Consider the following 57671-nt stretch of genomic DNA (forward strand, 5'->3'; position numbering starts at 1 on the left):
TCATTCAAATAAACTAATGGTGTCATAAAGTCATCCCAAGTCCAATAGAAGGAGAAGATTGCTACAGTCGCTAATGCTGGGATGGTTAAAGGCAAGACGACACGCCAAAAGATCCCGAATGTGCTACACCCATCCATATATGCCGCTTCGTCCAATTCCCGAGGAATACCACGGATAAACTGAATCATTAAAAAGATAAAAAATGGCACCCCTCCAATAAACGCCGGGACAATTAATGGTAAGTAAGTATTTACCCAGCCAATATTATGGAATAAAATATATTGTGGGATTAGCGTTATTTGTTGAGGTAGCATTAAGGTAATAATCATACAAACAAATAACGGTGTTCTAAACCGGAAGTTCACCCTAGCAAATCCAAAAGCAACAAGAGTGGACGAAAATAAGGTTCCAATCACCACTAATGTAGTGACAAATGTCGAGTTAACGAAAAAGGTAGCAAAGCTTAAATCACCGAAGCCTTCCCAGCCCTTTAAATAATTATCCCACCTGATTTCTGAAGGAATCAAGGATGCTGCATTCCGAAAAATTTCACTCTCAGGCTTTAAGGAGCTTGCAATGGTCCACAAAATGGGATATATCATCAATAGACCTAATCCCCAGATCGATCCATGATAAATGACTGTTTTCCGTTTACTACTATTCACCTTCATTACCTCCTTCCGATTCATAATATACCCAGCTTTTCGCTGTCCGGAAGATAAATGCCGTAAAAATGGCACAAATCAGCAATAATATCCACGCTAATGCCGATGCATATCCCATATCGAAATGAGCGAAGGCTTTTTCATACAAATAAACTGCATAAAATAATGTTCGATCCATTGGCCCACCCTGAGTGATCAAGAAGCTTTGGGTAAATGCCATGAACCCTTGAATTGTCTGCATCACTAAATTAAAGAAGATAACAGGTGATAGCATAGGAATCGTTATTTTGAGAAATTGGCGAAACGGACTAGCGCCATCAACCGCTGCTGCTTCATACAATTCTCTTGGTATTGCCTTCAAACCTGCAAGAAAAATAAGCATGGGGGAGCCGAATTGCCACACTACTAAAAGGATTAAGGTGGAAAGGGCAAAATCAGGGCTCGTTACCCAGCTAATCGACGGGATCCCGAACAATGATAAAATATCATTAATCGCACCATCACGACCAAATAGCTGTTTCCACACTACTGCTATTGCTACACTTCCACCGAGGATGGACGGCACATAGTATAAGGTTCGATATAACCCTACACCACGACGCTTCGTATGGAACAACATGGCAACAAATAAGGCAAAGGCTAATTTAAGTGGTACACTACCAAAGACAAAAATAAACGTTACCTTTATCGCTTGCCAAAATCGACTGTCATTTGTGAACATGTTTAGGTAATTATCCAATCCAATCCACGTTGGGGAGGATAATAAATCATAATCCGTAAACGAAAAGTACAAGGATGCAAGCATAGGTCCTACAATAAAGCCTAAAAAACCTATTAACCATGGTGCAATAAAGGTGAAACCAACCAAATCAACCTTCCATTGCTTATGTAGCTTGCGACGATTCTGATGATATTTAACGACATCTGCTTGCTCTTTCATTTAGACACCTCCAACCATTAAGGTAGAAGCCACCTCCTCATAAGATGACTTCATATGTTGATTATTTATTTTTGGCTAATATTTCTGATGCTTTTGTTCGAAAGTTCTCTGCTGCCTCTTCAGGCGTGATTTCACCGTAATGAATCGGATCCTGTACTTCATTTTCAAATAATGATTCAATCTCTGTTGAACCTTGTGGATCTGGTGGATCAATTTCACGACTATATTCCTGTGCTAATTCTACATACTCAAACATTTTCCTTCCTGCATCTGTTGCATTTTCCTTTAAGTGCTTACGTACTTCTCCGGCAATAGGTACTCCCCGCTCTGCATTTAAAATTTCATTTGCTTCGATACTATTCGTAAAAAAGCTAATAAATTTTGCTGCTTCCTCCTTATGTTCTGAGCTCTCCGATACCGATAAAAATTGGCCTGGCTTAATATAATGACCAAGTTCGCCACCCTCTAAAGTAGGTTGGAGCATTAAATCCAATGGTCTCCCAGCCGCAGATTCGATGGCGATAATTTGATTGCTGTGCATATCCATCACGATCGCTGTTTCTTCATTCACTATCGGGAATTGCTCGACATTCGTACCCGCTGTCTCAAATACATCCGGTGGGGCTGCACCTCCAGATTCCAGCATATCTACAGTAATCTGTAGGTAATCCACTAATAATTGATCATCCTCATACCCAAGCTCTGTCCCGTCCTCACTATATAGCCACTTGCCATGCTGTCTCAAATAATGTTTAAATCCCATGACTCCTGCATTAGGATGAACCCCATACACACCATCACCTAATTTATCAGAGAGCTGTTTTGCCTTTTCCTTTAACTCCTCCCACGTATAACCAGGCTCTAATGGAGCTACCCCTGCTTTTTCAAACATGGCATTATCCACTACTATGGCATGTGCATTTGCGCCAATATTTACGGCATACAGCTTGTCATCGATAATTCCACCATCAATATAGGTATCCTCAACATCACTTAAATCAAGCGCATTACTATCGACGAAAGAGTTTAAATCGGCTAACAAGTCCTTCGCCACATATTCTGCTAAATATTTATAATCCATTTGAACAATATCAGGTAAGTTGCCACCTGCAGCTTGTGTAGCCATCTTCTCCCAATATCCATCCCAGCCAGTAAATTCCGCAGAAATCGTTACATTGGGATTTTCCTTCATATATAAATCAATCACTTCTAATGTGCGGTCATGCCTGTCCTGTGAGCCCCACCACAGCATCCGCAATTCTACTTTCTCGCTATCTCCACCTGCTTCCTCCGAGCCGTTTGATGCTTCATCATTCGAGCAGGCAACTAATAAACTAATGAATGCTAAAGCTAGAAATAAAAAATACCTCTTTTTGATCATGTGCATTCTCCCCTTTTCATAAAATAATTATGCTTGTTTCAAGCCATGAATATGATCAATGGCATGATTTCCGATGATCATTACGATAAAAAATGTCAAGCTTACCCCAATAGAGAATAACAGCTGTGGAAATGCTAAGGATACATAGATCACACCGATAAGTGCTATGGCAAAGCCAATCGTTTTGATAGGATTTAACATACCTACTATAAAAGCATATTTCATATATCCGAACAGACTTAGTTGATAACGCAAATAAGTTGGAATAATGTACAAAAGGGTAATCATGAACCACACCGACATAATGTACATACCAACACTAATGATATAACCGAAAAGACTATCTTGATTCATAAAAAACTGCATATCAAAATAAATAACAAAACCGATTAATCCGAGTACAATGGCGAGTTGATTAACCTTAACGAAATGAGAGCGATAGCTTCTCCAAAATAGCCTCCATATCGATGGTACATGTTTTTCTGTTAATAGATGCTGCTGCACTTTACAAACCGCCAAAGTCGCGGGGACGATTCCGAATACAATCAATCCAAAAATCGTAAAAAGGAACCATAACAGATTCAAATAAACTAATTGTAAAAGATAAATGCAGAAGACCCTTATGATGTCTGTTAACTTTTCCATACGCCTTGGCACCCCTCCCTTCTATGGTTGTTATTTTTTCTGTTATCTTTTAAAATGAATGAATAAATTAATCATTACATTAAGTATATAGTGACCATTTGTTTAAAAAAGGGGTTACAATTAATATTTTCACTAAAAAGTTAAGCGTTTACATAATTAAGTATCCTTCCTTATGATTTCGTAAAATAAGATACTTTTCGGTCCATGAAAGGAGAAAAAAGAAGTGTACAACATATTACTTGTAGATGATGAGAAAGAAATCCGTTATGGTCTGAAGAACTATTTCCCTTGGAATCACCTCGGCTTTGAAATGGTCCATGATTGTGAGAACGGTGAAAAAGCACTCGAATATCTATCGCAAAATCCGATTGATGTTGTTCTTACTGATATTAGAATGCCTGTTATAGACGGGCTTGAACTTGCGAAACAGATCTATCAGCAACACCAACCCGTTTATACCGTTATTTTGAGTGGGTATCGTGATTTTCAATATGCGAAGGAAGCGTTAAAATTTGGCGTGGTAGACTATATCGTTAAACCAGGTAAATATGAGGAGATTCACGAGGTATTTTCCACCCTAAAGAAGAAACTAGATTCGACCTTAACAGTTCAATCTATGAAAGGAAATTATACCGATAATATCATTCATACGATAAAGAAATATGTGGAGGAGCATTATGCTAGCATCTCACTCGACGATCTAGCTAGTCTATGCAAAATGTCTCCAAATTATTTGAGTACCTTCTTTAAGGAAAAGACAGGGACTAATTTTTCCACCTATTTAACCGAAATTAGAATGAAAAAAGCATCACAAATGTTAAATGATTATGACTATAAAACGTATGAAATCAGCCAGCTTGTCGGATATAGCAATCCCAAAAACTTCACGAGAACGTTTAAGAAATTTTATGGAATAACTCCGAGAGAATACCGCCAATCAAGCGATCATCACGCTAGCTTACAATGAAAAAAATATTAATCAAAAATATCGTTCTTTTTTTGTTTCCTGTGTTAATACCGGTATTCTTACTCGGATCATTTGCTATTTTTATTACCGACAAATATATGAAAGAATCGATTACAACCAATAACCTGAACCTACTACAGCAGCTAGACCAACAGACAAGCCTTGTTCTAAACGACATGCACCTATTACACTTGGACTATAATTGGAATCCTGAGATCATTTTATCCCTTCAAAATATACTAGACTCAGAATATTTATCCCTTCAACAGAAGCGGAATCTCGAATATGGTGAAGGGACATTACGACGAAAGGAAATCGCCACACCTTATATTCATTCCATCTATATTTATTATAAGAATGAAAAGAATCGTGTGCTCACCTCTACCAATGGGGTTATCTCTATCAGCTCCATGCATGACACGGAATGGTTGAAGGAGTTTGATCCTTCCTCTAATCAGGAGGAGCTATGGATGAAGACCCGAAGCATTTCAGAGTTTTCATTTGAAACACCTGAGCCTGTTATTTCGATTTATAAAAATATCTTTAAAACAAATGCGAAGCAAGCGGAAGGCATTATTGTATTAAATATTTACCAAAGCTATTTCGAAGATTTAATGAATGAACTAAATCATTATGAGGATCAGAATATTTTCGTCTTAGATAAACATCAGCAGAAACTATATGAGAATAAGACGAGTAATCGAATCGATCCATCTGAATTAGATTTAGAGAATCAGGATGAACACTATTCCATCACGCTAGATGGACGCAGATATATTGTCCATCAATTATTCTCTGAAGAATACGAGCTTCGCTATATTTCTGTCATTGAAGACCGTATTATCTACTATATCCCGAATCAATTAACATGGTTTACGATACTATTAGTTCTATTGTCCTTGATCTTAGGGGCTACAACCATTTATTATTTATCTCAAAAAAACGCCAAGCATGTTCAAAAAATCATCTCTATCTTAAATACGACGAGTCAAAATGGAAATTGGACGAAGAAGCTATCGTTTAAGGATAACGAATATCAGCTTATTGTCGAAAGAATTTTAAAAAATTATGTGAACCAAAGCAATTTAGAAAAGGAATTGAAGGAGAAGAAGTATCAGCTCCAAACTGCTGAATTGTTAGCCCTTCAAAATCAAATTAATCCTCATTTTTTATCGAATACACTTACGATCATCTATTGGAGAGCGATGGCATTAACAGGACAACCGAACAAAGTAACCAAAATGGTAGAAACCCTAACAGATATACTCCATTTCTCGATACGAATGAAGCAACATACCGTCACCTTAAAGGAGGAAATACATCACACGCAAAATTATATTGAAATTATCAAAATACGTTCGGATCATCCTTTTTCAATTATTTGGGATATCGAAGAAAAGCTGTTGGATAAACAGGTGCTAAAATTTATGCTGCAACCGATAATAGAAAATAGCTTGTCTCATGGAATCGATCATCAAGCCAATCAAAAACTAATAATTAAAATAAAAATCCAAGCTATCAAGAACCATGTTCATGTTACCGTTTTGGATAATGGAAAAGGGATACAAAGGGAAAATCTGCATCAATTAAGACGTGCTATCAACACTGAGGCATTGTCATCCAAGCACATCGGCTTAGCAAATATTAATAAGCGCCTCGATCTCATCTTCAATAGTCGCTATACATTACGTATTCTCAGTAAGGAAGGATGGGGAACCTCGATTACGATTGTTCATCCATTGAAATAAGGTGAAAAGCACAGCCTTTTATAAAAAATGCAGGCTGTGCTCTCCTATCACGACTAGAGTCCACTACTCTTTAGTTCACTCGTATTTTGCTTTGGTCGGTACCCCAATTCCTTTATCGCATTGGTGAGATCCCATGGTTTATCGGGATTATCAGAAACCCCATAGTAGGTACCAAACCTTCTATCTGATTCGATTGCTGCAGTAAAAAGATTAATTAAATCTACTTTTGACAATAACGTCCTTTTTAACCGTTCATTTCCTTCTACTGCCTTCAGCTCCTCCTCCTTCGGTACAGATCCAATTCGTATATTAATAACAGAAAGCTCTGTGTTTAAGGAAAAGATAAAGCCAGCCTGCTCAGAGGCAAGCTTCAGTACCCCGTATAAGCCCTTTGCATATGGATAATCCTCTGTTGTAATTTCTCTTCCCAATTTAGATAATCCATTCTCTTCCATATAATCTGTGACATGATTACTACTAGCAAAAATCACTTTCGGTATTTTCTTTGTGTTAGCAACATGCATCGTATAATAGGTCGCTTTAAAAAACACGTCGGTCATTTGATCAAAAGTGTCCACTTCCTCAATTGCCTGACTTGTCTCCATCCGTAATAAATTAATGATCACATCAGTATCTTCAGGAATTTTTTCCAAAAGCTCTTGATATTTGGTAGCATCCACATATTGGTGGGATGCATCAGCTTGGCCAATCGCTCTGTCAAGGTTCAGGATATTGTAGCTGCTTTTCAAGCCATGAAATAATGCTTCGCCAACTACACCCGCCCCACCTAAAATTACCAATTTTTTCACAATATCGATTCCCTTCCAATAGGTAGTAATGGTAGCGAGGAAACTGCAACAAATGGCTGACAGATTTAACTAGTTAAGCTTCCTCTTCACTGTGCCTCGCTACATTAGACAGTTTCGAACTTTTTCTTGCTTCAAAATCTCCATATATTAGACAATTTGTGCTTCCGATCGCCTTCCTAAGTCAAAATGCGGTTTATCTCCAAGCTTCCCCTCTTTTTCAAATTGCCTTTCATACCAGTTACATAAGAAGCACAACCGCCTCTCTATTCCATATCATTTCTTATTTCGGATCAGTTTCACTACTTCCATTAAAATCATACTCGCTAATGCTAGGCCAAAAGCAATGGCGAATTTGCTCAAGCCAAATTCAGCAGGTATATGGAAGATATCACGGGCAAACGGTAGAATCGTAATCGTATAAAGTAAAAACCCAACGAGTACAGCACCAATCACATACTTATTTTGAAAAATGCCTGCACCAATGGCTGTTTGAACATTGGACCTTGCTGGGAATGTTTGTAACGTACGCGATAAGATGAGTGTCGTAAAGGCCATAGCGACTCCCATCTCATCCGAGTGCTGTAAACCGATATAATGAGAGATTATGACCGCAACGCCGATTAATATCCCTCTTATCGTCACAGATCGTAAGGTGCCACCAGCAAATATTCCTTCCTTAATATCGCGAGGCTTTCGCTTCATCACATTCGGTTCTGGTTTTTCTACCCCTAATGCAATAGCAGGAAGTGAATCATTGACTAGATTTATAAAAAGTAACTGTAAGGCGGTAAATGGATTTGCCCAATTCATAATCACCGCGAATAAGATAGCAATGATCGCCCCTAAATTTCCGGCAAACAAATAGGCAATGGCTTTTTTAATATTATCAAATACCGTTCTACCGACACCGACTGCCTTCACAATGGAGACAAAATTATCATCGGTTAAAATCATCGCAGCAGAATCCTTCGCCACATCCGTTCCGCTTCCCATACCAATGCCAATATCCGCTTGCTTCAGAGCAGGGGCGTCGTTAACACCATCCCCGGTCATTGCCGTAATTTGTCCTTTTTCCTGCCATGCCTTCACGATGCGAATTTTGTTCTCTGGGGATACGCGGGCATAAACGGTAATCCTCTCAAGCTTTTCATCAAGCTCTTGTTCTGACATTTTATCTAACTCTTTACCAGTAACAGCAATGTCGCCTTCCTCCATCAAACCAATTTCGCGACCAATCGCTTCCGCTGTTGTCTTGTGGTCCCCTGTGATCATAACAGGCTGTATACCTGCCTTTTTTGCTTCTTCAATCGACCCATACACTGCTTCACGAGGTGGATCCATCATCGCCATTAGTCCGATTAAAACAAAATCTTTTTCATCTTCTACCGATAAGCTTGGATTTTCTTCGTCTATTTTTTTATACCCAAATGCTAATACTCTTAGCGCTTGCTTCGAATAAGATTCATTTTGCTCTTGTAATTTTTGCAACCATTCTGCTGACAGCTCTCGCCTTTCTCCATTTACTAATATATACTGAGCACGCTCAAGCATAACATCAGGACCACCCTTGATGAGCATAAGGATTTCTTTATCGATTTCGTGTACGGTTGACATCATTTTTCGATCTGAATCAAACGGTAGCTCTGCTTTTCGAGGGTACTTGTCCCTCATCTCCTTATAGGATTGCTTTTTATCCTCTGCCAAATGAATCAAGGCAATCTCTGTAGGGTCTCCTATTTCCTTTTTATCTTCATTAATATAGGAGTCATTACATAAGACGGCTGTTTGCATTAATAATTGTTCACTTTTATCCCATTTATTATCGGAAAAAGGCTTATCCACTTCAGGTAAATAAAAATCGGTCACGGTCATTTTATTTTCTGTTAACGTACCTGTTTTATCTGTACAAATGACACGAGTCGAGCCTAATGTTTCGACAGCAGGTAAACGGCGAATTATCGCATGCTGCTTAGCCATTTTATTCGTCCCAACAGATAACACAATCGTTACAATCGATTGCAATGCCTCTGGAATCGCTGCAACCGCAATGGCAACAGAGAACATCAGTGCATCTAGAATGGCCTTTGTCATATCTACATCTGCATCACTAAACCACAGTCTTCCAACTTGAACTGCAAAAATAATGATACAAATCAACAGTATGGCAATCCCTAGCTTCTTACTAAAGGAATCCAATTTACGTTGTAATGGGGTTTGTTTCGCTTCTGCTGTTTCGATCATTTCGGCAATTTTACCAATTTCCGCTTTTTCTCCTGTAGCAGTGACAACAAATGTCCCCCTGCCATTGACGACGAGAGAACTACTAAAAACCATGTTCACTTGATCCCCAATCGTCACTTCTTCCTCTAACGGGGCTGTTGTCTTTTCAACTGCATCTGATTCACCTGTTAGCATCCCTTCGTTTACTTTAAGAGACTCTGCTTCTAATAAACGACCATCTGCCGGAATGTAATCACCAGCCTCGAGCTTTACAATGTCTCCTGGTACTAGCTCTCGTGCCATAATGGTTTTCGTCGAGCCATTGCGTACGACCTTTGCTTCAGGTGCGGACATATCCCTTAATGCATCCAATGAGCTCTCTGCTTTTTTTGTCTGAACAACACTGATAATGGAATTTAACAAAATAACGAGGAAAATAATGATCGATTCGATCACTTCACCTAACACGAGCTGGACGATCGCTGCAATGAGAAGAACTACAACCATTGCATCCTTGAAGGTTTCTAAAAACAATTTCCATGTGGGGACCTTCTCTCTATCTGCTATTTCATTATATCCCTCTTCTTCTAATCGTTTTTTGACTTGATCCTCCTGGAGTCCTTTCTTATCAACCTCTAATTGTTTTAAAACATCTTCCTTTGTAGTCTGGTAATGGTGTTTCAATAGTTAATCCCCCTTGTCGTTTTCTAATGTTACACATACTCTTTCAATTCGATAATCCGTGATTTCCACAATCTCAAAGACTAAATTTTTATAGGTAATAGTCGGTAACTCTTCCTTTTGCGGTATATACCCTAATTGGCTCAAAAGAAAACCATTTAATGTTTCAAATTCTTCTGTAGGAAGCTCCACCCCGAACATCTCCTCTAGTAAATAGAGATGTGTTGTACCATCTACCTCAAACTGATGCGAATTTATTTTTTTCCAGCCAAAGTTCTCCTGCTCTCCTGGGAGATGATGCTCACTACTAATTTCCCCAACGATTTCCTCGATGATATCTTCAATTGTTACCATACCATCAATTCCCCCATATTCATCGACAACCATAGCAATATGAACATTATTCCTTTTCATCTCACGAAATGCTTCGTCGATTGACTGTGATTCGAGAACAAACAGTGGCTTTCTCAAGATAGGCTTAATCGATGGAGAGTCACTACTAGTCATGAGAGAAATCATATCTTTTGTATGTAGGACACCGATGATATGGTCGATATCTCCTTCATATACAGGAAATCGCGTGAAACGCTTATCGTTCATGAGCTGATAGATTTCTTGTATCGACATGGTGATATCAATTGCACTTATTTCCGTACGGTGTGTCATAATATCTGATACTTCTTTATCATTTAATTCAAATATGTTATGAATCATCTGTTTTTCATCTACTTCGATCGTACCTCGTTCACCACCAATATCTACTAGCATGCGAATTTCCTCTTCATTCGCCTCTTCTTCTTTGGCATTTGGGTCAACTCCAAACAATTTCACGACAACATTTGTAGAGAAATTAAGGATCTTCACAAATGGTGAACTTATTTTAAATAGTATCATTAATGGAGAGACAACGAGATAAGCAATTTTTTCGGCCTTTTGCAATGCCAATTGCTTTGGGACAAGCTCGCCAATCACTAGCGTAAAATAAGATAGTAAAATCGTAATTCCTACAACTGATATCGTTCTTAATAAGGCCTCAGAAAGGGGGATTCCAATCGATACTAGCCATTTTGCTAAAGGGTCTGCAAAGCTATCTGCGGCAAAGGCACTTGCTAAGAAGCCAGCAAGCGTAATACCAATTTGAATCGTAGCAAGAAAACGACCAGGCTCCGCTAGTAAAGTCTGAAGCTTCATCGATTTTTTATCCTTTTCTTTTGCTCTTTTTTGAATTTTATTATCATTTAATGCGACTAGCGCAATCTCGGATGCAGCGAAGAATGCATTGATAAGAATAAGAATAACTAGTACGGTAATCGCTAATACCATATCCTCAACCTCCAAATAAAACTGTTATTATTGGTATACCCTAAATTGTTTAAAATACAACCATAGAATGTTTATGATGACACCTGATTCCATTAGTTTTACATAGCAAAAAAAGCCAATATATGTGATAATTAAAGCAGAAATAATATAGAAAGAAGTTGGTATCAGATGCAGTTAGAGATAGATAAATCTTCTTTACCGGTATATGAAGCATTAGCAAGTGATGTTAGATTAGAAATTATCCAATTATTATCGAAAAACAAAATGAACATAAAAGATTTATCGAAGGCATTAGGCATCAGCAGTCCCATCGTCACCAAACACATTGAAAAGTTAGAAAAAGCAGGGATTATTCGGACAGAAAAAATTCCAGGAAAATCAGGCTTACAAAGAATTTCGATCCTTAAGGTTGACCATATCGAAATTAATTTTCCGAAAAAAATCTATCATTCCTTTGCTACCTATGAAACTTCGGTTCCTGTCGGTCATTATACAGATTATCATGTGTTGCCAACCTGTGGACTGGCAACAATAAAGGATTTCATAGGACCAGTAGATGAAACAAAATATTTTATGGACCCAAAACGTATGGATGCACGGATTTTATGGTTCACTCAAGGATTTATAGAATATAAAACCCCGAATTTTTTAAAGGAAGAGGACGAGCTACAACAGTTAGACATCAGTATGGAGATTTCATCTGAGTTCCCGTTTTCCAATGAAGTTTGGCCATCTGATATTACGTTTACCTTAAACAATGTCGAGCTCGGAACATGGGTAAGCCCTGGAGACTTTGCTGATACACGTGGGAAGTATACCCCAGAATGGTGGCCACACAATATTAATCAATATGGGCTACTAAAAACGATTCGTATTACCCCGCACGGTACGTATATGGATGGAGAGCCTATGTCAGATGTAACTATCTCTGACTTAGATACAAGAACAGAAGGCTGGAAGCTTAGAATCGAAGTAAAAAAAGAGGCAGAAAATGTAGGCGGGGTAACCTTGTTTGGCCGAGAATTTGGTAATCATAATCAAGATATTAATTTTAAGCTTTATTATATTTAATCAACAATGTAAACGCTCAATATTTAGTATGGAGAACCTGGTAGGGCCTATCAGGTTCTTTTTTTATACGTTAGGAAACCATAACATTCTTGCCGGAAATAATGCAACGATACGAAAATTTTGAAGTCCAAAGTATAAGAAAAGCTAACGCATCCGCTAAAGAACCCAGCGAATGCGGGTTTCCCTAAAAAATAAGCTAGAAATTAGTCGAATTTTCTTCAAAATAGTTCATTCATAAGGTAAAATATAAAAAGATCAGTAGGATAATGAAGGGAGGGGTAGAAAACCGATGAAAACGATCCTTATCGCTGATGATTCCGCCTTTATGCGCAAATGGCTACGAAATATCTTAGAAAAGCACGCCTATGTCGTCATCGCAGAAGCTGCGAATGGAATTGATGCGGTGAGGCTTTACCAAAAACACCACCCAGACATGGTATTACTAGACATCATCATGCCGGTTACGGATGGCTTAACGGCATTAAAAAAGATTAAACAGCTGGACCAGTGTGCGAATATCATTATCGTATCCTCCCTCGCTACAAAAGAAAATGTGATGGTCGCCCTTCAGCACGGAGCAAAGGATTTTATTATCAAGCCATATTTTCATAACCTAATCCCTACCTTAGAAAAAATCTCCAAGCCCTAGCAAGCATTTTCCGAAGCTACAAAGAAAATGCTTCTATTCATCTCTCTAAAACTAGTTATCTCCTATTTAGTTAAAATTATCATGAAGAAGTGTGAAGCAAGCAAATTATGGGAATCCTACCTATATAGCCCTTAAGATGTTCGAACAAATCATTACACTTTAGACGTTTTTCACGTTATTGTAATATTATAGGCTTTGGTGAGGAGTGAACATAAATGGAAATAAAAATATCAGATGATGCATTAAATTGGTTTAAAGAGGAAGTCGAGTTAACGGAAGGTGATACCGTAAAGTTTCAAGCAAAATACGGGGGATCAAGCCCTATTCACGAAGGTTTCTCCCTAGCATTTCAAGTGAAGGAGGAACCGGTGGAACCTATCTCTCAAGTAGAGAAGGACGGCATCACCTTCTTTATAGATACAACAGATGCGTGGTATTTCGAGGGATATCATTTATTAGTCAATTATGACGCAGAATTAGATGAAGTCGTTTATGATTATGAAGAGATCCACTAATTTTGGCACCATTGTCCCGCTTTTTTTTAAAGTGGGACAAACTAACATTTATCGTGATTAGAAAAATATTGTGTTATGATTATGTTAAAGTGAGACTTCCAATTTTCCCGATGGTTAACATTGTTTAAAACATCTTAAGGAGGCGTATCTATGGGGGCACAAGAATTCCGCAAGGCGATGAGTAAATTTGCTACCGGAATAACGGTTGTGACAACGGAATTTGACGGTAGTGTTCAAGGAATGACAGTGAATGCATTTATGTCTGTTTCCTTGGACCCTCAATTAATTACTATTTCATTAGATCATCGAACTAATTTTTATGAAAATGCAGATAAAATAAAGCGATTTGGTGTAAGTATTCTTCGTGAGGAGCAACAGGAAATTTCTATGATTTTTGCCAAACAAATCGATAAAGCGTTTCATGATTTTACAATGCTTGATCAGATCCCTGTTATAAATGACGCCTTAACCACACTGGCATGTACGGTGATTAATACAGTGGAAGCTGGCGATCATTTACTATTAATCGCCAAAGTGGATGAGATAAAACTAGATGAAGGAAAACCTATACTCTATTATAATAGTAATTATCACAAACTAGAAAATCCTTAAGCAGGATAAGGAAATGAAAAATCATGACAATTCTCTCAATCATTAAATTATGTGCAACATTACCAAGGAAGAAATCTCTTTTTCAATTGAATCGTGTAAGTATGCGAGATACACTAGTGTTTTTGTTTTTATTATTCTTTTTTTCCTTTTTACCGAATGCCATTCTTATTATCATCCAATTTGATCCGAGTGTGTCACAACTCTCGTATTCTCAATATTTGCTACAGGTAATCGTTTTTTATCCATTTTTGATGATGTTTCTCGTAATTTCGGGTATTTCGATATTAGCATTAGGCGCATGGCTTATTTGTTTTATGCTAAGGAGAAAGCTTAAATACCAGCAGCTATGGAAAATGACAGGGTTTGCTTCTTTTCTACCGCTATTAGCCTATGTTGTCTTATATTTTACCCCATTGCCAAATATGGCATCAATTACGCTATGTGCTATCTGGTTATATGTACTTGTCTATCAAATGATAATCATTTATCCGACAAAAAAGTGAGGAGTGAAAATCAGTGACAGCTAACCCTTGGAAGATCACATCAACGCAAACAACCCAAATTGATCGGTTCAAGATAACCATCGATGAGATCATGCTCGCAAATGAAGAGGCAAAAAATTTCTCTTATATACAGTTTCGTGATGGTGTATGTATTCTGGCCATAACAGAGGATCAAGAAATTATTCTGTTGAAGCAATACAGGCATGCTGTTCAGTCATGGGAATTTGAACTCCCTGCTGGCATGATAGAGGACGAGGAAGAGGCTCTTTATGCTGCCAAACGCGAACTGTTAGAAGAAACGGGTTATCAATCACTGGAATGGGAATCCTTCGACTACTTTTTCCCATCCCCTGGGTCTACAACGGAGAAAATTCATTTGTTTTTTGCTAAAAATGCGTTTAAGGTGAGAGACCAAGCATTAGACCCTACAGAGGATATCTCTGTTTCCTTGATTACTCCAGAGGAAATGAGCGGGATGATTACAGATGGCAGATTTAAGCATGGAGCAGGCTTAGCATGCTGGGCAAAATATATATCAAAATATCAGCATTCATTCCTATTATAAGTAAAAACAGTCTAGCAAATACGCTAGACTGTTTTTTATCTATTCCTGAATCATATTTCGAACCTTTTCTACTTCTTCTTGTGGCACAATGTAATAATAGATACCATCAATTTTTGTACCAGATCCTTGTACCTGATAGTTGGTTATTTTTTTCCTTGTATCACTATAGCCATCAAGTAATGCTTTCATATCATCGAACTGGAGACTTGTCGTCATGTTATTTCCCATCACCTCGATGACTTCATGAATTTTAGTGACATTGGCAATGTTTGCTCCACCATCGATAATGCCAGCAATCACCTTACGTTGTCTTTCTGTTCGGCCAAAATCACCTGCTGGATCTTGTTTTCTCATTCGAACATAGGCCAAAGTTTTTTCGCCATCCATCTCAATAGGACCTTTTGTAAAATTATATTTTCCGTCAGACCACTCAATTTCGTTATTTACCGTAATCGTACCGACAACATCTACTAACTCCTTTAAACCTTCCATATTAATTCGAACAAAATAATCAAGCTCTATCCCTAGGAAGTTTTCTACCGTCTGAACAGACATATCTGCTCCACCAAAGGCATAGGCATGATTAATCTTATCCTCATAACCTTCACCTACAATTAACGTACGTGTATCACGAGGAATACTAACAATCTGCATTTCATCCTTCTCTGGCTTTAAAGTTAGCACCATTAATGCATCCGATCTTCCTTTATCATTTCCTCTTTGGTCTACTCCTAGAAGTAGAATATTAAGAGGCTCTGTCGCATTTAGCTTTTTCTTAACCTCTTGCAAATCAATCGAATCAACTGGCTCATGCATTTTCGTATCAACCGTTTTCTCTACATTGTTAATAATAGTCCAAGCATATATGCCTACCCCAACAATAATAAGAAAGATAATGATTAATGGTGTCAAAAGCCACCACTTTTTTTTAGACTTTTTTCGATTAGCTCTCGTTTCCACCTGGTCTTCATCCTATTCTCTTAACTTTAGTCATTATTCTCACATAAATTATAGCACATCGCCCAGAAAAAGTAAGTATTTTTCTAAAGTTGTCAAAAAACAGCTTATTTTGCGAATCCCAAAATAAGCTGTTCTCATGTTCAACAAATTAAGAGTTTAAAAGACTACGATCAGGATAGATCATAATTTTAATACTCGTATCCTTTTCAATTCTAGCTTTTTCAACGGCTTCTTCTATTTGATCCAGAGAATATTGATGGGTAACGATCTGTTCTATATTCATTTCCTGATCACTCAAGCCTTGGATTGCCGCGGGATAGGTGTTGACATATCGAAAAAGTCCATGAACATCATACTCTGAGTCAACTAAATGCGTAATATCGATGCCAATTTCCTCTGCTGCCGGCAGACCGACGAGAACTATCCTTCCACCTCTTCTTGTCACGGTCAAGACGTCCTGTACTGCCCGCGGATTTCCAGACGTTTCTATTGATACATCCATACCTTTTCCAGCTGTCAATTGCTCTAATCTCTCAGCTAATGATTCCTTAGATGGGTCAATCACAGCAGCTACTCCTAATTTCTTGGCTAATTCTAAGCGAAATGGTACAACATCTGTTGCATAAATCTCTTTTACCCCATATAGCCGAGCCGCTTGTATTGTCAACAGTCCTATTGGGCCAAGTCCTGTAATGAGCATACGATCACTAGGCTTTACCTTTCCCCGGTTCATGGCATGCATCCCAACGGAAAACGGTTCGAGTAATGCCCCCGTTTCATAGCTCATCCCATCAGGTAATGGAAAGACAAAATCACTACGGACAGCGACATATTCCGCCCATGCACCATCAACTGGTGGTGTTGCCATAAAAACCACATCTGGACATAAATTGTAGCGACCTTCCTTGCAATAATCACATCTACCACAGGTCACACCTGGCTCTACCGCAACCCTTTCTCCAACTGTTAGATTTCTGACACTGTCACCAACTGCCACTATATCGCCAGCCATTTCATGACCTAAAATGATTGGCTCCTTTACCTCATATCGACCAATTTTTCCATGCTCATAGTAATGAACATCCGAACCACAAATTCCTATACAGTGTACTTTGATTAGGACCTGATCTGCTTGGATTTCTGGAATCGGTACTTCTTTCACTTCTATATCCAAAGGTTTATTTAATACGGCAGCCTTCATCCTATTGCTCACATCTGTCACTCCTTGTATGCTAAATTACAGGATTCTTTTTCATCAGAGCTTAATCCAACGTCTTTCCTCCGCAGATTGTTCAATCGCATCAAGCAATTTTTGATTTTGGACACCATCCTCAAAATTCGGTGCTGGTTGGTAATCCTCTGCAATCCCTCGGAAAAATTCGTCAATTAAATGAATAAACGTATGCTCATAGCCAATGATATGCCCAGCAGGCCAGTACGCTCCAACATATGGATGCACTTCCTCGGTACAATTGATTAAACGGAAGCCTTGCTCTCCTTCTTCATCACTCGCTAAGTAGAGTTCTAGGTTATTCATATTTTCCATATCCCAACGAACAGAGCCTTTCTCCCCATTGATTTCAAATTTATTCTTATTGCGATTACCATTAGCAAAACGAGTTGCTTCAAATGTCCCTAGTGCTCCATTCTCAAACCGAGCGAGAAACGCTACAGCATCATCCACCGTGACCTCACCCATTTTCGTTGAATCGCCTTTCGCACTTAAACCACCCGTCATTTCACCAATTGGACGTTCTTTAATAAAGGTTTCCATTGTCGCAACAATTTCGGTGAATTCTCCAATCAAAAAACGAGCAAGGTCAATACTATGTGCACCGATATCCCCTAAGGCACCAGATCCAGACACTTCCTTTTTCAAGCGCCAGACTAGTGGAAAGCTAGGATCAATGATGAAATCCTGTAAATAATGAGCACGATAATGGAAAATACGTCCAAGCTTGCCTTGTTCGATCAGCTTTTTGGCAAACTGTACAGCAGGGGCAAAGCGATAATTATGACAAATCATGTGCTTTACCCCGTTCTTCTTCACTGCTGCTAGCATTTGCTCTGCTTCTTCCACAGTTAGCGCAAGAGGCTTTTCTGTAATGATATGCTTACCCGCTTCTGCTGCCGCAATCGCAATTTCGGCATGTGTATGGTTCGGTGTCACAATATCAATCACATCAATATCGTCTCGCTCCACTACTTTTCGCCAATCGGTTTCATAGCTTTCCCAGCCCATTTTTTCTCGTGCTTCCTTCACGGCCTCTTCATTTCTTCCAGCAATGACTTTTAGCTCAGGCTTTAATGGATTGTCAAAATAAAATGGTAAATCACGATAAGCATGACTATGTGCTTTTCCCATAAATTGATATCCTATCATTCCAATTCTTACAGGTTTACTTGTTATGCCCACCACATTTCACCAACCTTTTCTTTGATTAATGCATTTTTCAATACTTCTACGGCTTTATGAAACCCTTCCTCAACAGACATTAAACTATCCTCATGCTCGATCGAGATAGCTCCTTCATAACCGATCAGCTGTAATGCACTGATGATTCGCTTCCACTCTTCCTCTCCATGACCATAGCCAACGGTTCGGAATATCCATGCCCTATTTAATTCATCACTGTATGGTTTCGTATCAAGTACACCGTTTGCTTTTGTATTTTGCTCATCCATTCCTGTATCCTTTGCATGAAAATGGTACAGTGCCTTATGCTTCCCTAACTCTTTAATGCTGACAACAGGATCCATCTGCTGCCAATATAAATGGCTTGGGTCAAAGTTAACACCAATTTGGTTTCCACAGACTTCTCTTAATTTTAGGGCGGTTTCATTATTGTAGACAACAAAGCCAGGATGTGGCTCAATCGCTACTCGTACACCGTGTTCCGCCAAGAAGTCATTTTGCTTCTTCCAATACGGAATGACGCGCTCTTGCCATTGCCATTCGAGTACTTCAGGGTGATCATCTGGCCATGCAGCAGTTACCCATACTGGATACTTCGAATGCTCTGATTCTCCTGGGCATCCTGAGAAGGTGATCACCGTATTTACCCCGATCTTTTCAGCAAGTAGGACGGTTTTTTCAAATTGCTTATGATGCTGTTCGCTTATTGCTTTGTTCGGGTGAAGGGGGTTTCCATGACAGCTAAGGGCACTAATTTCTAAGTTTCTTTGCTCAAATGCTTCTTTAAAGGCAGATAGCTTTCCTTCATCTGCTAATAATTCATCGGGATTACAATGGGCATTACCTGGATAGCCCCCTGTGCCAATCTCCACCGTCTCAAGACCTGCTTCTGCTACCTTATCCAAAGCTTCCTCCAATGACTTATCACCAAATAGTACAGCAAATACACCTAACTTCATTTCCATCACCTAATCCTTTCTGCAAAATGATTGGTAAAACTCACTCATCGTTTTTATGCAAAATAGTCCTCAGCTATTCCTTCTGGTAACGGCTCTGGCTGTTTGCAATGGCTTGGAACAATATAATGCTTCCCATCTGATGAGGCATCATGTATCCCATGCATAATATCTAACACATGGTAGGCGAGCGTTCCATCTGTTCTTGCAGTTCGTTTGGCTAAAATAGCATCGACCATCTCAGCAACCCCTAAGCCCCGACTATTATCGGTAAACCCATGTGTTAAAGGAACCTCAGTCCAATCACTGTCGTCTTTTCTCCGAATCATAACAGGGCCACCGAATGTATTCGGATCTGGAACGATCATGCTTCCTTCTGTCCCATATATCTCGATATGTGGTAATCCATGATGCCATGTATCAAAGCTCATGACCATGGAAGCGACGGCACCATTTTCAAAATCTAAAACACTATTAATCTGTGTTGGAGTTTCGACCTTAATCTTCTCGCCATACTTTTGTTTACTAGTAATCGTACGTTCCTTATAGGTCATTTGGGCAGACCCTGTTACGCGACTGATTGGCCCAATTAATGCAATAAGGGCTGTTAAATAATAAGGACCCATATCGAATAAAGGACCACCACCTACCTGATAATAAAAGGCAGGATCCGGATGCCAACGCTCGTGTCCTGGGATCATCATAAACGCCGTAGCTGAAATAGGCTTGCCAATCACACCATCATCCAAAAGCTTCTTACATGTTTGAATCCCTCCCCCTAAGAAGGTATCAGGTGCATTTCCGATATATAATCCTTTTTCTTTGGCTAACTCTAGCATTTTATTCGCTTCTTCTCTTGTAACTGCTAGAGGCTTTTCGCCATATACATGCTTGCCATTTTCCAATGCCTTTATCGCTATCTCCGCATGAACAGCTGGTATCGTCAAATTAATAACGAAATCAATTTCAGGATCTAACAAAAGCTCCTCTGTCGTATAGGCCTTTGGAACGCCATATTCCGCTGCATGACTTTTGGCACGATCAAGCACCAAATCTGCCACGGCTTGAATCGTGTAATTCTTAAAGCGTTTTGCATTTTCCAAATAGATTCGACTAATATTTCCACAACCAATAATACCTACATTTAATTGATTCATGCTTCCACTCCTATCTGCTTGCCCAAGTCATACCTCTTTGCATTAATTGAAGTACCTCTGGCATTTTGACAATTTCCGCGACATGACCTAACCCACAGTAATAAACCTTTCCCTCTCCCCATTTTTTCGTCCATACAACTGGCATATCCACTTCTCCGTTTGTTTGATATGGTCCTTCTGCAACAGGGAAGCGAGTCGTTGCATGAACATGAATGGCCGGATCAACATGCATATAATATTGCTCAGATACTACTGTAAAATCCTCCATTCCTTCTGTTAACGGATGATCTGGATCCTTGATATGCACCTTGTATTCTACTCCATCATTACCAGGGTGTGCGACCCATTGGCCACCAACCATAAATTGATAGTCTACCTCCATCCGAAAGGAATCACCCATTCCACCATGAAGTCCTGCCAATCCTGTGCCCTGTTCAACTGCTTTCAATAACGGCTGTAGCTGATCCTGTTCGATTGTACCTTGTGTCCAGTTTGGTACAATCAAATCATATTCTGTCAGATCATCTTCTTTCAGTGTCTCTAACGTATCCGTGATTTTAACCTGAAAATCCTTTTCTTCTAATAAACCTGCTAGTATATCTGCTACTTGTTTTGGTTCATGTCCTTCCCAACCACCTTGAAAGATTAATGCTTTTTTCAAGAAAATTACCTCCTATGTTAAAATATTATAGTTAAAATAATCAAAATCAGCTTTTTTATGCTGTCCACTCAGATCCTGTGCGGCCATACCGACAAACGTTCCTGTAAATCGTACATAATCAGAATCGTCGTCTGATAAGTGACCAATGTCTATTTTTTCGCCAATCTGCTGCCATTCATCTGTATCTAATCGGTAGTAAAATTGTAATAAATGATCATGAATGACTGCTTTTAAATAGATTGGTTGATCGTTAGGAAGTGCGATATCCTTTTCTAGCAATTCTTCATAGCTTCCATATTTTGTTTCGATGATTCCAATACATTTTCCTAAGGTTTCGTGTTCTGTTATGCGTAAATACACATGATCCTCTGTATCATAATAAATCATCAATCCTGCCATTTGCTGGAAATTTTCTGGTTCAAATTCTACAGAGGTCTCTAATTCTACTTGGAAATGCTCAAGTCGCCTCATTACCATACTCTGACGATGAAACGAATTCATCGATTCTTCCCCATATAGACGGAGATAACCAGGACGGTCTTTAAGCGAATACCATTTTTCTTCAAAGGTCCTTCTTAATGCATTCCAATGTAAAGCTAGTGTCTCTTCATTAAAATCATCGTGAAGCGGAATGGTTACTGCTTCTGACACTGGCAGATCAGGTGCCGGTACTTCCTTGCTTGGGTTTGGACCATTTTCGATACGAAGCCAATCATCGTCTGTCCAGTAGCATTTTTGTATAGCCGTTTCTCTACCTAAAATACATTTTTTATCGATCACAGGTCGCCCACATAAATGTGCCATATACCATTCTCCATTTTGTGTTTCGACCAAGCAACCATGTCCCGCTTTTTGCAACTGATCTTCATCAGACTTATCAGAGGTTAAGATCGGGTTCATTGGATCCACCTCATATGGACCAAAAAGCGATCGAGAGCGAGCCATTGTTGCTGCATGATCATATTCTGTGCCACCTTCGGCTGTTAATAAATAGTAGTAGCCATTTCTTTTGTATACGTGTGGTGCTTCCGTTTTTCTTAACTCTGTCCCTTTAAAGATATTTCGTATTGGTCCGACTAATTTTTGCTCTTTAACGGAATATTCCTGTAGAGCGATACCCGCAAAAGAGTTCGTGCCCTTGCGATGATCCCAAATCATATTGACTAACCACTTCTTCCCATCCTCATCATGGAATAAGGATGGATCAAAGCCACTACTATTTAGATAAATTGGGTCTGACCATGGCCCTGTAATACTTTCTGCTGTCACTAAATAGTTATGGGTATCCTTAAATGCTCCCTTTCTACTCTTCACATCCGTAAAAATAAGATAATAAGTTCCATCTGAATAGGAAAGACATGGTGCCCAAACACCGCCTGAGTTCAAATTTCCTAGCATGTTAAGCTGGGAGGAACGTGTAAGAGGATAACCTATCAGTTCCCAGTTCACTAAGTCCCTAGAATGATAGATTTGTACACCTGGAAACCATTCAAAAGTAGATACAGCTATGTAATAATTATCCTCTACTCGAAGTATCGATGGATCCGGATTAAACCCAAGTAATACAGGATTTTGAATCATTTTCATGGTTGACTCTCCTTCCTTCCGCCTCTAATTGATAGCGTTATCATATTTTATCATGGTTCTTTCTGTTTTTCTATATTCTATTATAACTAAGTTTATCCAAACAACAAACTATTTTGCCATATTTATGACGAATTTTTTTTATTTTATGTACTATCCTACCAAACTAGAACTTATAATATAATAAAAATAAAAAGGAAGCGATAGGATGAAACGAAAAATCACGCTGATAGTCTGTTGTTTTATTGGAATAGTATGCCTTCTGTTTGCTTCAGCCTATTACCTTATGAATGCAAGAAGTTTTCAGATTTTTGGAGGACTAACCAATCAAGTAGAAACAGATGAGTTGGTGGTGGCTCTAACCTTTGATGATGGGCCGACTGAAAAGGTAGATGCTATTCTCGCATTATTGGATGATTATCAAGCAAAAGCTACGTTCTTTTTAATAGGGAAGGATATGAAGAACAACCCACAACAAACTAGAAAAATTGTAGAGGCTGGCCATCAAATTGGAAATCACACCTTTTCTCATGAAAGAATGATATTCCAATCACAACAATTTATTAAGCAGGAAATAACGAAGACAGATCAATTAATTCGCGAGGCAGGCTATCAAGAAGAAATTGATTTCCGTCCTCCTTTTGGCAAAAAGCTTTTCGGTCTACCCTATTATTTATCGAAGCACGATCGAGAAACGATTACATGGAACATAGAACCAGATACAGCAGAGGATAAGTTAGCGTATGTGCAAGAAAAAATAGAACCAGGCTCCATTATCCTTTTACACCCGATGTATGATCAATCAGGTGAAGAGCTTCAGCTATTGGAAGAAATCCTTCAATTATTAACGAGTCAAGGCTACTCCTTTATTACAGTGGATGAATTGCAGAATTTATAAGATAGACTTATTGTGAATTCTAATCAAATTCTCATTTTTCTCTTATTCTTCTCTCATTTCTAAAAGGTATAGTGAAGATGAATAGAAATGAAGGAGGAAGAAAACATGAAAAAAGTACTATTAGTAGGAGCAGCTGTCACAACCGTTATTTTTGGTGGAGTCACGATTGCATGGGCTTCCACTGATAATCAGGAAGCGATAACGGCCGAACAAGCTTTGAAAACAGCATTTGCGCAGGCTGACGGATTTATCGAGGAAGTTGATCTTTCCTTCGAAGAGGATGATCATTATTACGAAGTAGAAATCGAAAGCAGAACCGGTGAATATGAATTTCAAGTCGATGCCTCTACTGGAAAACTACTGAAATCACAGGATCGTACCAAGGAAGATGCAGAAGAGTATGATGATACGCATTATCCAAATAAGCCAGCCAATCTAACATCCTTTACTGAGTATAGTACAGTCGTCGAACAAGTCGACACAAACGGATTAACATTCCATTTGGAAAAAGATAATCCCGGGAGTCGAATTATGTTTCTTGTCAATGGGGATAAAGAGAAACAGTATAAAATCATCTACAAAAAAGAGGAGCATTTTCTAAAAATTATTGATCTAATGGAAAATGACCAAGTATACAGTGGATTTATTTCTTAGGATAGCGATCTATTTGCATTCCACTCTAGATAGGAAGATAATAGGATAGAGAAAGTAGAGAAAGGAAGCAAATAATGGGATCTACACATGAATTTACGCTAGGAGAAGAAATCGCCAATGCTATTACCCATGGCATTGGAATGGTATTAAGTATTGCGGGATTAGTCATTTTGATCGTAAATGCCTCACTATTCGGAACACCATGGCATATTGTTAGCTTTACTTTATTTGGTGTGACGATGGTATTACTTTATACATCCTCGACTCTTGTACATAGCTTACCAAAGGGAAGAGCGAAAAATATTTTTGAAATACTGGATCATTCTTCGATTTATTTTTTTATTGCCGGATCTTACACCCCATTCTTATTCATCATTGTTAAAGGCTGGGAAGGCTGGACACTTTTTGGCGTCATTTGGGGGCTAGCCATTGGCGGGACTGTTTTCAAGGTGTTTTTCGTCAAGAAATTTTTAATGATTTCTACCCTTCTTTATGTTCTGATGGGCTGGCTAATTGTATTTGTATGGCCACCACTTGTCGACAACCTACATCCCAATGGGTTAATGCTTTTAATTATCGGCGGTGTGCTGTACACAGTTGGGGCTGTCTTCTATGTTTGGCGAGGCTTCAAATACCATCATGCAATTTGGCATTTATTTGTATTAGGTGGTAGCATTACACACTTCTTTAGTGTACTATTATATGTTTTACCACTTTATTAAAATGCTGCTGTTACACTCCCTTTAGATAGCTGAAGGGAGTATTTTTTTACTCAGAGCATCGTTTGTTATTTTTATTTTGGTTATCTCGTTTGATCGTTTGATACAACCATTATTATCTTGGTTATCTCGCCCTAATAGACCAACCCCCTGCTCCCCCTTAAACGCCTTTAATCAAGAAATCAATTTCAAGCCAACAACCGATCCGATGATTAATAAAAGGAAGAAGATTCGTTTTCTATCCTTCGGTTCATGAAAGAACAACATACCAACTAGTACTCCACCTGCTGCACCTATTCCTGTCCAAATTGCATAAGCGGTACCCATGGAGATCGTTTCTAGAGCATAGGTTAAGCCAACAAAGCTAATCATAAAGCTTACGATCATCCCCAATAAATCGAATCCCTTTTTCGTCATATGCCATCTGCTAATCATCATCACACCCGCTGTTTCGAATAAACCTGAAAGAACAAGTATAATCCAGTCCATTACGCTTCTCCTCCTTTATCCGCATGCTGATCTGTCGTTATTTTCAAACCAATTACTCCCACTAAAAGAAGCACAATAAGCAAAATCTTTCCGAGATGGAATTCTCCGCCAAAAACGAGCATCTCCATGGAAACAGTTCCTGCTGTCCCGAGCCCAACAAACACTGCATAGCTCGTACCTGCAGGAAGCTTTTGTCCACTCATTATCAGAAAATAAAAGCTGATAACAATAGCAACAAATGTGCCTGACCACTCCAGAACACTATCCGCATGTTTTAAACCGATCACCCATATTACCTCGAAAATTGCTGCAATAAAAACCTTTAACCATTCCTTATACATAAAAAAACCCCCTCTTCTTAAAATAAAAAAGCCTAAGAGATTGATTCATCTCCCAGGCTTTTATCCCTCCGTGTCACAGCTAGCAGCAGCTGTGTGTCTTCTCTCGGACCTGACCAATTTTTATTGCGGAACCCTAGAAGACCTTATTTATTCACTTTGTCTTTTATTCCAAATAAACCAAACTACAAATAATAGTATCGTAACAAAAGCCATAAGTAAAGCAATGCCAATTTGATCGGTTATTCCTAAGAATAAATAGCCGATTCCAGCCGCTAATGCACTGATAAAGGCATATGGTAGTTGGGTGATTACATGATCCATGTGATCCGAACCAGCACCGGTTGAGGATAAGATCGACGTATCAGAGATTGGTGAACAATGATCTCCAAAGACAGAGCCTGCAAGCACTGCTGCCATTGCAGGGATCACATAAGATACATCATATAAAACAGCTATTTGTGCGGCGATCGGAAGCATAATTCCAAAAGTTCCCCATGATGTCCCAGTGGCTAATGCCATAAATCCGGCTAGAATAAATAATAATAAAGCTAAATAGTCAGGATTAAAGGCAACCTTATCGATTAATTGCGCCAAGAAACCACCAGTATCAATAATTTCAATGATGGCACCAATCATCCATGCTAATACTAAAATATAAATTGCTGGCATCATGGACAGTGTGCCCTTCCAGCTAATTTTCGCAATAGAAAGCTGGCGGTTTGGTAATCGTAAATAGAGCAACAATGCTGTTATTACAGAAAATAATCCTCCAACAAATAACGAGAGATTCACGTTCGTATTTTCAAAAAGCTTGAGCACCGTTGCCTCTTCATCTAATGCCATTTTGCCCGTTACTAACATAGCTGCAACCGTTGCAACAATAAGAACGGCAATAGGAATAACAAGATCGATTATTTTTCCATGCTTATTGAAAATATGAACTTCCTTTGCTTGTACTGCGGCTATATTCTTTGCAGGATCTAACACTTCTCCAGTACGAAGAGCGCGCTTCTCATGTTTTTTCATTGCCCCTATATTAATATTCAATAAGGCTACAAGAAGAACGAACACGATCGCTACTAGTGCATAAATATTATAAGGAATCATTTTCACAAATGCCTCTAATGGCTGATATTCGACGATTTCGTTTGCGACAAAAATAGAGCCTAGTGTGCCAATAATATAAGCGCCCCAGCTGGATATCGGTGTAATAACCGTTACAGGTGCGGAGGTCGAATCAATAAAATAAGCAAGCTTCGCGCGGGATATTTTATGACGATCGGTGACAGGTCTAGCTATTTGCCCTACTGCCAAGCTATTGAAATAATCATCAATGAAAATAAGGATCCCTAATGCAAATGGCATAATTTGTGCATTTTTTCGTGTTTTGATTTTATTTATTGCCCAATCCCCGAAGGCCTTGCTTCCACCAGATGCCGTCATAAAAACGGTCATGATACCAAGCAGGATGAGAAAAACTAATAAATAAAAATTCCCAACATTCCATCCATCTGTAGTATAAAAAATATCACGAAACACAAGCCATATTTGTTGTATCGCAAGAAGAATATCGAAATCATGTATGAGTAATGCACCAACGATGATGCCTGTTCCTAATGATAATAATAATTTCCTTGTCCACAGGACTAATACAAGCATTAATACTGCAGGAATTAATGAATAAAGTGTTCCTTCCAAATTGATAACCTCCACGTTCTTTCATTCCAATTGATACAGAAAAAAAAACAGCAATAGTATTTATTCTATCACTGTTTTATCTATCATATAATTTTACTTTTTATAGTGTACCAATTTCTTATCCATATGTCATCTGTTTTTTACTTTTCTTGCTCGATTCTTTTTCTTCTAGCAGCTGTTAGAATAACAAGACTAATCCCGATCACAAGTATCAATCCACCAATTAACAACCAGTTATACGTAAATGTAGCAGTATTAGGAAGGTAATGCTCCTCTGACGTCACTTTATCCGTTTTGTTTTCTTCATTCTTCACTATCGGTTCTTCCTTTTTTTCTTGTGCTACCTGATTGGTCGATTCCATAAGATTTTCTGGTAAAAAAACAGCAAACTTCGCTAATCGGGTACTATCTACTGTAAGCCAGCTCTGGTCTATCACACCGCCCATTTCCTTCCAGGAAGAGGAGTTTTGATCCCAATGGTATATTTGATGATCTTGATCTGGGTCTTCTAGTAAAAAGGATAGTTGAAATAGCGATGTAACAGCTTGACCTTCTTGTTCAAATATTACCTCATACACATTTGTCTCCGCTTGCTCTGCTTTTTCAAGCTCGGATGCTTTAACTTTGTTCATATACAAGGTTAGCGACTTATCTGTCTGGAACGATTTCAAATCAAATTTCAAACGAACATCCGGTTTTATAATATGAACTTGACTATTTCTATCCTTTAACCTCTTCAACTGTTCTGGTGAAAAGACAACTTTTGTCTGGTCCTTTTCCACTGGTACATGTAACTCTAGCACTCCATTGTCAGCTAAATTATTGGTGGCTTCCTCTTGTAGAAAAAACCCATCCTTTTCTGATACAAGATCTGTCGTAATGAAGCTTGCTAATCTCGTTACATGTAACTCATATAGCTCTTTTGTGCCGTCTTCTGCCGTTACCTCGATCTGGAAAAAATTATCGCCCGGTGCTAGCTTCTGAACTTTTGTGAGATCTTTTTCTCCATTTATCGTAACCGTTGCGGAACTGGAATGAGCAATTGGAGAAAGGGTCAGTTCTTCGATTGTCTCTGCTACTTCTACCTCATATTTTTTTACATCAGGAGAAAAGCTTGGCGTAAGCTTTCCATTATCTAGCTTCAAATCTTCTAGGCTGGCATCTGAGCTCTTTCCCAGTTCATAAGCTGCTATCGTTCCACTAACTTCATGTGCAACTAATAAAACTGGATTCCCTGTTGGACTTTTCTCTCCAGGAATAAAGGTCAATCCCTCTGGTGCAATATCTCCACTATCCCTTGTTACCTCCATATCTAATGACTGAAAATTTCTTGTTGTAAAATAGGAATCAAAAGTTGGCGCATTTGGATTTGTTAAATCATACACCATGATGCCACCTTGACGCTCTAAACCGATGAAGGCATAATCTGTTCCATTAACACGCCCAGTGATGACACTTTCTGGTTCTACGCCTTTATCATCACTCCTCGATTCAAAGCTATCGTCATCATTATTCGAATGAAAATAGGTTGGGTTAAATTCGGCTATATATCGTTCAAACTCAGATCCACTATCATATACGAGTTCCAGCGTATCTGCACTCCATAAGGAAAAAGAGCGTCCGCCAAAGCCATAGATCGCTTCGTACTTACCAGTTTCATTCATTGGATGAGAAATAGAGGTTTTTAAACGACCAAGCTGCTCTTCTTCAAACAATCCATTTTCGACTAAGCTATCTAATTCCTTTTGTGTATAACCTTGATATAGGTCTCCACGAAGCTCATATTTATCCTGTAAATCCTTCACACGAGCTTCCTCTGAAAAAGCATCCCAATCCTGGGCATCCCCTTCATTTGCTGTTAGGATATAGGATTTTCCGTTTATTTCGATCAAATCCATTCCATCCGGCTGATAAAGGGATAGAACCGGCCAATTACGGATATTGACCTGATCATCTTTATCGGAACCATCTAATTGATTGGATGAAATAGAATAATCCTTATACCCAAGGCTTTTCACTGTAGTAAATTTTCCTGTTATTAGATTTAGCTTGGCCATGGCATTTGCTTCCTGTAAAACAATATAAGCATAATCACTTGTTGGCTCTACGACAATGTATTCTGGTTCAAGATCCTCCGCATATGTACTTTCAGGGTGTACCTTTCGAACATCCTCTTCCACTATTTGGTCAGAAAATCTTGCAGTAGTGACTTTTAGCTCCACACCCTTTTTCACTCCACCTGACACATCAATAATGCTTACAGAGCCTTCAGGGTTTACTGAATAATCATCACTCGGCTCTCCTTCATTAGCAACTAAAACCTTTTTTCCATCAGGGGTAATTGTGACCATATCTGGTAAAGCTCCAACTTCTACTGTTGTTAGGACATCACCGGATGTAGTCAAAAAAACAACATGGCCTGGATTTACTTTATTCACTGCAGGAACGCTTATCGCAATAAAGCGACCAGCTGGATCGTTTACCACGCTTGTAACATCACCGGCTTCAATCCCTAAATCACTTAAGGTAATCCTCTTTAGCAAAGGGATTTCCTTCTTACCTTCACCGAGTACAGACAAATCCATGATGTCTAATGATTTCTCAGAACCATTAACCGAAAAAGCATGTTTAGTTGTAGGATCATATGCCACTATTTCTGTTCCACCATCATCGATCGGGGCACCACTGTTATACCTTCCGATAAAATTAACCGCTAGCGACTGTTCCTTATCCGAATAATAACTTAATTCATTCTCTGCTGCATTTATCATGAGTGGCTTGAAAGTAAAGATAGTAAAAAACAGACAACTAACGATGAGAGCACGAAAGAATTTCAACATAAAAGCTCCACTCCTCTATTTCATATATCTCTACAATTTTAACGCTCGAAAATGAAGCTATTATGTAGAAAAAGTAAAATATTTGTAAAGAACAAGGAAATTCCTCATTCATCTACGCGAAAGATTATTCAAGATATTCATTTCATTCTCGACAAAATTAAATGATGGAATTATTTCCTGGGGAATATTGTCACAATACGTAGTTTATTTAGAAGAGGATGTATATTTCCTTTCTTTAAAACACATTATAATGTGTGAGACAGATTGGGAAGAAGAGGTGAAGAAATGGAGTTTTGGAGAGCAATCGGATTAAAATTGTTATTTACAGTTATTACCATATTGTCATTGCTTGCTATTTTTAGTGAAGCAAATCTACGTAGTATGATAGGAATCACCCTATTTGTTTTTGCTGTTTCCTTTTTAATTGGTGATTTAGTTATTCTACGAAAAGTAAGTAGTATCACGGCTACCATTATCGATTTTCCTCTCTATTTATTGCTATTATGGATCTCTTGTGACTTTTTCTTATTTGCTGATATATTAGAAACATACGGCATTCCACTAATGGGGGCCACTTTTTTGACAATACTTGAGCCATTTGTTCATATAAGATTACGTTATGCAGCAAGAAAATCTAAACCTAACTTTTCCAGCCAAGCTTACCTAACGGAGTCTAGTCAGGAAATTATAGAAAAAGATGAGGAAAATGACTAGAGGTCCTCATCTTTTTTTCTTATGGTATCCAGTTGGCAATTTGCTCGGCCCTCACTCTCCAGCCTTCTGGGAATCCATTTGTAGCAATCATCTTTGCTATTGGCTGAACTCCGGCCAAATATCTGCTTAACACTTCTAGCGATTTAAAAATAAAGTCCAGACCATGACTTTTCAAAACAAAGACAGAATAATAACTTAATAATGAGAAATGGCAAATGCAGGCATCACTGTAGCTAGGTAATCTCAAAGCCAGCAGTCTTGTCTTCACTGTCGGTGCCAATGTCAGCCCAATTTGCATGCTTATCTATTTTATCTAGAGTGTTTTGGACACTGTCCGGAAGATTAAATGTTTTAGTTGCAGCTACCAAAACATCAAGATCAGCATGTCCAACAATTTCAATTGCTGTAAATCATTAGGAAATACCACTAATACTCCATGTACCAAAAGTAGCTTGTAAACCTTTTACTTAAGCTGCCGTCAAATTCTGTGCGTTCTCTTTCGAAATACACTATTCCCATTTAACTCCTCTCTTTTATTCTTACTTACACTTAAAGGAAGTTACAATTCGAAAAAAACAACCATATGAGTTATTTTTTCTGGTAAAGTTTAGGTTTTACTATGCAGCAATTAATTTATATGAGCAAATGTAAAAAAGGTGCTACTATCAGAGGAATCGATAGACAAAAAAGGGATTTCAGATATTATTTAGCAAATAAAAACCTAATTTCATTTCTTTAAGATTGAAATTAGGTTTAGTATCTAATAGTAAATATGTAACTCTTTTAATCCCTTTTTTGAGAGAAACTCCTTAGACAGAACTTATAAATCAAAGTTAGTAAAAGAAGTGATAAGTGTAGTAATGGTGCTAAACTTAAAATTACTACCGCTGTTTGTTCGTGAAGCATCATATTCCTATTAATTATAATCTGAATCACTAGGGCTATTGTAATAAAACCTAGCATTATATAATGTAAGATTTTATTGTTAGATGAAAAATATGCAACAAAGATAAAAAAGGTAGAAATAAAATGAAGAATTTGAACTTGCAGAGCTTCTGTTGTTGTAAATGAAATAGGGATGTCAGATGATATAAATACCTGATATAAAAATACCAAAATACCTAAACAATATCCCACTACGAACAATACAGATGAGAAAGTAATATTTCGATCTGAATTCATATCATTACCTCCAACTTTTAAAATTTTTCTTCCGTATTTGGAATAAACGAGTAAATTGTAAACAGACAGGCTATATAAGAAAGCCTATATCTGTATAAATTCCTATTTTCCGTTCTATAGTAATTTTTAAAGAAGATCCTAACACACTCATCAATGCTGCAATAGTAGCACCAGAAAATATTAAAATACCAGTGTTTTTAGTCTCTCCAAATTTTAACCAGTCATTTACTCGGTCCCAAATAAACAATAACTCACTTCCAATATCCCCCATTAAATCCTCCATCTTTATAGTGACAATGTTATTATAACTGCAAAGGTATTATAAACATATCTGAAAACAAAAAATGTTCACCAGAGTATGATTCCTTTCATTAAAAGAAAAGTAAGGGCTTGCTTAACAATACTCAGCTTCCAAAATCCAGTTGATGGCATCATTACTTTTCTAGAGATTTCTCTATTTTATCATGGTAAACTGAAGCTGAAATATAAATGATTTTCTTAGTAAAAAGAAAGGGGAACATAAGTGGACCAGCACATTAACATATTAGTAGTAGAGGATGATAATGATATTAACCAGCTTTTATGCAAAATTATTAAAAAAAGCAGCTATTTCCCACAACCTGCTTATTCTGGTACAGAGGCAATGATCTATTTAGATAAGCAAAAATGGGATTTGGTACTGCTAGATTTAATGCTTCCAGGCATGAATGGAGAAGAAATCCTAGAAATCATGTTTAAGAGATCTATTCCTGTCATCATCATTTCAGCAAAAAATGAACAAAAGACAAAAATTAATAGTCTTCGAGCTGGTGCAGATGATTTTATTTCAAAGCCATTTGATGTAGAAGAAGTATCTGCCCGTATTGATTCACTATTACGAAGATATAGATATAGTCATAAAACAAATAGAAGAAGCAAGTTGATGTATAAAGATATCCAGATTGATTTAGATGCCAAATCAGTAATAGTGAATGATATTACTCTACCTTTGACAGTCCGTGAATATGCGATATTAACCCTTCTTTTGTCATCTCCCCAAAAGGTCTTTTCAAAATCGAATTTATTCGAAAGTGTATGGAACGAACCTTATCATGGGGATGATAATACAATAAATGTCCATATGAGTAATTTACGGCATAAGCTCAGTAAGGCGAATCCAGAAGAAGAATATATAGAAACTATTTGGGGAATGGGATATCGTCTGAAATCTTAAGGTTTTCTTAAGGTTTATCTTAAGCCTTTCTTATGGTTTAATGTTTATACTATTTTTAGTAGAGACAGGGAGGCTAATCAAGATGAATGAATACATTTTAAGAACCAACAAACTCTCCAAAAAGTACAAAAATCATTTCGCACTGAAGGATATTGATATTACGATCAGAAAAGGAGAAATTTATGGATTCATTGGTTTGAATGGTGCAGGAAAATCAACGATGTTACGGTTAGTAACTGGACTCACCTTTCCAACAAGTGGATCTATCGAGTTATTTGGAAACGATAATCCAAAATATTTAAGAAGTGCACAAAAAAGAATTGGTGCGATTATCGAAAATCCAGCCCTGTTCCCAAATATGACTGCTACTGAAAACTTGGAGGTCCAAAGACTTCAAAAAGGTGTTCCTGGAAAAGAGTGTATTTATCAAACATTAGAGCTTGTGGATCTTAAGGAGACTGGTAAGAAAAAGGTGAAGGACTTTTCCCTTGGAATGAAGCAGAGGCTTGGGCTTGGAATGGCATTATTAAGTGATCCAGAATTCTTAATTCTTGATGAACCAACTAATGGATTGGACCCTATGGGAATTGTTGAACTGAGAAGATTAATAAAGAAATTAAATCGCGAAAAAGGACTGACGGTTTTAATTTCAAGCCACATATTAAGTGAGCTCCATCAGTTAGCAACGAGTTTCTGTATCATCCATGACGGAAAACGGTTAGAAGAACTCTCCTCAGAAGAACTGGACGAAAAATGCAGACAGCATTTACGAATTAAAGTCGATCGCCCAGCTCTAGGGGCTACAGTATTGGAAAACACATTAGCCACGAACGATTTTGAGGTAATGCCAGATGGGTCCATTAAACTATACGCTTATCTTGAGGATGTCGTTACCGTTTCGCGTGCATTAACAAACAATGGGCTTGTAATACAGCATCTCTCACAAAATGGGGACAGTCTGGAAGGCTATTTTTCCATGCTTATAGGAGGGGGAGAGCATGACTAATTTAATCAGGGCCGAAATTTTCAAATTAGTACAAAGCAAAACGCTTTGGTTACTCATTATAATCATAACAGGATTAAGTACACTGTTACATTCTCTAGTGATAACAGACTGGTGGCAATTATCGGGAACAGAGTTTGATCGAGCACAATTAAGTGAACTAAATGCATTATCGGCTTTTACCTTACCATTACTGTTTAGCTTCATCGTCAGTGCATTAGCTGGTTTTCATGTCTCAACCGAGTTTTCACAAAGCGGTGTAATCAAAAACCAAATAATAAGTGGTCATCATAGAGCCTACATTTATATGGCGAAATATCTTGTTTTTTCACTTGGCTCTATTATCGTGACCATACTAATACCACTTTTGACAGCAATTATTTTAGTCTTACTATTTGGCCACGGGGACCTTATAAACCTTTCCAATTTCACGTATCTAGGAAGAGCATTTAGTTTATTTACATTACAATTTCTTTGTTTTACAGCAGTTGTGTTATGGATAGCTATTGGTACAGGAGATAGTGGACAAACCATTATTTTTACACTGTTATTATCCATTATAATGTTTATCATCGAAAAATTTCTAACCTATCCAGTTATTCAGCTGTTGTACGAGAATAGCTTCTTCTATCAATTTAGTGAAGTTTTCCACTATTCTATGACCACCGGTGAGATTCTAAAGTCGATTGTCATTGCCATCATATCACTAATTGTCATCCTTATCGGGGGAATGTTTGTTTTTAACCGAAAAGAAATCAAATAATGAAAGGTAAGCGGGTGGGAAGATGTTAGTTGTAACCATCATTATACTATGTGTAACTATTTATTTACTCAGTCGCTTCATTGCTTTTAAAAAAGAAGTGAAAAAGCTAACCAAACAGCTACAAATCTATCGTAATCGAAAAACTAATAAAAAAATCGATTTAGCCCTTTTCGATCAAGATATCGAAAACCTCGCATTCGAAATGAATAAGCTTATTGATTTGTACATGAACGAGTATAGAAAAAGAGTTCATTTTGAAAACGAGCAGCAACAGGCAATTGCGAATATGTCGCATGATTTACGAACACCATTAACTTCTATTTTAGGATACATTCAGATGGCTGAATCCAACAACGCTACAGATCTTGAAAAAAAAGAATGGTTAACCACCGCAAAAAATCGTGCCAAAAGATTGGAAGCATTGTTAAATGACTTTTTCGAGCTAAGCATTATCGAATCAAAGGACCATCTACTAGAAACAAAAACAATCAATTTGAGAAACCTTACCATTGATATCTTAATGAGCTTTTATGATCGTTTTAGTGAAAAAGGGATGGAACCCATCCTTCATTTGCCAAAACAGGATATATTCATTATCTCTGATGAAATAGCCGTTACGAGAGTGATGGAAAATCTAATTTCCAATGCCATAACCCACTCAGATGGCACTATTATGATTAGTTTAGAAGAAAAAGAATCAAACGTAAGATTACTAGTTATAAATGACGCCCCTTCATTAACGGATAAGGATATCGAGCGAATGTTTGACCGATTTTATATGGCAGATCAGTCCCGTTCAGGCAAAAACACTGGACTCGGCTTGTCGATTGCCAAAGCTTTAATGAAAAAAATGAATGGGACCATTTCTGGACGTTTAGATCAGGATCAGCTGTCAATCATCTGTGAATGGGAGTTAGCAAAGAATAAATGACCATGGGAGTGTACGATATGTGTAAGAAAATAGGTTTTCTTTTAATATTAATTATTTTGTGGAATCAACCTTTACTCGTTCTAGCGTCTGAGTCCTTCAATACATCAGAAGTGGATCAATATGTGACCAATTACCTTGAAAGAAATGGACTTCCTGGAGCTTCAATTGTAGTCGTAAAGGACGGTAAGCTAGTATACGAAAAAGGATATGGTCACGATTCTGATGGCAATCCCATCACAGAAAAGTCGTTGATGAGAATTGGTTCTGTTTCGAAAACATTTACAGCATTTGCTGTATTACAACTAGTGGAACAAGGTAAAATTCAGTTAGATGAGCCAGTAGTAAAATATCTATCAACGGTTAAACTCGATGATCCCAGATGGAAAGATGTAACGATACGACAGCTTTTAAGTCACACTTCAGGTCTACCGAATCCAACGATTGTCGCACCTGCTAATACGTTAAAGGAAGGTGTAAAACGGCTACAGGACTGGAAGCTTCAGTCAGATCCTGGAACGAAATATGCCTATAGCAATCCTAATTACTGGCTCCTAGCTTTTTTAGTAGAAAAAGTAAGTGGTATGGATTTTGTAGATTATCTTAACCAGCAAGTTTTCCAACCACTTGGGATGCATGATTCCTTTACAGCTATAAATTCTGGGGATTTTGTAAAAGGATTACCTAAAGGATATGTAACTGCTTACGGAACTGCCATACCTTGGAAAGAGCTTGAAAAAATGTTCATGGGGTCAGGAGGCGTAGTTTCTACAGCATCAGATATGGGAAAATGGCTATCGATGCATACGAACCAGGGGAAAAACCAAGCAGGAGAACAGCTATTATCACAAAAGCTATTAGATGAATCCTATTCCTCACAACCTAAGAGTGAGAAATATGGACTTGGCTGGTCCTTAAGTTCTTCCAATACAAAGCCTGCCCGTCTATCGCATAGTGGTGCGTTAACGACTTATCAAGCACAACAAGATATCGTGCCGAGTAGCGGTTACGCTGTAGCAGTTTTACTCAATAGCTTTACCCCTACACTTGAGCACGCTTATGAAATTAGTTCAGGAATTATTCAACTAACAGAGGAACAAAAACCAGAATTAAAAGCCCCTGTCCCAACAATTATTGACCTTTCAATCGGTTTCCTTACAGTGATTTGGTTAGTTCTGGGGATAAGAGGAGTTCTACGAAGCGGAAAATGGGTGGCTAAACGACAAGAACAACCGGCTTGGAGATTTTATGCAAGACTCACCCCTCAAATCGTTCCTGTTCTCGGGATTGGATGGTTGTTCTTTATTGTTCCAGCTTTACAAAATAATAGTTCAACCACAACCGACGCATTCGGCCTCTACCCTGCTGCCATGGTTCTATTATCGATCATTTTTATCACAGGATTGGCTGTTACCATATGGAGAGTGTTGTATAAGGTAAGGCAAAATAGGAGACTTTAACTTTCATGCAAGATAAATATAGATAATGGTCAAAAAAGAAAGAATGGTAGAATGAGGCTGGGACGAAAGAGTAAGTAAAGAAAGGAAAACCCGAACGTTAATATTTCTGCACGGATACCGCTCCGTCAAAATACTCCGCTTTCCGTGGGCACGTCTTCAGCTAACTTTGCAAAGAAAACCGCTTTGCAAAGTGGATCTTCAGCTCGTGCTGTTCCCACAGGAGTCTCCGTATTTTGACTACGCTAAAGTAGAATAATGTTCGATTATAGCGCTTGCTGTTTAGTTATGTCCCAGCCCCATTTTTTATATTTATTTCTCTGTCTTTCTTTGATAGAAGATATGCCATTTCTTTCACTTCTAATCATTATAGGTCTATAATATCATGAAACACTCTTGAATATTTAGGTTTATATAACTATAATAATAAGGGTGGCATACGCAATTAGTATGACTTAGAGAGTGAAAGCCTGGGTAAACAGTAATTTGTTATAATCATAATTACTTATTTGAAAGTGATTTTGATAAAAATAAAAAAAGGAGGACTAAATATGAAGAGAACAACAGAATTTGTTCTAGGATTAATAGGTGGCATTTTTGGCTTTATTGGTGCTATTTTAGCACTATTCGTTGGAGGAATCGATGCTGCATTCAGCAGTGATGGAACAAGTGAAATAACAGCCTTAGGTTGGCTAGCATTTTTCTTCTCTGCTTTAGCCATTGTTGGATCCGTTCTTGTTAAATCGAAGGCCAAAGCTGGTGGTATTTTATTAATAATATCTGCTATTGGAGGTATCATCAGTATTTCAATGTTCTACTTAGTTCCTGCTATTCTAATAATTATTGCAGGGTTTATGGGATTATTCAGAAAAGACAAACAAGAAAAAAAAGAATCAGTAGCATAAATTTTTGGGGGTAAAAGTACATTGAAAAAATTATTTCATATCGCAATGGTATTATTTTTTGTTTTTTTATTAACTGCATGTGGAGAATCAGAAATTGAAAAAGTAGATTCAAAAACAACTGATGAGTCTACTGAAGAAAATAGTAACGAAACTACGGAGAAGAAAGAAGCGCCAGAAACACAAAATCTCTCTATTGGTGATACTGTTGATTTTGATGGTGTAAAACTCACGTTAAATGAAGCAAGAATTGAACCAGGTGGAGAATTTGATCAGCCACAAAATGACCAATTTATTGTTGTTAATTTGACTGCTGAGAATACTACAGAGGAAGAACAGGTTATTTCATCCATCATAAACGTCGAGTTAAAAGATAGTGAGGGTTATGCATATAGTACCACCTTTCTGACAGAAGGGATAAAAGCACAGTTAGACGGATCAATTGAGCCAGGCGGTACTCTACGTGGTGAAATCCCGTTTGATGTCCCTACATCTGATACGTATGAATTACATTTCTCGAACCCATTTACTTCTGGTAAAGCAATTTGGAAGATACCTTCTGACCAATTAGTACAATAGTAACGAGGCGCACATCACGTGCGCGCTCGTGCTAGCAATATGCAAAAAATTATCTCACCTTCAATAGAATCTTCCCGATATTCTGATTCGCTTCCATTCTCTCATGGGCTTTCTGTACCTCTTCTATAGGAAATACCGTATCGATAATTGGTTGAATACGTCCATTTTCGAATAGTGGTAGGACCCTTGATGAAAAATCCTCTGACAGCTCTGCTTTGTATACATCACTACGAGGTGTTAGTAATGTCCCCGTTAGTTGAACTCGTTTTGCCATGATGTCCATAAGTCGAACCTTTTCCACAGTACTACCACCAAGCACACCAATTAAAACCCATCTTCCATCGACCGCAATGCTTTGGTAATTTCTCTCCCAATAGCTGGCTCCAATAAAATCTAAAATTAAGGAAACACCTTTTCCATCTGTCTCTTTTTTCACTTCTTCTTCAAAGTCTTGTTCCTTATAATTGATGGTAACGTCGGCTCCAAGCTCTCGACATACCTTTAATTTATTGGCAGATCCTGCTGTTACCAGCACCTGGGCCTTGCTTAACTGTTTGGCTAGTTGAATCGCAGCAGTTCCAACTCCGCTTCCCCCTGCATGGATAAGAACTGATTCGCTCGCTTGCAGCTTACCGATCCAATATAAGGTTTGGTATGCCGTTAAAAATACCTCAGGAATGGCCGCCGCCTCTTCAAAGGATAGGGAGTTAGGAATCTTGATCGCCCGTTTCGCTGGCATAATCGCATATTCCGCATAGGCTCCACCATTAACAAGTCCCATTACACGCTCTCCAATTGAAACCTGAGGATCAGAGGACTCCACGACAACTCCCGCTACCTCAATTCCTATAATAGGATTCGTCGCATAGCCTGATTTTCCCTCTCGTTGAAGTATATCTGTTCGATTAATGGCTGTTGCATGTACTTCAATTAATAGCTGATTTTCCTCTATTGTTGGCTTCGGTCTCTCTACATATGCTAGTTGATCAGCTCCCCCAGGATTTATCGCTACTACACCTTTCATTTATGGAACACTTCCTTCCAACATCCACTTATTGAAATATTTGCTTCACTTTTTCATAGCTTTCTAATGTGCCAATATCGATCCTTTTCCCTTCAAAAGTATATCCATAAACATCCTTTTGTCTAATAAGCCATGGGATAAAGTGACCAGGTGCATCTGGATTATTTCCTTCTTCTAGATATTGTTTAATGAGCGGGGTTGTCTCTTTTTTGTATAGATAAAAAGGTGGAGCCGCTAGACTTGATTTTGGTATTTTAGGCTTCTCTTCAAATGACAACACCTTTCCGCTTTGATCCACTTCGACAACCCCTGTATGCTGTAACTCTTTTAGGCTCCCCAATGAGTGAACAGTTATACAATCCGTTCCTTTAGCAAAAAAATAATCGATAAAATCGGTTAAAGCAAATTCGAATAAATTGTCCCCTGCTAAAATTAATAGATCATCATTGATTTCTTTTTCCTCTAATACGAATTGAAGATCTGCTATCGCACCTAAGCGGTTTTCATTAGAGGTTGTTTGATCATTGACGACTATAATTTTCTTTTTCCCATTATACCGATCTGCCCATGTTAAGAAATCTTGATAAAATCGAGCATTCGTGACAATGAACACTTCATCGATTAGTTGTACATCATCTATTTTATCGATAATGTAATCGATAATCGTTTTTTTCCCGATCTTTAGTAAAGGTTTTGCCGTATGCTTTGTGAGTGGATAAAGCCTTGTTGCATAACCGGCTGCTAATATAATTGCTTTCATCATTGTCACCCCTCTTCTACTTGCTCTATCAATCTTGCTCCATCACCAATTTCACAAAAATAAACCTTGTACTCATCTTTAAATTTTGGATGCTGTGTTGGATAGATCGTTTCGATCGCATGTTTGATTTGCTGCTTATATTTAGGATTAATGAATCCAATACAACAACCTCGATAGCCTGCTCCACTGAATCTTGCACCATAAACACCATTTAATTCCTTTAAAATTTGATAAATCGTAACGAGCTCTGGACAACCACATTCATATTGATCGATCGAGCTTTGACCTGAAGCAAACATTAGCTGACCAAATCGATGAATGTCCCCAGCTGACCAAGCCTTGATCCCTTCTATTACTCGTTCCTGTTCTGAATAGTAATGGTCCAATCTTTTTTGAAATCTACCAGGAACTTGATCTCGATATGTGTGATAAATTTGATCTGGAATATCACGAAGTTTAACCTCCGCAAGATTCGTTTGATTAAGCGTACCTAATTCCTGTAAAAGCCAACCACCAACCCGACATTCATCCACTCGATTATTGTAGTCTGTACTAATTAAAGACTTACTAACACCTGAATAGACAACGATCACCTCAAATTCAGGCATATCGTTAGGTCTATCCATTAACTGATGATTTCCCATTTTACAATCAACAGTCAAGAGATGCCCTTTCCTACTTAATAAATTCGCTGATTGATCAAGAATCCCATTTTTTAGCCCGATATAGCTCGTTTCTACATCATGACTATAGTAAACGAGGTCCTCCTTTTTTACCTTCAATTGATTCACATGACATAGTGCCAATAAATAGGCGGTAGTTACAGCAGCGGAGGAACTTAATCCTCCAATTGGTAGCCTGCCACTAATTACGGCACGAAAACCTGTCGTTAATTTCTGATCCTTGCTTAAGGCAAGCACTGCACCTCGTGCATAATTTCCCCAAGAGCCTGGTAGCATTTCCGGGACACGATCAATATGGAAATACTCTTCATCAGGAAAATCAGCACTTTGAATCCGAACATAACCATCATCACTTGCAGAAAAAACCATCTCTACATTTTCATCTAAAGCGAGTCCTGTCACGATACCGCCTTGATGATCCACATGTGCACCTAATGGACATATCCTTAATGGGGAAAGAACAGCGCTTAATGTGTCATCTCCATATACATCCTTATATAACTGTATTAACTCATGCATTTTTTATCCCTCTTTACTTTCCTTTGAGATGTGGAGAATCTGGCATTAGTTGCATGAATTCAATCCTATTCCCATCAGGATCTGTTGCCCAGCACTGGTAATTGTGATCGACACCTTTTGTAGGCTCCACATCTAATGGCCAGCCTTTCTTGTTCAAGTGATCCGCTATCTGTTGAATATCCTCCACCTCTAAGCATAGATGATGATAACCAGCAGCATTTTCTGGTTGAAGAGTGCCATCCTTCCCATGGTAGAAAAGCTCGATAAATTGCCGTTCACTAATTTTAAGATAGACAATCCAAGGTTCATCCTGTTCATTATGGAGTTCAAACGCTTTTTCCAGTCCTAGTACATCACAATAAAAGCTTAACGATCTTTCCATATCCCGCACAAAATAAGCTGTATGACCAATTCCCTTTATCACCATAGATTCCTCCTCTATTTTTAGCTAAATCGTATCATAACTGTCTTCATGACGCCATTGCTTTTTGCTTTAATGGGGACGACTAACAAATCTTAATCGTACTAGCAAGCCTAAATAGATGGCCATCGATGAGAAAATAGAAAATGCTGCAGTTAAATAAATATAATCATAATAAAATAAGAAAGCGATTTGTCCGAATACAATGGCGCCAATACCTACACCAAGATCAAAAAACGAGAAAAAAGTAGCATTTGCCATCCCTTTTCGATTGGTGCTTGCTTTATCAATCGCCCACGCTTGTAATGCTGGTTGAACGGTACCAAAGCCTAATCCATAAAGTGCTGCAGCTAAAAACAGGATGAAGGAATTGGGTAACCAAAATAACAATAGCATGGCGATAAGAATCAAGGAGGTTCCCGGTAGGAAAACGACGATATGTCCATAACGATCATATAATCTACCAGCGAAGGCTCTAGTAATCATTAAGAAAAGTGCATAAATAAGAAAGTAGACCTCAATGCCAGCAATACCCTCCTGCTCTGTATATAAAGGTAGATAAGAAGCAATCCCTCCAAATGCGGTTGTAATAAAAAATAATAGAATCGATGGCTGTAGGGCTGTCTTTTCAAAAAGATCAAATCTAGCTTTTTTTATCTTCTCACGGGATTCTACTTTTTTATATGTAATCTGAGTAGAGAGAATAAAGGCAATGATTCCAAGACTTGACGCGATTAAAAACAACACCGTAAAGGAGGTGACTCCATATAGGGACAGACCAAGAGCTGGACCGATAGCCAGTGCAATGTTACCAGATAAACCGAAATAGCCCATCCCTTCTCCTCTTCGCTTCTGTGGAATGAGATCTGTTGCAATAGTGCCAGTAGCTGTTGTCGAATAGCCCCAACCGATTCCTTGAACACAACGAATAAAAAATAACAGGATAACACTAGAAATAAAAGCAAATGAACCAACAGATAGAACAAATATCCCTAAGCCTAGCATGTACACAAATTTTCTCCCTACGGATTCTAGGGAATGCCCTGCATTCGGACGAAATAACAATGCTGAAAAGGTAAACACACCAGTAATAATTCCAATCATTTGATCATTTCCACCAAGGTGCTGCACAAATAAAGGAATGGTTGGTAGTGTCATCTGAAAGCCTAAAAATATAAAAAAATTTGCCATACAAATGAGGGCAAAATCCTTCGTCCATATTTTTTCTTTTTTTACTTCCTTTTCTAGAAGTTGCATTTATCTTACTCCTTTTTTTCGATACTCGAAATATATTTCTATTGTACAACAGATAGGTGGAAGTTAAAAACGAAAGGGCTTGCAAAAAAATCCCTGATAATTCCCTTAATTAACCATTGACATACCTAGCATCAAATGCTAAAGTTAAGCATATTAAAAATCTAATATTAAAGTAATTCACTCGGAATTATATACAAAATAACGTCTTATCAAGAGAGGTGGAGGGACTGGCCCTTAGAAGCCTCGGCAACCATTAAGTGGTATTTACTTAATACAGGTGCCAATTCCATCTAAGCTATGCTTAGAAAGATAAGAGAGCGGATCATGATGACCAAAGTCTCTCTATCTTTTATAGAGGGACTTTTTTTATTTCACTTAAAAGGAGTTAAAGACAATGGGGACTATTCTTCTCGACGGAAACCGAACACCTTTTGGAAAATGGAAGGGTGGATTGGCAAACTATTCAGCAACAGAATTAGGAGCTTCTGCCTTACATGCCTTAATTCAAAAAAATACAGAAGCACACCATCCAGATGGCGTCATTCTAGCACAAGTAATCCAAGCAGGAGCGGGGCAGAATCCCGCAAGGCAGGTTGCTTATCAAGCTGGCATCGATATTTCGACTCCAGCTATTACCTTAAATAATGTCTGTTTGGGGGGGCTTGCTTCGATTGCAGATGCTTCCAGAAGAATTCTGTTAAATGAAGGAGATTATTATGTGGTAGGTGGATTTGATTCGATGACAAATGCTCCTCATACCATTCCCGTTAGACTCGGTACAGGAATTGGGAACACGGAGTTAACAGACAGCCTATTACATGACGGTTTATGGTGTGCGCTAAGTGACCAGTCGATGGGTGTATTAACAGAGAAGCACAATCAAATCTATCAAATTAACCGCCAAGAGCAAGATGAATATGCTTTTCTATCTCAACAAAGAGCAGCTAGAGCTCAAACAGACAAATTGTTTCAAGCAGAAATTGCACCGATTGAGAATGTCTTAGCGAAAGATGAAGGCATCCGTGAGAATACTAGTCTTGAAAAGTTAGCGAGCCTCTCTTCTGCTTTTACGAAGAATGGAACGATTACAGCAGGCAATGCCTCCCAAATGACAGATGGGGCAAGCTTTGGAATCATCACCTCGGAGCAAAAGGCAAAAGAACTAGGGCAACAGCCACTTGCTAAAGTCATGGATTGGACAGAAATAGCAGGGCCTGACACGAGCTTACAAACAAAGCCAGCAAAAGCAATTGAGCAATTGCTCCAAAAAAACGATCTAACAATAGATGATATTGATTTGTTCGAAATCAATGAAGCATTTGCTAGTGTCGTGATTGCAAGCTGTCGTGAACTAAACATCGATTACAGTAAAGTGAATGTCAACGGTGGTGCTATCGCTATTGGACATCCACTAGGTGGCACTGGTCTTCGTCTCGTATTAACCCTTGCCCATGAATTAAAAAGACGTGGAGGTGGGCTTGGTATTGCTTCCCTTTGTGGTGGTGGTGGCCAAGGTGGCGCTATTTTAATAGAAGTATCCAATTAGAAAGGAGATTTTTTCATGAGTACCCGTTTGTTAAATCAATCCCCTTATTTGTGGGAACCAACAGAAGAACAAATCCAAGCTTCACATATACAAGCATTTGCCAAATTTTGTGGGCAGTCTCTTTTTCCTTATGATCGTTTCCATCGCTGGTCGATTTCCCATATCGGCGATTTTTGGTCCCATGTTTGGGATTATGCAAAAGTGATTGGAAATAAAGGAGAAACCATTTACACCCCTGCTGAGTCGATGGCAGACGCCACCTTCTTCTCAGAAGCGACACTTAACTTTACCGAAAATCTATTACGTGGACCGGATGAAAGAAAAGCTGTTTATGAGGCAAATGAGACTGGTGTCACACGTTCTGTCACAATGGGAGAGCTACGAACACTCGTCGCGAAAGCACAGAGAGGTTTAATCGATTTAGGTGTTCAAAAAGGAGATCGTGTCGCAGGTGTAACGACAAATAACCTTGATGGATTAGTGGCTGTACTTGCGACAGTTTCCATTGGTGCAATCTGGACGTCTTGTTCTCCAGACTTTGGTGTAAAAGGAATGGTGGACCGTATCGGACAAGTCAATCCGAAGCTTCTTATCACTGCCTTACATTATCAATATAAGCAAAAGTCTTATCAAATTTCAGAAAAGATCACAGATGTTTGTAACCAAATGAAAAGTATTGAAAAAATCGTGACCATTACAGGAAAACTTAACACAGTATCAGCAGAAACTATTTCGTGGGATCAATTGCTCGATAATCGTGCTACTAAACCTAAATACGAGTCATTTCCTTTTGATCAACCACTTTATATTCTCTATACATCTGGAACAACAGGTTTACCAAAAGCCATTGTTCATTCAACAGGCGGAACGTTATTACAGCATGTAAAGGAGCATCAATTACACAGTGATCTTCAACCTAATGATGTCCTATTTTGGTATTCCAACACTGCATGGATGATGTATCCATGGCTTATTTCTGGCTTAGCAAGTGATGCATCCATTTTATTATATGATGGCTCACCGATCACCAAAGAATCGCTCACCCATCTATGGGATATTGCCGAGGAAGTTGGATTAACTCATTTTGGCACAAGTCCTAAGTACTTAGATACCTTAATGCGTGCAGGTGTTCATCTTAAAGAAACCCATTCTTTACCCAGACTGAAAAGTATTCTTTCATGTGGTGCACCATTAGCAGCAGAGCAATATGATTGGATTTATGAAACGATCAAAGACGATCTATACCTTGCTTCAATATCTGGTGGAACAGAAATTATGGGCTGCTTCGTGATGGGAACAATCGCTCACCCGATTAAACGTGGTGAAATTACTTGTAAAGCACTCGGGATGGCAGTAGATGTTTTAGATGAGCGTGGTGCCTCTGTCTTTGCACAAAAGGGAGATTTAGTTTGTACACAGCCTTTTCCAAGCAAGCCGCTCACCTTCTATGGAGAAAATGGTGATCAACGCTATCGTGACAATTATTTTTCCAAGCGTCCTGGAATTTGGACACACGGAGATTTTGCGGAACAAACAATTGACCAAAGCTTTATTATTTATGGACGTGCAGATACGACCTTAAATCCTGGCGGTGTTCGGATAGGTACAGCAGAAATTTACAGAATTATCGAACAAATCGAACAAATTAAAGATTCCATCGTGTTTGGATTACCTTGTGAAAATGATGAGGAAATTGTCCTATGTATCGTAGCGGATGAATTAACGAAGGAATTCGCGCAAGAAATACGCCAGCAAATTCGTTCAAAGGCCTCCCCAAGACACGTACCGAAGCGAATTTTTCTAGTAGATGAAATTCCCTACACAATTAATGGAAAGAAAGTAGAAGGTGCTGCCAAAACAGAATCGATTGGGCAAGAAGTAAAAAATAAAGCATCACTAAGCAATCCTCATAGTTTACGACATTTTACGAGATTAACAGAAAAGGAGTGCTTCTAATGACGAAAAGACCAAAAGGTGCAATCATCGGTGTCGGCGAATTAAAGCCTACGAGATACTCTGAAGGAAAAACAACCCTTAGTCTCCTAACAGAAGCAGCTCTATTAGCGATAAAGGATGCTGGTATTTCGAAGGAGGATATTGACGGATTACTCGTTGGACCACAGGTTGGCGAAACACCTCAGCATGTACCAGCAACAGTCTCAGAATATATTGGGCTAGAACCAACGATGTCCAATACGGTGGATCTAGGTGGGGCAACAGGTGCTGGAATGGTATGGCGTGCTGCTGCAGCAATTGAAGCAGGAATGTGTGAAACCGTCCTTTGTGTGCTAGCTAACAAAAATGAAAAAGGTGAAGCATTGCGCTCTCCTAATAGAAATCCCATTCGAGAATTTGATGTTCCTTTTGGTGCATCAGGAGCTAATACCTCCTATGCCTTACTAAAGCGCCAGCACATGGAGGTTTATGGTTCGAAACAAGAAGATTTTGTCCAAATTGCCTATTGGGCAAGAAAAAACGCACAGCTTAACCCCAACGCCATTTTTTACGGAAAGCCATTGGAGGTAGAGGATATTTTAAATTCTCCTATTATCTCGGGCCCTCTCCATTTATTGGAAATTGTCATGCCTGTGGCAGGTGGTGCTGCTGTGATTGTTACCTCTGAGGAAAAAGCAAAAAAAGCAAAAAATAAACCTGTTTATCTAAAAGGTGCAGGAGAAAAAATTACACATCGAGCGGTGAGTCAGGCTCCAGCAATTGATGCTTTGCCGTTTAGTTACTGCATTCCACATGCATTAAAACAAGCAGAAATAGCGATCTCGGACATCGACCTTTTATCCTTATATGACTGCTACACAAGCGTTGTTGCGGTGACATTAGAAAGTACGGGGCTGTGTAAGCCAGGGGAATTCGGTGATTTTGTCCAAAAGCATAGCTTCGGTCATGATGGAGATTATCCTTTGAATACACACGGTGGTCAGCTCGGATTCGGACAAGCCGATTTAGCCGGAGGAATGTCTCATGTGATTGAAGCAGTTATTCAGCTTCGTGGTGAGGCAGCAAACAGGCAAATCGCTCATGCAAAAAGGGCACTCGTAACAGGAAATGGAGCAACATTAAGTGAAACAACGGCACTAGTGTTAGGAGGAGAACAATGAGTTCAGCACCAAATATATCATTACCAAAGCCTACGATTACCCCAATCAGTCAGCCTTTTTGGGATAATCTGAAGCAAAAGAAGCTAAGCCTTCAAGTGTGTCAGTCATGCGATAAGTGGATTTTTTACCCGCGTCACCATTGTCCATACTGCTTTGGGACTTCGCTTGTTTGGCGTGAAGCCTCAGGAAAAGCAAAAATCAAATCATGGAGTGTCGTACAACGAGCAGGACACCCTGCATGGCAGGAGAGAACCCCCTATGTAGTGGGAGTTGTCGCGCTAGAAGAAGGACCATCAATGCTAACTCATTTATGGGTAGACCAAAAGGATTTAGCATACCAAAAGGAAGTAGAGATTTCCTATGAAGAGATCAACCAACACGTATTACCATTTTTTAAGCCTCGCTCAATCGAATAGAAAGGAGGAAACCAATTGATTTTAACATACTTTATTTTCGTTGCTGGATTTTGGATTCTTGGATTAATTTTATGGAAGATTATTTATTCAAAGAAGGGAGAACAATAGATTATGCTTGCAAGCTCTAGTTTATTACTTTGGACTGTTATTATTTTATTAGTTGTTTATTTTGGTGTAGTTACATGGATTGGAAAAAGAGGTAGTGCTCATAGTAAATCAATGAATGGATTTGCAACAGCCAGAGGAAAGGTGAATCCTTGGCTTGTAGGGGCTAGTTTTGCCGCATCCTATTCTAGTGCAAATTTATTCATTGGTGTACCAGGCTTAGCTTATCAATATGGTACATCTGTGCTTTGGTATACACTTGGATGCTTCGGTGTTTCATGGGTGGCCCTATTGTTATTCACGAAGACCTTTTGGCGCTATGGCAAGAAATTCGGTCGAGTATCCACACTGCCTGAATGGCTCGGGAAACGATATAACTCGAGAGCACTACAAGTGCTTGTTACGATTTTAATCCTGTTTAATGTCTATTATATTGTAGGACAAAATGTCGGACTTGCTACCATCTTTGAAACAGTGATCGGCATCCCCTACTTCTGGGGAATTATTATAGGGGTAACGATTACGATTCTTTATATCGGTCTTGGTGGGGCTTATGCTCAAATGATTACAGATGGTATTCAAGGGATTTTAATGGCGATTACTTCCATTCTAATCGTTATCTCCCTGTTTTGGACTATAGGGGGAGGCCTTGGTGTATTTGGCAAATTAACGGATGGGCTGAATGCCATCGATCCGAATTTAACTGGTGCTGTTGGTGCAGATGGTCCTTACAATAGTGTGCTGGCCATCATGGCTGTTCAATTTTTACTATTTAGTTTTATTTTAATGCCACACTTATTAAACAAGGTGCTATCGATCGAGACAGAGGAGGAATTAGCTCCATTTACCCTATCTGCTGGTTTAGTGTTATGTGTTATTTCCACACTTATGGTCATTGGCGGGCTTGCAGCAAGAGTATTATTTCCCAACTTGGAAAGTGTCGATGCAGCCATCCCAGTCTATGTACTAGAATCATTCCCTAGTATTATTGCAGCAATTATGATCGTTGGGATTATATCGGCTATACTTTCTAGTACGGATAGTCTTTATTTAGGGGTGACGACTAGTATTGGGAATGACTTTTACCGTGTGCTAGCACCAATTCTTTCATCGAAAAAAATAGCTGAAAAGGAATTAGAAAGAAAATCACTAAATGTCGCGAAGGGATCCCTTATCTTTGTTGGGCTACTCTCCTTATATTTTTCCTTGGAGCGCCCAGATTCTCTATCCTTTCTAATACAGTTTAGTTTCTCAGCGATTATCTCTGGTATCATTGCACCAATCACCTTGGGCTACTTTTGGAAAAAGGCGAATAACTATGGAGCGATTGCTGCTCTCATTACTGGGGCCAGCTTATATGTTATCTTCACATCCTATGAAATCATTGGCAACATCTATCTAGCGATGTTCTTCAGTTCTGTAGCAGCCTTTGCTGTAATGGGAATCATTAGTGGATTAACGGCAAACGAAAGCCATGAGGATCTCGTCTTAAAAAAGACAATTTAATATATGCCCTAAGCGAAAAGAGTCGATTTATTCTGAGGCCACTGAAAAACTAACGTTTTAGTTTTATGGTGTCGGAAAAATATAAAGAAAAGGGGTCTGTCCGTTCAGAATTGAACGGACAGACCCCTTTTTTCCTTGCTTTTATTCCTTTGGTTCGTTCATTAGTTTGATAATTCGTTTCAAGTTCACGGTGAAAATCGACATTGCTCCCTGCATTTCCATGCCAACGAGACCCGAGGAAGATGCTACATCATACCCGTGTCTGTGTTTTAGTTCACTATTTTTCGCTTCAATTTTGTAACGTTCTTTTGCTTTTTCACGAAAATGAGGACTTTCCTGAAAGACTTGCTGCTCCATATGTTCGGAGGATTTAATTGTGACGGAGTAAGTCTTCGACTTCGCCCCCTCTTTATAACACCCATCCCGAAGCGGGCAGACCTTACACTTTTCCACATCAAAATAATAAGTATAACTTTGATTCGATGATTTCTTACCAGTACGTGCTTTCCGTATGGCCATATTTCCTGCCTTACAAACATACATGCCGGCATCCTTATTGAATTCAAACTCGTTTTCTTTCTGACGTACGCCTTGTGTAATGAGTGGATGTAGCTTTGACACTAATTCTAAATCATTTTGGTTTGCGTATTGGATATTGTATTTTTCCGAGTAAGCTGTATCTCCAATAACACACTTCACATTCATGCCTGTACTTTGCGTATTTTCAATTAATGTCTGTAGATATTTACCATCATTCTTTTCTCCAGTAGTGACAACCGCAGCTGTAATCACTCGTTCTTCACTCATAGCGATATGTGTTTTATATCCAAAAAAAGAGGTATCGGCCGATTTATGCCCTTTTCGGGCATCAAGATCATCGGAGGAAGGCAGGTTCTCTACGTGATCTTCCACTAGTTCTTTTAAGTAATTTAGCTTTTCTTTCACTTTCGGATAGCTGGATACGGCCTCTTCTTGGTCCAACACTTCAATAAGTTCCTTATTGTATTGAAGTTCATCAGCTAAATCCTCTGTAACGCTCTTCGAAGGAAACTTTTCTTTCAAACGTTCGTCCACCTGGTAAACAGCTTTACGCAGTAGCTTTGATTTTTCCCTCAGAAATTCGATCGGTGATTTCTGGTTAAAACGTGCTTTTGTATGGGTGGCATCAACGATGATGGAATTACTCGCAATAAGATCTTTTTCCAGAGCTAACTTCACGGATTTCTGAATTAACATGTCCAGTAACTTTGTATCCTTTAGTCGTAATTTCCGGAATTTGGTTAATGTGCTTGAATGAATAACTGGGTCTTCTGGTGCCATTTCTAAAAAATATTTGAAGGACATATCATATTTCGAACGCTCGACGACATCAACATCAGACAAATCGAAGATTGTCTTAAGTAATAGATATTTAAAAAGACGAATAGGAGGTACAGCGTTTCGACCGTTATCCAAACAATATTTATCTCTTAGTTCTTCTAAAATAAAAGAGAAGTCCACCAGTTCGTTTATTTGTCGAAGCATATTGTCTTTGGGTACTACCAAATCGTATATTGCCATGAAGGGACTAAGATTAAGCGACTGTTGATCAGAAATCATATGTACCACCACCACTAAAAATTGTTGCTTCTATTATACATGAAAATAACAACGAGGGTCTTCTCAATTTCATCGAGAAAACCCTCGTTAATTAGATTTTGGACTTTTTCAGTGGCCTCTTTATTCTTCGACTCTTTTTTTGCGTCTCAGACTCTATTTAATTTACTTCCACAGCTATCTCGAACGACAAGCTTTGTTGGAACGACTACTTTTAATGGGAGATTTCTTCCATTAATTTTATCCAATAAAAGCTTTACGCCTGTTCTCCCCATCTCTTCTGTATAGACTTTAATGGTAGTTAACGGCGTACTTGTAAATTGGGCCATTTCAATATCGTCAAAGCTTACAATCGCAATGTCCTCAGGCACTCGCAAATTCGCCTCTTGAATGGCTCTTAACGCACCGATTGCCATAGGATCACTTGCAATGAAAAAGGCCTCTGGTAAATCTCCTCTATTGATCGCCTTTTTCATTAATTGATATCCATTCGAAATCGTAAATTCTCCTATAAAAACATGATTGGGATTATAGGTTCCATACTGTTCCATCATCTTTCTGAAGGTTTTCTCTCGAGGGTCTTCTACATTGGTATAACCAGTATAAGTGTGCTCTAATTGCTTTCCTCCGATAAAACCGAGTTGTTGATAGCCATTCTGAAATAAATGATGAATGATGTTACTTGTCGCTACTTCAAAATCAATGACAACAGAATCAAACGTCTCTTCATCTGGTGCATAGTCAATATAGACAATATTTTTTATTTTCTCTTTTGCGTTTTGAATAGCTTCTGGTCTGAACCTTCCTACGATAATTAAACCATCGAAATCGTCTGTTAACTGACTTGCTTGAAATGATTTAATCCGGAACAGCTCGGTAACATGGATTCCGTGCTGTAAGCATTCCTTTTCAATACCTTGTCGGATTGGAAGAAAATAAGGATCGTTCAATTCCTCCTCTAGTGATTGGCATAAAATAATTCCTATTTTTATTTGATTCGTTTTTTCTGCTGATTGCTGCTCGAATCTTCGCTCTCTCACCGTTTTATAGCCAAGCTCCTTGGCTGTTTCGAGAATACGCTTTCTTGTATCAGGTGCAACCGATAATGTTTGATCATTATTTAACACTCTAGAAACGGTTGTTGCTGATACGTTGGAGCGTAATGCAATATCTTTTATCGTAGCCATATAAACAACCTCACTAATATATGTTTTTCTCTTCCTATTAGTATAACACTAATCTTTGATAACTTACTTACCTATTAGAAGTTAACGAGAGGAATAGATGACTTTTGGATCAGTTGATAGATTTGTAACAATATAGTGAGACTTCCATCAGTATAGATTTCTCCTCCTACCACCGATGGCTCGCATCTGTCAGCCTTTGTATAACTTATCAATCTTATATGACTAATGATAGAAAATCCCCACTATCCTTTACTAGCATAGTGGGGCTAACCTAGAGCATATAGTATCTAACCTTTTATACCTGTAAGTGTTACACCTTCGATAATATGTCGTTGTGCAAAGAGGTAAACGATAATAACTGGCACTACCGATATCGTTGCTCCTGCCATCATATAGGACCAATTTGTAACATATAAACCTTTGAAATTGTTAAGCAATAATGGAACGGTGAAATTTTCCGGTGTGGACAAATAGATTAATGCGTCAATGAAATTGTTATATGTCCCCATAAAGATAAAGATACCGACTGCAGCTAATGCAGGACGTATCAGCGGCAAGATCACACTCCAATAGATGCGAAATGGATTGGCACCATCCATCACTGCTGCTTCCTCTAACTCCTTCGGTATCCCTCTGATAAACTGGCGTAATAAAAAGACCGCAAAAGCATTGAATAATGCTCCAGGCACAATGAGCGTTAAATGAGTATCTAGCCAATTAATCTTATCCATAATTAAATATAAAGGAATCATCGTTACCTGTTTTGGAATCATCATAGTTGCTAGGAACAGGATGAACAATAAGCCAGAACCGCGAAAACGGAGCTTCGCAAATGCATAGGCAGCCATAGACCCTGTAAAAAGCTGGGCGACCACGACAACTACCGTAATGTAAAAGCTGTTCCAATAAGCTCTTCCAAATGGCATGGCCGTAAAAGAATCAACATAGTTTGACCAAACGATTGGGTCTGGTATCCAAACAGGTGGTACGGCGAATATTTGAGACATGTCCTTCAATGAACTACTAATCGTCCATAAAAAAGGAAAAACCATAATTATCGCGCCAATTGTTAAGGCAATGTGTAACAGAATTCTAGATGGTGCGATTTTTTTCTTTGTCTTCGCCACTGGTATCACTTGATTGATGGATTGTGTATTAGTCTTCATAATGGACCCACCTTTTTTGAAGCTTGAATTGAACAAGAGTAAAGATAAGGATTACTACGAACAGTATCATCGCTGCTGCAGAGCTTTCGCCAAAACGAAAATCTACAAAAGCATTATCATAAATGTGAAATACCATCGTATAACTCGCCTTACCTGGACCTCCATTTGTCATAACAAAGGCTTGATCAAACACTTGGAAAGAACCGATAATTGCCATGATCGTGACAAAAAAAGTAGTCGGTGACAGCATTGGGAGGGTAATCTTAAGAAATTGCTGAAATTTAGAGGCTCCATCGATCTCCGCAGCCTCATAATAAGATTTGGAAATCCCTTGAAGTCCTGCTAGAAAAATCACCATATTATAGCCAAGCTGCCACCAAATACTTAAAATGGCAATGGAAATCATGACAAGATTCGTATTAGTTAACCAGTCAGGGCCATTAATACCGATCATGGCTAAAACTTGATTAAGAATCCCCAGGTCTCCATTTAAAATCCACATCCAAATAACCCCAATCGAAACAGAGCTTGTCACAACTGGCATGAAATAAAACAAGCGATAGATCTCTTTTCCTTTAATTTTGTTCAGAGCAATCGCAAGTAGCATAGACAATAGAATTCCAAATGGTACAGTAAGAACGGTATATAATATCGTGTTATAGGTTGCCGTCCAAAAATCTGCATTCGTAAATTGATAGATAAAGTTATCAAGTCCTACAAATGACCTCTCCCCAAAACCATCCCATTTCATAAAACTTAAAACCAATGCAGAAACGAGTGGAATAACTGCAAAGAAAATTAAACCTATCAACTGTGGTGTTAAAAAAGCCAGCCCCCATAAGGCATTATTTTTTCGCATGTTGCTCACCTCTTTTAAATTATATGGAAGGAGGAGCAGGACACCCTACTCCATCACTGATTCTTATAATCCTCAATCATAGACTTAGCTTTTTCAGAAACCTTTGTAATCGTATCCTCTGGAGTTTGTTCACCTAAAAACATTAAATCAAAGATATCGATCACTTCTTGGTCTAGTCCTGGAATAACGGATTGATTTGCTTCCACTTTTCCAATATCGCGAGCATCGATCAAATAACTTGAATGTTCTGGAACTTCAGCATTTTCGATAATATCATCCACACTAGCAATAGATGGTACGGCATTTCCGTTTCCTTCAAGCCTTGCTCTCTGGCCTTTTTCAGAGGTATAGAAAGAGAGAAATTTCTTCGCTTCTTCTAAATTATCTGAATCCGTCGTCGTAGATAAATAGGCTGTTGCTATGACAGCAGGCTCCATTTTTTCTCCTGTATTCGTTGGCCATGGAATATAATCAAATTCGAGGTTTTTATTCTCACTAAACATCGGTGTATACCAGCGTCCTGCTGCTGCAAAGGCTGTCTGATTGGACATAAACATGGCATCAGGTCCCTGTCCTTCAGGTAAGGATCCCGCATACTTAAAGTTGCCATTTGAAACATTTTCATTTAAATAAGCAATAGCTTCTTGTGCCTTCTCATTTTCTTGTAGGATGATATTTCCTTCTTCGTCATACATTTTTCCACCATTTGTCCAAACCCAGCTAAACAAGTGGGAGGAAGTATTTTCTGCGACAAAGCCATATTTTCCAGATTCGGTCACTTGCTTATTTATCTCAGCAAATTTTTCCCAGTTCCATTCCCCCGCTTCATACAATTTCTGTGGCTCATTGGGATCTAAGCCCGCCTCTTCTAATACCGTTTTGTTGTAATACAGAAGCATTGGATTGGAATCCACTGGTGTACCGTAGATCTCTTCCTCTTTCTTAGCGGCACCCCATAAACCTTCTGCAAATTCCTCTGGTTTTACAAAGCTTTCATCCGAATTCAAAAACTCAGATAATTCTGCTACACGGCCTGTTTCAATTAGCTGGGACATGTATTCAGCACCAACATAGAACAGATCTGGTGATTGACTACCTTGAAGCTGTGTTAATAATTTTTGTTTATACGTATCACCAGGTCCTGGTATTAATTTAATAGATACATCTGGATTATCTTCTTGATACGCATCAATCGCTTTTTGATATACTTTGATTTCCGCTGGGTTCCCCCATGCCGTCATCGTTAGCTTTACCTTTCCATCACTAGAACCTCCTGAGGATGAGCCACCTGAATCAGAGCTACAAGCTGACAACAATAATACAATCAATACCATAGCTAATAATCCTTTTCCTAACCAACTTGATTTCCCTCTCATTTCCATTCCTCCTCAACACGTAAATATTTAGTGTTATTTTAGTAAATAATTCTTACTAATTACGAATATCATAACAGGAAAATAAAACGCTTTCAATATTTTTTTAGTATTTATTTGTGCAAACATACCATATTCTTTGCACAAATTTATGCATAAAGCACATGTAAGTAAGGTTAAGGCAAGTTTGTAAAAGTGTTTATTTAGTAATTTTTTGATGCTTTTTTGTTTATTAGAAAAACTCGCATTCGCTCATCCTTTAGCGAATGCCTAGTTTTTCTTATACTTGGTACCTTAAAATTTCAGCTACGCCGAAACGCTACTGTGCAGAAATTTTATACTCCCTCTATATACTAACGAATTCTCTTGATTACTCTATTTTTCTTAGAATATTATATAAATATCAAGTGTAATTTCACAACTTTAATTAGGTCAACCGAATGATGGATGAAATAATGGTGAAAAAGGGTTTACTTAATAAGCCATTTCTTTATTTTTGAAAAAAATGGTAACTAACTGTGCTATGATCGCACTCTTTTCCCACAATACTCATGGCGACAAACCCTCCCATATCTCACAGCGTCCGATGCGCATACATTCCTTCGTTCGGTCTATCCATGAAGTGGGGCCGGCGATGCTTTCCTACAGGGTCATTGCCCGATCGTATATAAATTTGCCGGCTGCTCCGTGCTTCAGATGTTGTGTTTGTTTTCTTGATGAAATACATGA

General features: G+C 38.5%; 54 protein-coding genes and 2 riboswitches (1 of these 56 only partly in view). Of the genes, 24 read left to right on the plus strand and 30 right to left on the minus strand.

Annotated features, from left to right (window positions below; genetic code table 11):
• From ACZ5N5_RS01000 to ACZ5N5_RS01015, 4 genes are all read right to left on the minus strand, one after another.
• Positions 1 to 671 carry the 5' portion of a carbohydrate ABC transporter permease gene (locus ACZ5N5_RS01000; RefSeq protein ID WP_109983040.1) on the minus strand. It extends 178 nt beyond the left edge of the window, so the window shows 671 of its 849 coding nt (coding positions 1-671); it begins with the start codon at positions 669 to 671; its stop codon lies off the left edge, out of view.
• Entirely contained in the window at positions 658 to 1605 is a 948-nt protein-coding gene (locus tag ACZ5N5_RS01005; protein ID WP_464373084.1) for a carbohydrate ABC transporter permease, read from the minus strand. Before ACZ5N5_RS01005 ends, ACZ5N5_RS01000 begins: the two co-directional genes overlap by 14 nt.
• Before the next feature lie 61 nt (positions 1606 to 1666).
• The gene (locus ACZ5N5_RS01010; RefSeq protein ID WP_054788555.1) at positions 1667 to 2986 is read right to left on the minus strand and encodes an ABC transporter substrate-binding protein; all 1320 of its coding nucleotides are present in this window, start codon (positions 2984 to 2986) and stop codon (positions 1667 to 1669) included.
• A 27-nt stretch (positions 2987 to 3013) separates the two neighbouring features.
• Positions 3014 to 3631, minus strand: a complete 618-nt coding sequence (locus ACZ5N5_RS01015; protein WP_109983043.1) for a YesL family protein — start codon at positions 3629 to 3631, stop codon at positions 3014 to 3016.
• 223 nt (positions 3632 to 3854) lie between these two features.
• Between ACZ5N5_RS01015 and ACZ5N5_RS01020 the strand changes: the two genes are divergently transcribed.
• Both ACZ5N5_RS01020 and ACZ5N5_RS01025 read left to right on the plus strand, forming a co-directional pair.
• The gene (locus tag ACZ5N5_RS01020) at positions 3855 to 4598 is read left to right on the plus strand and encodes a response regulator transcription factor (protein WP_054861043.1); all 744 of its coding nucleotides are present in this window, start codon (positions 3855 to 3857) and stop codon (positions 4596 to 4598) included.
• The gene (locus tag ACZ5N5_RS01025; RefSeq protein ID WP_464373085.1) at positions 4595 to 6346 is read left to right on the plus strand and encodes a sensor histidine kinase; all 1752 of its coding nucleotides are present in this window, start codon (positions 4595 to 4597) and stop codon (positions 6344 to 6346) included. The genes ACZ5N5_RS01020 and ACZ5N5_RS01025 overlap by 4 nt, the downstream gene beginning before the upstream one ends.
• A 53-nt stretch (positions 6347 to 6399) precedes the next feature.
• On the opposite strand, the gene ACZ5N5_RS01030 is transcribed toward ACZ5N5_RS01025, so the two are convergent.
• From ACZ5N5_RS01030 to ACZ5N5_RS01040, 3 genes are all read right to left on the minus strand, one after another.
• Complete coding sequence (locus ACZ5N5_RS01030) at positions 6400 to 7155, minus strand: NAD-dependent epimerase/dehydratase family protein (protein ID WP_109983045.1); 756 nt, start codon at positions 7153 to 7155, stop codon at positions 6400 to 6402.
• A 273-nt stretch (positions 7156 to 7428) separates the two neighbouring features.
• On the minus strand, positions 7429 to 10059 hold the full coding sequence (locus ACZ5N5_RS01035; RefSeq protein ID WP_464373086.1) for a cation-translocating P-type ATPase: 2631 nt from the start codon (positions 10057 to 10059) through the stop codon (positions 7429 to 7431).
• A gap of 3 nt (positions 10060 to 10062) precedes the next feature.
• The gene (locus ACZ5N5_RS01040) at positions 10063 to 11379 is read right to left on the minus strand and encodes a hemolysin family protein (protein ID WP_464373087.1); all 1317 of its coding nucleotides are present in this window, start codon (positions 11377 to 11379) and stop codon (positions 10063 to 10065) included.
• A gap of 168 nt (positions 11380 to 11547) precedes the next feature.
• Here ACZ5N5_RS01040 and ACZ5N5_RS01045 point away from each other — a divergent pair, with 168 nt between their 5' ends.
• From ACZ5N5_RS01045 to ACZ5N5_RS01070, 6 genes are all read left to right on the plus strand, one after another.
• Complete coding sequence (locus tag ACZ5N5_RS01045; protein WP_277678118.1) at positions 11548 to 12450, plus strand: ArsR/SmtB family transcription factor; 903 nt, start codon at positions 11548 to 11550, stop codon at positions 12448 to 12450.
• A gap of 289 nt (positions 12451 to 12739) precedes the next feature.
• A complete protein-coding gene (locus tag ACZ5N5_RS01050) occupies positions 12740 to 13099 on the plus strand; it encodes a response regulator (protein ID WP_054861048.1) in 360 nt (119 codons plus the stop codon).
• A 215-nt stretch (positions 13100 to 13314) separates the two neighbouring features.
• On the plus strand, positions 13315 to 13614 hold the full coding sequence (locus ACZ5N5_RS01055; protein ID WP_054788549.1) for a HesB/YadR/YfhF family protein: 300 nt from the start codon (positions 13315 to 13317) through the stop codon (positions 13612 to 13614).
• Positions 13615 to 13764: 150 nt separating this feature from the next.
• Positions 13765 to 14226, plus strand: a complete 462-nt coding sequence (locus ACZ5N5_RS01060) for a flavin reductase family protein (RefSeq protein ID WP_054788548.1) — start codon at positions 13765 to 13767, stop codon at positions 14224 to 14226.
• Between the two features lie 23 nt (positions 14227 to 14249).
• A complete protein-coding gene (locus tag ACZ5N5_RS01065; protein WP_464373088.1) occupies positions 14250 to 14729 on the plus strand; it encodes a hypothetical protein in 480 nt (159 codons plus the stop codon).
• A 13-nt stretch (positions 14730 to 14742) separates the two neighbouring features.
• Positions 14743 to 15294 (plus strand): NUDIX hydrolase, encoded by a 552-nt coding sequence (locus ACZ5N5_RS01070; protein ID WP_464367741.1) that lies wholly within the window; start codon positions 14743 to 14745, stop codon positions 15292 to 15294.
• Between the two features lie 39 nt (positions 15295 to 15333).
• On the opposite strand, the gene ACZ5N5_RS01075 is transcribed toward ACZ5N5_RS01070, so the two are convergent.
• The 7 genes from ACZ5N5_RS01075 to ACZ5N5_RS01105 all read right to left on the minus strand — a co-directional run bounded on the left by ACZ5N5_RS01075 (position 15334) and on the right by ACZ5N5_RS01105 (position 23031).
• Positions 15334 to 16254, minus strand: coding sequence for an LCP family glycopolymer transferase (locus ACZ5N5_RS01075; protein ID WP_464373089.1), 921 nt, complete (start codon positions 16252 to 16254; stop codon positions 15334 to 15336).
• Positions 16255 to 16402: 148 nt separating this feature from the next.
• The gene (locus ACZ5N5_RS01080) at positions 16403 to 17455 is read right to left on the minus strand and encodes an alcohol dehydrogenase catalytic domain-containing protein (protein ID WP_054788546.1); all 1053 of its coding nucleotides are present in this window, start codon (positions 17453 to 17455) and stop codon (positions 16403 to 16405) included.
• A gap of 54 nt (positions 17456 to 17509) precedes the next feature.
• Positions 17510 to 18664 (minus strand): Gfo/Idh/MocA family protein, encoded by a 1155-nt coding sequence (locus ACZ5N5_RS01085; protein WP_464373733.1) that lies wholly within the window; start codon positions 18662 to 18664, stop codon positions 17510 to 17512.
• Positions 18661 to 19629, minus strand: coding sequence for a sugar phosphate isomerase/epimerase family protein (locus tag ACZ5N5_RS01090; protein ID WP_109983052.1), 969 nt, complete (start codon positions 19627 to 19629; stop codon positions 18661 to 18663). Before ACZ5N5_RS01090 ends, ACZ5N5_RS01085 begins: the two co-directional genes overlap by 4 nt.
• 53 nt (positions 19630 to 19682) lie before the next feature.
• Positions 19683 to 20783, minus strand: coding sequence for a Gfo/Idh/MocA family protein (locus tag ACZ5N5_RS01095; protein WP_109983053.1), 1101 nt, complete (start codon positions 20781 to 20783; stop codon positions 19683 to 19685).
• Positions 20784 to 20793: 10 nt separating this feature from the next.
• The gene (locus ACZ5N5_RS01100) at positions 20794 to 21444 is read right to left on the minus strand and encodes a ThuA domain-containing protein (protein ID WP_109983054.1); all 651 of its coding nucleotides are present in this window, start codon (positions 21442 to 21444) and stop codon (positions 20794 to 20796) included.
• Positions 21445 to 21456: 12 nt separating this feature from the next.
• Positions 21457 to 23031, minus strand: a complete 1575-nt coding sequence (locus ACZ5N5_RS01105; RefSeq protein ID WP_464373090.1) for a glycoside hydrolase family 43 protein — start codon at positions 23029 to 23031, stop codon at positions 21457 to 21459.
• 205 nt (positions 23032 to 23236) lie between these two features.
• Here ACZ5N5_RS01105 and ACZ5N5_RS01110 point away from each other — a divergent pair, with 205 nt between their 5' ends.
• The 3 genes from ACZ5N5_RS01110 to trhA all read left to right on the plus strand — a co-directional run bounded on the left by ACZ5N5_RS01110 (position 23237) and on the right by trhA (position 25302).
• Positions 23237 to 23926 (plus strand): polysaccharide deacetylase family protein, encoded by a 690-nt coding sequence (locus ACZ5N5_RS01110; RefSeq protein WP_054861054.1) that lies wholly within the window; start codon positions 23237 to 23239, stop codon positions 23924 to 23926.
• 105 nt (positions 23927 to 24031) lie between these two features.
• Positions 24032 to 24580: a PepSY domain-containing protein gene (locus tag ACZ5N5_RS01115; RefSeq protein WP_109983056.1), complete on the plus strand. Its 549-nt coding sequence runs from the start codon at positions 24032 to 24034 to the stop codon at positions 24578 to 24580.
• A gap of 74 nt (positions 24581 to 24654) precedes the next feature.
• Positions 24655 to 25302: a PAQR family membrane homeostasis protein TrhA gene (trhA, locus tag ACZ5N5_RS01120; RefSeq protein ID WP_109983057.1), complete on the plus strand. Its 648-nt coding sequence runs from the start codon at positions 24655 to 24657 to the stop codon at positions 25300 to 25302.
• 171 nt (positions 25303 to 25473) lie between these two features.
• On the opposite strand, the gene ACZ5N5_RS01125 is transcribed toward trhA, so the two are convergent.
• From ACZ5N5_RS01125 to ACZ5N5_RS01140, 4 genes are all read right to left on the minus strand, one after another.
• Positions 25474 to 25788: a DMT family transporter gene (locus ACZ5N5_RS01125; RefSeq protein ID WP_054861056.1), complete on the minus strand. Its 315-nt coding sequence runs from the start codon at positions 25786 to 25788 to the stop codon at positions 25474 to 25476.
• Positions 25788 to 26129, minus strand: coding sequence for a DMT family transporter (locus ACZ5N5_RS01130; protein ID WP_054788542.1), 342 nt, complete (start codon positions 26127 to 26129; stop codon positions 25788 to 25790). The genes ACZ5N5_RS01125 and ACZ5N5_RS01130 overlap by 1 nt, the downstream gene beginning before the upstream one ends.
• Positions 26130 to 26176: 47 nt before the next feature.
• Positions 26177 to 26277: riboswitch (guanidine-I (ykkC/yxkD leader) on the minus strand.
• Complete coding sequence (locus tag ACZ5N5_RS01135; RefSeq protein ID WP_109983058.1) at positions 26277 to 27827, minus strand: Na+/H+ antiporter NhaC family protein; 1551 nt, start codon at positions 27825 to 27827, stop codon at positions 26277 to 26279. Its footprint overlaps the riboswitch before it by 1 nt.
• A gap of 140 nt (positions 27828 to 27967) precedes the next feature.
• Positions 27968 to 30667 carry a choice-of-anchor I family protein gene (locus ACZ5N5_RS01140; RefSeq protein WP_109983059.1) on the minus strand — a complete coding sequence of 900 codons (2700 nt, stop codon included), beginning with the start codon at positions 30665 to 30667 and terminating at the stop codon, positions 27968 to 27970.
• 285 nt (positions 30668 to 30952) lie between these two features.
• Between ACZ5N5_RS01140 and ACZ5N5_RS01145 the strand changes: the two genes are divergently transcribed.
• Positions 30953 to 31381, plus strand: a complete 429-nt coding sequence (locus ACZ5N5_RS01145) for a DUF2512 family protein (protein ID WP_054861059.1) — start codon at positions 30953 to 30955, stop codon at positions 31379 to 31381.
• A gap of 19 nt (positions 31382 to 31400) precedes the next feature.
• Here the strand turns inward: ACZ5N5_RS01145 and ACZ5N5_RS01150 are convergent, their stop codons facing one another.
• Together ACZ5N5_RS01150 and ACZ5N5_RS01155 are read right to left on the minus strand one after the other, a co-directional pair.
• Positions 31401 to 31628: a hypothetical protein gene (locus ACZ5N5_RS01150; protein ID WP_464373091.1), complete on the minus strand. Its 228-nt coding sequence runs from the start codon at positions 31626 to 31628 to the stop codon at positions 31401 to 31403.
• Between the two features lie 1005 nt (positions 31629 to 32633).
• Complete coding sequence (locus ACZ5N5_RS01155) at positions 32634 to 32834, minus strand: hypothetical protein (RefSeq protein WP_054788537.1); 201 nt, start codon at positions 32832 to 32834, stop codon at positions 32634 to 32636.
• Between the two features lie 252 nt (positions 32835 to 33086).
• Between ACZ5N5_RS01155 and ACZ5N5_RS01160 the strand changes: the two genes are divergently transcribed.
• The 7 genes from ACZ5N5_RS01160 to ACZ5N5_RS01190 all read left to right on the plus strand — a co-directional run bounded on the left by ACZ5N5_RS01160 (position 33087) and on the right by ACZ5N5_RS01190 (position 39408).
• Positions 33087 to 33776 (plus strand): response regulator transcription factor, encoded by a 690-nt coding sequence (locus ACZ5N5_RS01160; protein WP_109983060.1) that lies wholly within the window; start codon positions 33087 to 33089, stop codon positions 33774 to 33776.
• 82 nt (positions 33777 to 33858) lie between these two features.
• Positions 33859 to 34782, plus strand: coding sequence for an ATP-binding cassette domain-containing protein (locus ACZ5N5_RS01165; RefSeq protein WP_464373092.1), 924 nt, complete (start codon positions 33859 to 33861; stop codon positions 34780 to 34782).
• Positions 34775 to 35542, plus strand: a complete 768-nt coding sequence (locus ACZ5N5_RS01170; protein ID WP_464373093.1) for an ABC transporter permease — start codon at positions 34775 to 34777, stop codon at positions 35540 to 35542. Before ACZ5N5_RS01165 ends, ACZ5N5_RS01170 begins: the two co-directional genes overlap by 8 nt.
• 22 nt (positions 35543 to 35564) lie before the next feature.
• Complete coding sequence (locus ACZ5N5_RS01175) at positions 35565 to 36473, plus strand: sensor histidine kinase (RefSeq protein WP_464373094.1); 909 nt, start codon at positions 35565 to 35567, stop codon at positions 36471 to 36473.
• Positions 36474 to 36490: 17 nt separating this feature from the next.
• Positions 36491 to 37930 carry a serine hydrolase domain-containing protein gene (locus ACZ5N5_RS01180; protein ID WP_277678099.1) on the plus strand — a complete coding sequence of 480 codons (1440 nt, stop codon included), beginning with the start codon at positions 36491 to 36493 and terminating at the stop codon, positions 37928 to 37930.
• A gap of 548 nt (positions 37931 to 38478) precedes the next feature.
• The gene (locus tag ACZ5N5_RS01185) at positions 38479 to 38832 is read left to right on the plus strand and encodes a DUF4064 domain-containing protein (protein ID WP_054789255.1); all 354 of its coding nucleotides are present in this window, start codon (positions 38479 to 38481) and stop codon (positions 38830 to 38832) included.
• Positions 38833 to 38853: 21 nt separating this feature from the next.
• Complete coding sequence (locus ACZ5N5_RS01190) at positions 38854 to 39408, plus strand: DUF4352 domain-containing protein (RefSeq protein ID WP_464373095.1); 555 nt, start codon at positions 38854 to 38856, stop codon at positions 39406 to 39408.
• A gap of 49 nt (positions 39409 to 39457) precedes the next feature.
• On the opposite strand, the gene ACZ5N5_RS01195 is transcribed toward ACZ5N5_RS01190, so the two are convergent.
• From ACZ5N5_RS01195 to ACZ5N5_RS01215, 5 genes are all read right to left on the minus strand, one after another.
• Positions 39458 to 40432, minus strand: coding sequence for an NAD(P)H-quinone oxidoreductase (locus ACZ5N5_RS01195; protein ID WP_464367733.1), 975 nt, complete (start codon positions 40430 to 40432; stop codon positions 39458 to 39460).
• Between the two features lie 28 nt (positions 40433 to 40460).
• The gene (locus ACZ5N5_RS01200; RefSeq protein WP_277678097.1) at positions 40461 to 41192 is read right to left on the minus strand and encodes a nucleotidyltransferase family protein; all 732 of its coding nucleotides are present in this window, start codon (positions 41190 to 41192) and stop codon (positions 40461 to 40463) included.
• A 5-nt stretch (positions 41193 to 41197) separates the two neighbouring features.
• Positions 41198 to 42394, minus strand: a complete 1197-nt coding sequence (locus ACZ5N5_RS01205; protein WP_464373096.1) for a GHMP family kinase ATP-binding protein — start codon at positions 42392 to 42394, stop codon at positions 41198 to 41200.
• Between the two features lie 13 nt (positions 42395 to 42407).
• Positions 42408 to 42818: a VOC family protein gene (locus tag ACZ5N5_RS01210; RefSeq protein ID WP_054789261.1), complete on the minus strand. Its 411-nt coding sequence runs from the start codon at positions 42816 to 42818 to the stop codon at positions 42408 to 42410.
• Positions 42819 to 42887: 69 nt separating this feature from the next.
• Entirely contained in the window at positions 42888 to 44072 is a 1185-nt protein-coding gene (locus ACZ5N5_RS01215) for an MFS transporter (protein ID WP_464373097.1), read from the minus strand.
• A gap of 203 nt (positions 44073 to 44275) precedes the next feature.
• A riboswitch (SAM riboswitch) is annotated at positions 44276 to 44388 on the plus strand.
• A gap of 78 nt (positions 44389 to 44466) precedes the next feature.
• Here ACZ5N5_RS01215 and ACZ5N5_RS01220 point away from each other — a divergent pair.
• The 5 genes from ACZ5N5_RS01220 to ACZ5N5_RS01240 all read left to right on the plus strand — a co-directional run bounded on the left by ACZ5N5_RS01220 (position 44467) and on the right by ACZ5N5_RS01240 (position 50761).
• The gene (locus ACZ5N5_RS01220; RefSeq protein ID WP_464373098.1) at positions 44467 to 45618 is read left to right on the plus strand and encodes an acetyl-CoA C-acyltransferase; all 1152 of its coding nucleotides are present in this window, start codon (positions 44467 to 44469) and stop codon (positions 45616 to 45618) included.
• A 15-nt stretch (positions 45619 to 45633) separates the two neighbouring features.
• Entirely contained in the window at positions 45634 to 47574 is a 1941-nt protein-coding gene (locus ACZ5N5_RS01225) for an acetoacetate--CoA ligase (RefSeq protein ID WP_464373099.1), read from the plus strand.
• Positions 47574 to 48734 (plus strand): thiolase family protein, encoded by a 1161-nt coding sequence (locus ACZ5N5_RS01230; protein WP_464373100.1) that lies wholly within the window; start codon positions 47574 to 47576, stop codon positions 48732 to 48734. Before ACZ5N5_RS01225 ends, ACZ5N5_RS01230 begins: the two co-directional genes overlap by 1 nt.
• Entirely contained in the window at positions 48731 to 49150 is a 420-nt protein-coding gene (locus ACZ5N5_RS01235; protein ID WP_109983069.1) for a Zn-ribbon domain-containing OB-fold protein, read from the plus strand. Before ACZ5N5_RS01230 ends, ACZ5N5_RS01235 begins: the two co-directional genes overlap by 4 nt.
• Before the next feature lie 111 nt (positions 49151 to 49261).
• Positions 49262 to 50761, plus strand: coding sequence for a sodium:solute symporter family protein (locus tag ACZ5N5_RS01240; protein ID WP_109983070.1), 1500 nt, complete (start codon positions 49262 to 49264; stop codon positions 50759 to 50761).
• A 141-nt stretch (positions 50762 to 50902) separates the two neighbouring features.
• Here the strand turns inward: ACZ5N5_RS01240 and ACZ5N5_RS01245 are convergent, their stop codons facing one another.
• The 5 genes from ACZ5N5_RS01245 to ACZ5N5_RS01265 all read right to left on the minus strand — a co-directional run bounded on the left by ACZ5N5_RS01245 (position 50903) and on the right by ACZ5N5_RS01265 (position 56945).
• Positions 50903 to 52360 carry an IS1182 family transposase gene (locus tag ACZ5N5_RS01245; protein WP_464373101.1) on the minus strand — a complete coding sequence of 486 codons (1458 nt, stop codon included), beginning with the start codon at positions 52358 to 52360 and terminating at the stop codon, positions 50903 to 50905.
• A gap of 146 nt (positions 52361 to 52506) precedes the next feature.
• The gene (locus ACZ5N5_RS01250; RefSeq protein WP_109983071.1) at positions 52507 to 53544 is read right to left on the minus strand and encodes a LacI family DNA-binding transcriptional regulator; all 1038 of its coding nucleotides are present in this window, start codon (positions 53542 to 53544) and stop codon (positions 52507 to 52509) included.
• A gap of 287 nt (positions 53545 to 53831) precedes the next feature.
• On the minus strand, positions 53832 to 54710 hold the full coding sequence (locus ACZ5N5_RS01255) for a carbohydrate ABC transporter permease (RefSeq protein ID WP_109983072.1): 879 nt from the start codon (positions 54708 to 54710) through the stop codon (positions 53832 to 53834).
• The gene (locus ACZ5N5_RS01260; RefSeq protein WP_109983073.1) at positions 54700 to 55569 is read right to left on the minus strand and encodes a carbohydrate ABC transporter permease; all 870 of its coding nucleotides are present in this window, start codon (positions 55567 to 55569) and stop codon (positions 54700 to 54702) included. The genes ACZ5N5_RS01255 and ACZ5N5_RS01260 overlap by 11 nt, the downstream gene beginning before the upstream one ends.
• A gap of 53 nt (positions 55570 to 55622) precedes the next feature.
• The gene (locus tag ACZ5N5_RS01265; RefSeq protein ID WP_464367730.1) at positions 55623 to 56945 is read right to left on the minus strand and encodes an ABC transporter substrate-binding protein; all 1323 of its coding nucleotides are present in this window, start codon (positions 56943 to 56945) and stop codon (positions 55623 to 55625) included.
• Between the last annotated feature and the right edge of the window lie 726 nt (positions 56946 to 57671).

The organism is Gracilibacillus sp. JCM 18966 (assembly GCF_055392695.1).

What these genes read in the sequence shown, in the direction of transcription:
- ACZ5N5_RS01060 (WP_054788548.1), top strand. Translation starts at nt 13,765, where the DNA reads ATGGGGGCACAAGAATTCCGCAAGGCGATGAGTAAATTTGCTACCGGA.
- ACZ5N5_RS01170 (WP_464373093.1), top strand. Translation starts at nt 34,775, where the DNA reads ATGACTAATTTAATCAGGGCCGAAATTTTCAAATTAGTACAAAGCAAA.
- ACZ5N5_RS01015 (WP_109983043.1), bottom strand. Translation starts at nt 3,631, where the DNA reads ATGGAAAAGTTAACAGACATCATAAGGGTCTTCTGCATTTATCTTTTA.
- ACZ5N5_RS01105 (WP_464373090.1), bottom strand. Translation starts at nt 23,031, where the DNA reads ATGAAAATGATTCAAAATCCTGTATTACTTGGGTTTAATCCGGATCCA.
- ACZ5N5_RS01080 (WP_054788546.1), bottom strand. Translation starts at nt 17,455, where the DNA reads ATGAAGGCTGCCGTATTAAATAAACCTTTGGATATAGAAGTGAAAGAA.
- ACZ5N5_RS01230 (WP_464373100.1), top strand. Translation starts at nt 47,574, where the DNA reads ATGACGAAAAGACCAAAAGGTGCAATCATCGGTGTCGGCGAATTAAAG.
- ACZ5N5_RS01005 (WP_464373084.1), bottom strand. Translation starts at nt 1,605, where the DNA reads ATGAAAGAGCAAGCAGATGTCGTTAAATATCATCAGAATCGTCGCAAG.
- ACZ5N5_RS01010 (WP_054788555.1), bottom strand. Translation starts at nt 2,986, where the DNA reads ATGATCAAAAAGAGGTATTTTTTATTTCTAGCTTTAGCATTCATTAGT.
- ACZ5N5_RS01185 (WP_054789255.1), top strand. Translation starts at nt 38,479, where the DNA reads ATGAAGAGAACAACAGAATTTGTTCTAGGATTAATAGGTGGCATTTTT.
- ACZ5N5_RS01055 (WP_054788549.1), top strand. Translation starts at nt 13,315, where the DNA reads ATGGAAATAAAAATATCAGATGATGCATTAAATTGGTTTAAAGAGGAA.
- ACZ5N5_RS01115 (WP_109983056.1), top strand. Translation starts at nt 24,032, where the DNA reads ATGAAAAAAGTACTATTAGTAGGAGCAGCTGTCACAACCGTTATTTTT.
- ACZ5N5_RS01110 (WP_054861054.1), top strand. Translation starts at nt 23,237, where the DNA reads ATGAAACGAAAAATCACGCTGATAGTCTGTTGTTTTATTGGAATAGTA.
- ACZ5N5_RS01175 (WP_464373094.1), top strand. Translation starts at nt 35,565, where the DNA reads ATGTTAGTTGTAACCATCATTATACTATGTGTAACTATTTATTTACTC.
- ACZ5N5_RS01180 (WP_277678099.1), top strand. Translation starts at nt 36,491, where the DNA reads ATGTGTAAGAAAATAGGTTTTCTTTTAATATTAATTATTTTGTGGAAT.
- ACZ5N5_RS01205 (WP_464373096.1), bottom strand. Translation starts at nt 42,394, where the DNA reads ATGCATGAGTTAATACAGTTATATAAGGATGTATATGGAGATGACACA.
- ACZ5N5_RS01125 (WP_054861056.1), bottom strand. Translation starts at nt 25,788, where the DNA reads ATGGACTGGATTATACTTGTTCTTTCAGGTTTATTCGAAACAGCGGGT.
- ACZ5N5_RS01165 (WP_464373092.1), top strand. Translation starts at nt 33,859, where the DNA reads ATGAATGAATACATTTTAAGAACCAACAAACTCTCCAAAAAGTACAAA.
- ACZ5N5_RS01145 (WP_054861059.1), top strand. Translation starts at nt 30,953, where the DNA reads ATGGAGTTTTGGAGAGCAATCGGATTAAAATTGTTATTTACAGTTATT.
- ACZ5N5_RS01090 (WP_109983052.1), bottom strand. Translation starts at nt 19,629, where the DNA reads ATGAAGTTAGGTGTATTTGCTGTACTATTTGGTGATAAGTCATTGGAG.
- ACZ5N5_RS01240 (WP_109983070.1), top strand. Translation starts at nt 49,262, where the DNA reads ATGCTTGCAAGCTCTAGTTTATTACTTTGGACTGTTATTATTTTATTA.
- ACZ5N5_RS01225 (WP_464373099.1), top strand. Translation starts at nt 45,634, where the DNA reads ATGAGTACCCGTTTGTTAAATCAATCCCCTTATTTGTGGGAACCAACA.
- trhA (WP_109983057.1), top strand. Translation starts at nt 24,655, where the DNA reads ATGGGATCTACACATGAATTTACGCTAGGAGAAGAAATCGCCAATGCT.
- ACZ5N5_RS01050 (WP_054861048.1), top strand. Translation starts at nt 12,740, where the DNA reads ATGAAAACGATCCTTATCGCTGATGATTCCGCCTTTATGCGCAAATGG.
- ACZ5N5_RS01140 (WP_109983059.1), bottom strand. Translation starts at nt 30,667, where the DNA reads ATGTTGAAATTCTTTCGTGCTCTCATCGTTAGTTGTCTGTTTTTTACT.
- ACZ5N5_RS01025 (WP_464373085.1), top strand. Translation starts at nt 4,595, where the DNA reads ATGAAAAAAATATTAATCAAAAATATCGTTCTTTTTTTGTTTCCTGTG.
- ACZ5N5_RS01250 (WP_109983071.1), bottom strand. Translation starts at nt 53,544, where the DNA reads ATGGCTACGATAAAAGATATTGCATTACGCTCCAACGTATCAGCAACA.
- ACZ5N5_RS01200 (WP_277678097.1), bottom strand. Translation starts at nt 41,192, where the DNA reads ATGAAAGCAATTATATTAGCAGCCGGTTATGCAACAAGGCTTTATCCA.
- ACZ5N5_RS01260 (WP_109983073.1), bottom strand. Translation starts at nt 55,569, where the DNA reads ATGCGAAAAAATAATGCCTTATGGGGGCTGGCTTTTTTAACACCACAG.
- ACZ5N5_RS01045 (WP_277678118.1), top strand. Translation starts at nt 11,548, where the DNA reads ATGCAGTTAGAGATAGATAAATCTTCTTTACCGGTATATGAAGCATTA.
- ACZ5N5_RS01195 (WP_464367733.1), bottom strand. Translation starts at nt 40,432, where the DNA reads ATGAAAGGTGTAGTAGCGATAAATCCTGGGGGAGCTGATCAACTAGCA.
- ACZ5N5_RS01255 (WP_109983072.1), bottom strand. Translation starts at nt 54,710, where the DNA reads ATGAAGACTAATACACAATCCATCAATCAAGTGATACCAGTGGCGAAG.
- ACZ5N5_RS01095 (WP_109983053.1), bottom strand. Translation starts at nt 20,783, where the DNA reads ATGAATCAATTAAATGTAGGTATTATTGGTTGTGGAAATATTAGTCGA.
- ACZ5N5_RS01155 (WP_054788537.1), bottom strand. Translation starts at nt 32,834, where the DNA reads ATGGGGGATATTGGAAGTGAGTTATTGTTTATTTGGGACCGAGTAAAT.
- ACZ5N5_RS01220 (WP_464373098.1), top strand. Translation starts at nt 44,467, where the DNA reads ATGGGGACTATTCTTCTCGACGGAAACCGAACACCTTTTGGAAAATGG.
- ACZ5N5_RS01065 (WP_464373088.1), top strand. Translation starts at nt 14,250, where the DNA reads ATGACAATTCTCTCAATCATTAAATTATGTGCAACATTACCAAGGAAG.
- ACZ5N5_RS01245 (WP_464373101.1), bottom strand. Translation starts at nt 52,360, where the DNA reads ATGATTTCTGATCAACAGTCGCTTAATCTTAGTCCCTTCATGGCAATA.
- ACZ5N5_RS01235 (WP_109983069.1), top strand. Translation starts at nt 48,731, where the DNA reads ATGAGTTCAGCACCAAATATATCATTACCAAAGCCTACGATTACCCCA.
- ACZ5N5_RS01265 (WP_464367730.1), bottom strand. Translation starts at nt 56,945, where the DNA reads ATGAGAGGGAAATCAAGTTGGTTAGGAAAAGGATTATTAGCTATGGTA.
- ACZ5N5_RS01215 (WP_464373097.1), bottom strand. Translation starts at nt 44,072, where the DNA reads ATGCAACTTCTAGAAAAGGAAGTAAAAAAAGAAAAAATATGGACGAAG.
- ACZ5N5_RS01130 (WP_054788542.1), bottom strand. Translation starts at nt 26,129, where the DNA reads ATGTATAAGGAATGGTTAAAGGTTTTTATTGCAGCAATTTTCGAGGTA.
- ACZ5N5_RS01040 (WP_464373087.1), bottom strand. Translation starts at nt 11,379, where the DNA reads ATGGTATTAGCGATTACCGTACTAGTTATTCTTATTCTTATCAATGCA.